Annotated in this window: 66 protein-coding genes, 1 tRNA gene and 1 pseudogene (2 of these 68 only partly in view); 34 read left to right on the top strand and 34 right to left on the bottom strand. The window is 50.3% G+C overall.

What is annotated here, in order from left to right:
* The 3 genes from IPG80_RS04290 to IPG80_RS04280 all read right to left on the bottom strand — a co-directional run.
* Positions 1–352 carry the 5' portion of a cysteine hydrolase family protein gene (locus IPG80_RS04290; protein WP_345103080.1) on the bottom strand. The gene continues 218 nt to the left of window position 1, outside the view, so only the first 352 of its 570 coding nucleotides appear in the window; the start codon lies at positions 350–352; the stop codon falls past the left edge of the window.
* Positions 353–367: 15 nt separating this feature from the next.
* Positions 368–1,945: a site-2 protease family protein gene (locus IPG80_RS04285; RefSeq protein ID WP_345103078.1), complete on the bottom strand. Its 1,578-nt coding sequence runs from the start codon at positions 1,943–1,945 to the stop codon at positions 368–370.
* A 68-nt stretch (positions 1,946–2,013) separates the two neighbouring features.
* Entirely contained in the window at positions 2,014–2,637 is a 624-nt protein-coding gene (locus tag IPG80_RS04280; RefSeq protein ID WP_345103076.1) for a ribonuclease H family protein, read from the bottom strand.
* Positions 2,638–2,937: 300 nt separating this feature from the next.
* Between IPG80_RS04280 and IPG80_RS04275 the strand changes: the two genes are divergently transcribed.
* Positions 2,938–3,777 (top strand): sulfurtransferase, encoded by an 840-nt coding sequence (locus tag IPG80_RS04275; RefSeq protein WP_345103074.1) that lies wholly within the window; start codon positions 2,938–2,940, stop codon positions 3,775–3,777.
* 45 nt (positions 3,778–3,822) lie between these two features.
* Positions 3,823–4,254: a SufE family protein gene (locus tag IPG80_RS04270; RefSeq protein WP_345103072.1), complete on the top strand. Its 432-nt coding sequence runs from the start codon at positions 3,823–3,825 to the stop codon at positions 4,252–4,254.
* 53 nt (positions 4,255–4,307) lie between these two features.
* Here IPG80_RS04270 and IPG80_RS04265 read toward each other — a convergent pair whose 3' ends face one another.
* The 7 genes and pseudogenes from IPG80_RS04265 to IPG80_RS04235 all read right to left on the bottom strand — a co-directional run bounded on the left by IPG80_RS04265 (position 4,308) and on the right by IPG80_RS04235 (position 9,184).
* Positions 4,308–4,712 carry a CBS domain-containing protein gene (locus tag IPG80_RS04265; RefSeq protein ID WP_345103071.1) on the bottom strand — a complete coding sequence of 135 codons (405 nt, stop codon included), beginning with the start codon at positions 4,710–4,712 and terminating at the stop codon, positions 4,308–4,310.
* 111 nt (positions 4,713–4,823) lie between these two features.
* Positions 4,824–6,023: a hypothetical protein gene (locus IPG80_RS04260; protein WP_345103069.1), complete on the bottom strand. Its 1,200-nt coding sequence runs from the start codon at positions 6,021–6,023 to the stop codon at positions 4,824–4,826.
* Positions 6,024–6,080: 57 nt separating this feature from the next.
* Positions 6,081–7,290: pseudogene (locus IPG80_RS04255) on the bottom strand (acetyl-CoA C-acyltransferase).
* Positions 7,291–7,349: 59 nt separating this feature from the next.
* The gene (locus IPG80_RS04250; RefSeq protein WP_345103067.1) at positions 7,350–7,811 is read right to left on the bottom strand and encodes a MarR family transcriptional regulator; all 462 of its coding nucleotides are present in this window, start codon (positions 7,809–7,811) and stop codon (positions 7,350–7,352) included.
* On the bottom strand, positions 7,804–8,241 hold the full coding sequence (locus tag IPG80_RS04245; protein ID WP_345103065.1) for an EVE domain-containing protein: 438 nt from the start codon (positions 8,239–8,241) through the stop codon (positions 7,804–7,806). The genes IPG80_RS04250 and IPG80_RS04245 overlap by 8 nt, the downstream gene beginning before the upstream one ends.
* Positions 8,238–8,657, bottom strand: a complete 420-nt coding sequence (locus IPG80_RS04240; RefSeq protein ID WP_345103063.1) for an SRPBCC family protein — start codon at positions 8,655–8,657, stop codon at positions 8,238–8,240. Before IPG80_RS04240 ends, IPG80_RS04245 begins: the two co-directional genes overlap by 4 nt.
* A gap of 83 nt (positions 8,658–8,740) precedes the next feature.
* Positions 8,741–9,184: a MarR family transcriptional regulator gene (locus tag IPG80_RS04235; protein WP_345103061.1), complete on the bottom strand. Its 444-nt coding sequence runs from the start codon at positions 9,182–9,184 to the stop codon at positions 8,741–8,743.
* Between the two features lie 102 nt (positions 9,185–9,286).
* On the opposite strand from IPG80_RS04235, the gene IPG80_RS04230 reads away from it, so the two are divergent.
* The 7 genes from IPG80_RS04230 to IPG80_RS04200 all read left to right on the top strand — a co-directional run bounded on the left by IPG80_RS04230 (position 9,287) and on the right by IPG80_RS04200 (position 12,828).
* Positions 9,287–9,700, top strand: a complete 414-nt coding sequence (locus IPG80_RS04230; RefSeq protein ID WP_345103059.1) for an ester cyclase — start codon at positions 9,287–9,289, stop codon at positions 9,698–9,700.
* Between the two features lie 44 nt (positions 9,701–9,744).
* A complete protein-coding gene (locus tag IPG80_RS04225) occupies positions 9,745–10,158 on the top strand; it encodes a hypothetical protein (RefSeq protein ID WP_345103057.1) in 414 nt (137 codons plus the stop codon).
* Between the two features lie 120 nt (positions 10,159–10,278).
* Positions 10,279–10,749 (top strand): DUF4405 domain-containing protein, encoded by a 471-nt coding sequence (locus IPG80_RS04220; protein WP_345103055.1) that lies wholly within the window; start codon positions 10,279–10,281, stop codon positions 10,747–10,749.
* A 2-nt stretch (positions 10,750–10,751) separates the two neighbouring features.
* Positions 10,752–10,982, top strand: coding sequence for a hypothetical protein (locus IPG80_RS04215; protein ID WP_345103053.1), 231 nt, complete (start codon positions 10,752–10,754; stop codon positions 10,980–10,982).
* Between the two features lie 12 nt (positions 10,983–10,994).
* A complete protein-coding gene (locus tag IPG80_RS04210) occupies positions 10,995–11,282 on the top strand; it encodes a ferredoxin family protein (RefSeq protein WP_345103051.1) in 288 nt (95 codons plus the stop codon).
* A gap of 82 nt (positions 11,283–11,364) precedes the next feature.
* Entirely contained in the window at positions 11,365–11,967 is a 603-nt protein-coding gene (locus tag IPG80_RS04205; protein ID WP_345103049.1) for a TMEM175 family protein, read from the top strand.
* Between the two features lie 3 nt (positions 11,968–11,970).
* Entirely contained in the window at positions 11,971–12,828 is an 858-nt protein-coding gene (locus IPG80_RS04200) for an SDR family oxidoreductase (protein WP_345103047.1), read from the top strand.
* A gap of 49 nt (positions 12,829–12,877) precedes the next feature.
* Here the strand turns inward: IPG80_RS04200 and IPG80_RS04195 are convergent, their stop codons facing one another.
* Complete coding sequence (locus IPG80_RS04195) at positions 12,878–13,126, bottom strand: hypothetical protein (RefSeq protein ID WP_345103045.1); 249 nt, start codon at positions 13,124–13,126, stop codon at positions 12,878–12,880.
* A gap of 223 nt (positions 13,127–13,349) precedes the next feature.
* Between IPG80_RS04195 and IPG80_RS04190 the strand changes: the two genes are divergently transcribed.
* The 4 genes from IPG80_RS04190 (at position 13,350) to IPG80_RS04175 (ending at position 16,154) form a co-directional block, all read left to right on the top strand.
* Positions 13,350–13,592, top strand: coding sequence for a 4Fe-4S dicluster domain-containing protein (locus IPG80_RS04190; RefSeq protein WP_345103043.1), 243 nt, complete (start codon positions 13,350–13,352; stop codon positions 13,590–13,592).
* Positions 13,593–13,647: 55 nt separating this feature from the next.
* Positions 13,648–14,754 (top strand): 3-methyl-2-oxobutanoate dehydrogenase subunit VorB, encoded by a 1,107-nt coding sequence (vorB, locus tag IPG80_RS04185; protein ID WP_345103041.1) that lies wholly within the window; start codon positions 13,648–13,650, stop codon positions 14,752–14,754.
* Entirely contained in the window at positions 14,754–15,524 is a 771-nt protein-coding gene (locus IPG80_RS04180) for a thiamine pyrophosphate-dependent enzyme (protein ID WP_345103039.1), read from the top strand. The genes vorB and IPG80_RS04180 overlap by 1 nt, the downstream gene beginning before the upstream one ends.
* Positions 15,525–15,593: 69 nt before the next feature.
* Positions 15,594–16,154: a 2-oxoacid:acceptor oxidoreductase family protein gene (locus IPG80_RS04175; RefSeq protein WP_345103037.1), complete on the top strand. Its 561-nt coding sequence runs from the start codon at positions 15,594–15,596 to the stop codon at positions 16,152–16,154.
* A 77-nt stretch (positions 16,155–16,231) separates the two neighbouring features.
* Here IPG80_RS04175 and IPG80_RS04170 read toward each other — a convergent pair whose 3' ends face one another.
* The 3 genes from IPG80_RS04170 to IPG80_RS04160 all read right to left on the bottom strand — a co-directional run bounded on the left by IPG80_RS04170 (position 16,232) and on the right by IPG80_RS04160 (position 17,751).
* Positions 16,232–16,849 (bottom strand): TMEM175 family protein, encoded by a 618-nt coding sequence (locus IPG80_RS04170; RefSeq protein ID WP_345103035.1) that lies wholly within the window; start codon positions 16,847–16,849, stop codon positions 16,232–16,234.
* A 93-nt stretch (positions 16,850–16,942) separates the two neighbouring features.
* On the bottom strand, positions 16,943–17,380 hold the full coding sequence (locus tag IPG80_RS04165; protein ID WP_345103033.1) for an ester cyclase: 438 nt from the start codon (positions 17,378–17,380) through the stop codon (positions 16,943–16,945).
* Between the two features lie 41 nt (positions 17,381–17,421).
* Positions 17,422–17,751 carry an antibiotic biosynthesis monooxygenase gene (locus IPG80_RS04160; protein ID WP_345103031.1) on the bottom strand — a complete coding sequence of 110 codons (330 nt, stop codon included), beginning with the start codon at positions 17,749–17,751 and terminating at the stop codon, positions 17,422–17,424.
* Between the two features lie 99 nt (positions 17,752–17,850).
* Between IPG80_RS04160 and IPG80_RS04155 the strand changes: the two genes are divergently transcribed.
* The 3 genes from IPG80_RS04155 to IPG80_RS04145 all read left to right on the top strand — a co-directional run bounded on the left by IPG80_RS04155 (position 17,851) and on the right by IPG80_RS04145 (position 20,116).
* Entirely contained in the window at positions 17,851–18,234 is a 384-nt protein-coding gene (locus IPG80_RS04155) for a helix-turn-helix domain-containing protein (protein ID WP_345103029.1), read from the top strand.
* Positions 18,235–18,303: 69 nt separating this feature from the next.
* Positions 18,304–18,693: a RidA family protein gene (locus IPG80_RS04150; RefSeq protein WP_345103027.1), complete on the top strand. Its 390-nt coding sequence runs from the start codon at positions 18,304–18,306 to the stop codon at positions 18,691–18,693.
* Between the two features lie 70 nt (positions 18,694–18,763).
* Positions 18,764–20,116: an ATP-binding protein gene (locus IPG80_RS04145; protein ID WP_345103025.1), complete on the top strand. Its 1,353-nt coding sequence runs from the start codon at positions 18,764–18,766 to the stop codon at positions 20,114–20,116.
* Positions 20,117–20,124: 8 nt separating this feature from the next.
* Here IPG80_RS04145 and IPG80_RS04140 read toward each other — a convergent pair whose 3' ends face one another.
* The 5 genes from IPG80_RS04140 to IPG80_RS04120 form a co-directional block, all read right to left on the bottom strand.
* The gene (locus IPG80_RS04140) at positions 20,125–21,480 is read right to left on the bottom strand and encodes an ATP-binding protein (RefSeq protein WP_345103023.1); all 1,356 of its coding nucleotides are present in this window, start codon (positions 21,478–21,480) and stop codon (positions 20,125–20,127) included.
* A complete protein-coding gene (locus IPG80_RS04135; protein WP_345103022.1) occupies positions 21,481–22,146 on the bottom strand; it encodes a response regulator transcription factor in 666 nt (221 codons plus the stop codon).
* Between the two features lie 91 nt (positions 22,147–22,237).
* Positions 22,238–23,479 carry an ABC transporter permease gene (locus IPG80_RS04130; RefSeq protein WP_345103020.1) on the bottom strand — a complete coding sequence of 414 codons (1,242 nt, stop codon included), beginning with the start codon at positions 23,477–23,479 and terminating at the stop codon, positions 22,238–22,240.
* 148 nt (positions 23,480–23,627) lie between these two features.
* Complete coding sequence (locus IPG80_RS04125) at positions 23,628–24,344, bottom strand: ABC transporter ATP-binding protein (RefSeq protein ID WP_345103018.1); 717 nt, start codon at positions 24,342–24,344, stop codon at positions 23,628–23,630.
* Positions 24,341–25,645, bottom strand: coding sequence for an efflux RND transporter periplasmic adaptor subunit (locus IPG80_RS04120; RefSeq protein ID WP_345103016.1), 1,305 nt, complete (start codon positions 25,643–25,645; stop codon positions 24,341–24,343). The genes IPG80_RS04125 and IPG80_RS04120 overlap by 4 nt, the downstream gene beginning before the upstream one ends.
* A gap of 102 nt (positions 25,646–25,747) precedes the next feature.
* Between IPG80_RS04120 and IPG80_RS04115 the strand changes: the two genes are divergently transcribed.
* From IPG80_RS04115 to IPG80_RS04105, 3 genes are read left to right on the top strand one after another with little or no spacing between them, the layout of a single operon-like run.
* Positions 25,748–26,560, top strand: coding sequence for an aldo/keto reductase (locus tag IPG80_RS04115; protein WP_345103014.1), 813 nt, complete (start codon positions 25,748–25,750; stop codon positions 26,558–26,560).
* Positions 26,561–26,562: 2 nt separating this feature from the next.
* A complete protein-coding gene (locus tag IPG80_RS04110; RefSeq protein WP_345103012.1) occupies positions 26,563–26,868 on the top strand; it encodes an ATP-dependent Clp protease adaptor ClpS in 306 nt (101 codons plus the stop codon).
* Positions 26,865–27,728 (top strand): 1-acyl-sn-glycerol-3-phosphate acyltransferase, encoded by an 864-nt coding sequence (locus tag IPG80_RS04105; RefSeq protein ID WP_345103010.1) that lies wholly within the window; start codon positions 26,865–26,867, stop codon positions 27,726–27,728. The genes IPG80_RS04110 and IPG80_RS04105 overlap by 4 nt, the downstream gene beginning before the upstream one ends.
* Positions 27,729–27,769: 41 nt before the next feature.
* On the opposite strand, the gene IPG80_RS04100 is transcribed toward IPG80_RS04105, so the two are convergent.
* The 11 genes from IPG80_RS04100 to IPG80_RS04050 all read right to left on the bottom strand — a co-directional run bounded on the left by IPG80_RS04100 (position 27,770) and on the right by IPG80_RS04050 (position 37,868).
* Positions 27,770–29,059 carry an MFS transporter gene (locus tag IPG80_RS04100; protein ID WP_345103008.1) on the bottom strand — a complete coding sequence of 430 codons (1,290 nt, stop codon included), beginning with the start codon at positions 29,057–29,059 and terminating at the stop codon, positions 27,770–27,772.
* Between the two features lie 19 nt (positions 29,060–29,078).
* Positions 29,079–29,903 (bottom strand): NAD+ synthase, encoded by an 825-nt coding sequence (locus IPG80_RS04095; protein WP_345103252.1) that lies wholly within the window; start codon positions 29,901–29,903, stop codon positions 29,079–29,081.
* A complete protein-coding gene (locus IPG80_RS04090) occupies positions 29,899–30,750 on the bottom strand; it encodes a nitrilase-related carbon-nitrogen hydrolase (RefSeq protein ID WP_345103006.1) in 852 nt (283 codons plus the stop codon). Before IPG80_RS04090 ends, IPG80_RS04095 begins: the two co-directional genes overlap by 5 nt.
* A 64-nt stretch (positions 30,751–30,814) precedes the next feature.
* Positions 30,815–32,047: a hypothetical protein gene (locus IPG80_RS04085; RefSeq protein WP_345103004.1), complete on the bottom strand. Its 1,233-nt coding sequence runs from the start codon at positions 32,045–32,047 to the stop codon at positions 30,815–30,817.
* Between the two features lie 77 nt (positions 32,048–32,124).
* Positions 32,125–32,211 (bottom strand) — tRNA-Ser (locus tag IPG80_RS04080).
* A 36-nt stretch (positions 32,212–32,247) separates the two neighbouring features.
* Positions 32,248–33,645, bottom strand: coding sequence for an MBL fold metallo-hydrolase (locus tag IPG80_RS04075; RefSeq protein ID WP_345103002.1), 1,398 nt, complete (start codon positions 33,643–33,645; stop codon positions 32,248–32,250).
* Positions 33,635–34,771 carry an HRDC domain-containing protein gene (locus IPG80_RS04070; protein ID WP_345103000.1) on the bottom strand — a complete coding sequence of 379 codons (1,137 nt, stop codon included), beginning with the start codon at positions 34,769–34,771 and terminating at the stop codon, positions 33,635–33,637. Before IPG80_RS04070 ends, IPG80_RS04075 begins: the two co-directional genes overlap by 11 nt.
* A 56-nt stretch (positions 34,772–34,827) precedes the next feature.
* Positions 34,828–35,823, bottom strand: coding sequence for an acyltransferase (locus IPG80_RS04065; RefSeq protein ID WP_345102998.1), 996 nt, complete (start codon positions 35,821–35,823; stop codon positions 34,828–34,830).
* Positions 35,820–36,251, bottom strand: a complete 432-nt coding sequence (locus IPG80_RS04060; RefSeq protein WP_345102996.1) for a GNAT family N-acetyltransferase — start codon at positions 36,249–36,251, stop codon at positions 35,820–35,822. Before IPG80_RS04060 ends, IPG80_RS04065 begins: the two co-directional genes overlap by 4 nt.
* An 84-nt stretch (positions 36,252–36,335) precedes the next feature.
* Positions 36,336–37,244, bottom strand: coding sequence for an SPFH domain-containing protein (locus IPG80_RS04055; RefSeq protein WP_345102994.1), 909 nt, complete (start codon positions 37,242–37,244; stop codon positions 36,336–36,338).
* Positions 37,245–37,274: 30 nt separating this feature from the next.
* The gene (locus IPG80_RS04050; protein WP_345102992.1) at positions 37,275–37,868 is read right to left on the bottom strand and encodes an NfeD family protein; all 594 of its coding nucleotides are present in this window, start codon (positions 37,866–37,868) and stop codon (positions 37,275–37,277) included.
* Positions 37,869–38,000: 132 nt separating this feature from the next.
* On the opposite strand from IPG80_RS04050, the gene IPG80_RS04045 reads away from it, so the two are divergent.
* From IPG80_RS04045 to IPG80_RS04035, 3 genes are all read left to right on the top strand, one after another.
* The gene (locus IPG80_RS04045) at positions 38,001–39,317 is read left to right on the top strand and encodes a nucleotide sugar dehydrogenase (RefSeq protein WP_345102990.1); all 1,317 of its coding nucleotides are present in this window, start codon (positions 38,001–38,003) and stop codon (positions 39,315–39,317) included.
* A 203-nt stretch (positions 39,318–39,520) separates the two neighbouring features.
* Positions 39,521–40,675 carry a UDP-N-acetylglucosamine 2-epimerase (non-hydrolyzing) gene (gene wecB / locus IPG80_RS04040; RefSeq protein ID WP_345102988.1) on the top strand — a complete coding sequence of 385 codons (1,155 nt, stop codon included), beginning with the start codon at positions 39,521–39,523 and terminating at the stop codon, positions 40,673–40,675.
* Between the two features lie 70 nt (positions 40,676–40,745).
* Complete coding sequence (locus IPG80_RS04035; RefSeq protein WP_345102986.1) at positions 40,746–41,684, top strand: Ig-like domain-containing protein; 939 nt, start codon at positions 40,746–40,748, stop codon at positions 41,682–41,684.
* Positions 41,685–41,713: 29 nt separating this feature from the next.
* Here IPG80_RS04035 and IPG80_RS04030 read toward each other — a convergent pair whose 3' ends face one another.
* Positions 41,714–42,385 carry a hypothetical protein gene (locus IPG80_RS04030; RefSeq protein WP_345102984.1) on the bottom strand — a complete coding sequence of 224 codons (672 nt, stop codon included), beginning with the start codon at positions 42,383–42,385 and terminating at the stop codon, positions 41,714–41,716.
* Positions 42,386–42,457: 72 nt separating this feature from the next.
* On the opposite strand from IPG80_RS04030, the gene IPG80_RS04025 reads away from it, so the two are divergent.
* The 12 genes from IPG80_RS04025 to IPG80_RS03970 all read left to right on the top strand — a co-directional run bounded on the left by IPG80_RS04025 (position 42,458) and on the right by IPG80_RS03970 (position 52,023).
* Positions 42,458–43,471: a prohibitin family protein gene (locus IPG80_RS04025; protein ID WP_345102983.1), complete on the top strand. Its 1,014-nt coding sequence runs from the start codon at positions 42,458–42,460 to the stop codon at positions 43,469–43,471.
* Positions 43,472–43,524: 53 nt separating this feature from the next.
* On the top strand, positions 43,525–44,583 hold the full coding sequence (gene selD / locus IPG80_RS04020; RefSeq protein ID WP_345102981.1) for a selenide, water dikinase SelD: 1,059 nt from the start codon (positions 43,525–43,527) through the stop codon (positions 44,581–44,583).
* 1 nt (position 44,584) lies between these two features.
* Complete coding sequence (locus tag IPG80_RS04015) at positions 44,585–44,731, top strand: hypothetical protein (protein ID WP_345102979.1); 147 nt, start codon at positions 44,585–44,587, stop codon at positions 44,729–44,731.
* A 196-nt stretch (positions 44,732–44,927) separates the two neighbouring features.
* Positions 44,928–46,220 carry a hemolysin family protein gene (locus tag IPG80_RS04010; RefSeq protein WP_345102977.1) on the top strand — a complete coding sequence of 431 codons (1,293 nt, stop codon included), beginning with the start codon at positions 44,928–44,930 and terminating at the stop codon, positions 46,218–46,220.
* A gap of 65 nt (positions 46,221–46,285) precedes the next feature.
* Complete coding sequence (locus tag IPG80_RS04005; protein WP_345102975.1) at positions 46,286–47,449, top strand: LysM peptidoglycan-binding domain-containing protein; 1,164 nt, start codon at positions 46,286–46,288, stop codon at positions 47,447–47,449.
* 92 nt (positions 47,450–47,541) lie between these two features.
* On the top strand, positions 47,542–47,727 hold the full coding sequence (locus IPG80_RS04000) for a hypothetical protein (protein WP_345102973.1): 186 nt from the start codon (positions 47,542–47,544) through the stop codon (positions 47,725–47,727).
* Positions 47,727–47,945, top strand: coding sequence for a hypothetical protein (locus IPG80_RS03995; RefSeq protein ID WP_345102971.1), 219 nt, complete (start codon positions 47,727–47,729; stop codon positions 47,943–47,945). The genes IPG80_RS04000 and IPG80_RS03995 overlap by 1 nt, the downstream gene beginning before the upstream one ends.
* 79 nt (positions 47,946–48,024) lie before the next feature.
* Positions 48,025–49,818, top strand: a complete 1,794-nt coding sequence (locus tag IPG80_RS03990) for a histidine kinase N-terminal 7TM domain-containing protein (protein ID WP_345102969.1) — start codon at positions 48,025–48,027, stop codon at positions 49,816–49,818.
* A complete protein-coding gene (locus IPG80_RS03985) occupies positions 49,811–50,194 on the top strand; it encodes a response regulator (protein WP_345102967.1) in 384 nt (127 codons plus the stop codon). Before IPG80_RS03990 ends, IPG80_RS03985 begins: the two co-directional genes overlap by 8 nt.
* A 50-nt stretch (positions 50,195–50,244) precedes the next feature.
* Complete coding sequence (locus IPG80_RS03980) at positions 50,245–51,255, top strand: class I SAM-dependent methyltransferase (RefSeq protein ID WP_345102965.1); 1,011 nt, start codon at positions 50,245–50,247, stop codon at positions 51,253–51,255.
* Positions 51,252–51,647 (top strand): ACT domain-containing protein, encoded by a 396-nt coding sequence (locus IPG80_RS03975; protein WP_345102963.1) that lies wholly within the window; start codon positions 51,252–51,254, stop codon positions 51,645–51,647. Before IPG80_RS03980 ends, IPG80_RS03975 begins: the two co-directional genes overlap by 4 nt.
* 1 nt (position 51,648) lies before the next feature.
* Positions 51,649–52,023, top strand: a complete 375-nt coding sequence (locus tag IPG80_RS03970; RefSeq protein WP_345102961.1) for a nuclear transport factor 2 family protein — start codon at positions 51,649–51,651, stop codon at positions 52,021–52,023.
* A gap of 6 nt (positions 52,024–52,029) precedes the next feature.
* On the opposite strand, the gene IPG80_RS03965 is transcribed toward IPG80_RS03970, so the two are convergent.
* The 3 genes from IPG80_RS03965 to IPG80_RS03955 all read right to left on the bottom strand — a co-directional run.
* Entirely contained in the window at positions 52,030–53,055 is a 1,026-nt protein-coding gene (locus IPG80_RS03965) for a LysM peptidoglycan-binding domain-containing protein (RefSeq protein WP_345102959.1), read from the bottom strand.
* Between the two features lie 90 nt (positions 53,056–53,145).
* Complete coding sequence (locus IPG80_RS03960; protein ID WP_345102957.1) at positions 53,146–54,363, bottom strand: hypothetical protein; 1,218 nt, start codon at positions 54,361–54,363, stop codon at positions 53,146–53,148.
* Positions 54,364–54,444: 81 nt separating this feature from the next.
* Positions 54,445–55,243 carry the 3' end of an NBR1-Ig-like domain-containing protein gene (locus IPG80_RS03955; protein WP_345102955.1) on the bottom strand. 1,280 nt of this gene lie beyond the right edge of the window, so 799 of the gene's 2,079 nt are visible here — the last part of the coding sequence; the start codon falls outside the window, past its right edge; its stop codon occupies positions 54,445–54,447.

Genomic DNA, 55,243 nt, shown 5'->3' with positions numbered 1-55,243 from the left:
ACATGTGCGTCATCATGCCGGTGATGACGACCCGCTCCACATCCCAACCTTTGAGCATTTCCAATAAATTCGTTTCACGAAAGGAGTTGGGGTAATGTTTATATACGATAGGCTCGCCTTCAAAGTGAGCGGTGACGTCGTGAATATCAGACCCGCTCGTACCTCTTACAAAGAACGGCGCATCAGGTCTCAAAGCAATGTGCTGGATATGAATATGACGACCGCCATGTTCCCGGAAGCATTGCAATAGCTCATACGCTTTCTGTCCGGCTTCAAGCGGGTTGACCAATTCCATCTTCCCGCCGGGAAAATAGTCTTTTTGGATATCAATTACGAGTAAGGCAGTTTTCATTCGTTATCCTTTAGTCTAATTCAAAGTTTTTAGCAGATCTTCGGCTTGCCGTTTCAAATGAAGTTTATCAGTGCTCGATTGCACTTTCTCAAGATCGGTTCTGGCATTTTCCTTTTCGGACATTCCCAAATACGCCTTACCCCGCCCGAGGTAGAGACGTGCTTCGCGTGAGTTAACGTCCAACGCGCGCGAGAAAAAAGTTGCGGCAGAAGAAAACTCCCGGTTGACGAGACAGGCTTCGGCAAGTCCCTGAAGCGCAAGCGGGTTACGGGGATTTTTATCCAACACGCGACCATAAAAATCCTGAGCCCAGTGCAGGTTATCCTCGTAGATCATCAAGTTCACATCCACCATCACCAGTGCCTCTTCAGGTGAAATACCCACAGCCACATCCTGATCTTCGTGCGCCGCTTTAAGGTCGCCTAGTTTGTAATGCGCCAGCGAACGGATGATATAAAACAACGGCATGCGTGCCTGCAAGGCAATAGCTTTATTAAAGCCCGCAAGTGCAGGTTGCAACTCACCGCGCTCCATCATCAAAGAGGCGTGGTCAAAATAAGGAACTGCCCAGTTGGGGTTCATTGCCTGTGTCTGGTCAAATATTTCCAAGGCAGTATCATATTTTTTATCAAGCATATGGATCTCGCCGCGCAGTTCCAAGGCAAAAAGTTGACCCGGGTCCAACCGCAGGGCACGTTCCACATCGGCAAGCGCACGCTCTCGCTGCCCGATGGAAAGATAACAACCCGCACGCGCCAGATAATTATTAACATCTTCCGGAGATTTTTCAATATCTGCCGTATACAACTGGGCGGCACGTTCAAAATCACCACGAAGATAATAATAGCCTGCCCGTTTGAAAAGATAAGTGATCGCAAGATTAACGTTCTTCAACATTCCATGATTTAAACTGCTGATGGAAATCGCGATCAGAACGCAGAACCCAAGCAGAATATAGTCGCGCATTGCAATAGCAAGGACAACCAATGCACCCAGCAGCGGAAGCCCCACCGCCAGCGTGATCCGGTCGGCATTAACCCTGCCAAACAACCACTCCATGGTGGCATGTAAAATATTTCCGCCATCCAAAGGGTAAACGGGGATCAAGTTGAAAACGACAAGGATCAAATTCACAATGGCAAGCGAAAAGAAAATCTCTTGAAAGGTTTGCAGCCAAATATACGTTTGCGGGTTTTCTGAAAGCGGCAGGAATAACACCGCCATGATGATGTACAGCATCACACACAGGAACGCCAGTAACATGTTCATCAACGGACCAGCAGCGTAGATAAAAAAATTATGGGCGGGTTTTTCGGGTTTATAGGCAAGGTTGGTTAACCCACCCAACAACCAGACCACCACACTCTTTACTTCCACGCCTACCGCTTGCGCAGTGACCGCGTGTCCAATTTCATGGAGAAGGATAAATAACGTGAGTCCAACCACCCACATCAATGCTTCGACCGCGCCTCGCAGATCTACAGGCTTGAAAAGATAATACGCAATCGGGATGCTAAACAACATTGAAAAATGGAAGCGGATATCCACTCCGCGCCAGTGGACAAGCGACCAGGACAAGCCGAAGAATTTCATGAATTAAATCCCCGCTTCAATTTCACGGGATCTGAGTTTGTTTCTCATTATGAAATGAATACTCACTGCTACTTCCGCCCAAAATCGGCGGGGTTCTCGCCCCATATATTAGTGTCCCATTTAATGATCTTGCCTTCCGGGAGTTCATTTTCTGCCAGCCAATTTTCGGCGCTGCGAATGATGGCAAAAAGAATTGCATTTTTCGGGGTATGCTGCAATTTCGTCCGGCATTGACCGGTGTTGACCCATGCGATCGCATTCTCAGAATCAGAATAAATGGGAATATGGATATTGTGTTTTTCCTGCCAGGTCAGTGCATGGACGATCGCCAGGAATTCTCCAACATTGTTGGTCCCATCGGCATAGGGTCCGGCATGAAATATCTGCTCACCCGTTTCGGTATTAACACCGCGATATTCCAACGTACCAGGTGCGCCGCTGCAAGCGGCATCCACACAGATTGAAGGCAGCAAGGGCTTGATGCTTGCCTCACGCCATTTACCGCTGGTGGCAACTCTGCCAATGTAATCTTCATAGTTTGCGAGATAGGCAGCATCCGCCTCGGATTCACTCGCAAACGCCTTAAATTGCGCACCGACAAAGCCTTTCACCTGTTTCTCGCACTCCGCCCAGGTGGTGAAAATGCCTGTCTTGCGTCCCTTCCAAACGACGTAATATTTTTGGCTCGCCATGCGTCAATTTTACATCAAATCACACTTCGAATTTCTGGCTTGACAAACCGCATCAATCACGTACAATACGCGCTCAATGAAAACCAATCCAAATCATTGCTCCTGTCTTTGGCGGGGTTCGTGACCACCGCCTGAGAAAATATCCTCCCAAACAAGCAGTCAACCCTCAAGGCAGTGGAACGACTCCCGCGTGAAAAGATGTCCGCGCAGGATGGTTCGCTGTCCTTTTGTTTGGTTGACTGTTTTTTATTACGATCTTTACAGCAAAAATAACTATTAAGAGAAAAGGAAACCTTAACCATGTCTTACACCCACCCCGAATACCTCGTTGAAACTTCCTGGGTCGCAGAACACCTGAACGATCCCAACATTCGCATCATCGAATCGGATGAAGACCCGCTTTTGTACGCTATCGGCCATATTCCCGGTGCCGCCCAGGTGGATTGGTTCACAACTTTGCAACACCCCCTGCGTCGCGATTTTGTCACAAAGGAGCAGTTCGAAGGCGTGGCATCCAAATTGGGTATCACAAATGACACGATGGTCATTTTCTATGGCGACAAATCCAATTGGTTTGCCTGCTATGCGCTCTGGTTATTCCAGTACTATGGGCACCAGAACGTGAAGATCATGAACGGCGGACGCATCAAATGGGAACAGGAAAAGCGCGCACTTGTGAAGGACGTCCCTGTTTTCAAGGAGACGATCTATAAAGCAAAAGAAGCCGATAGATCCATCCGCGCCTTCCGTGAAGATGTTTTCAAACAGATCGACGCCAAGAAACCCATGGTGGATGTCCGCTCGCCGAAGGAATACTCCGGTGAAATGCTGCACATGCCTAACTACCCGCAAGAAGGCGCCACCCGCGGCGGACATATTCCCGGCGCAGTCAGTATTCCGTGGGCACAGGCTGTTAATGAAGCTGACGCCACATTCAAAACAGCTGAAGAACTCAAAGCGCTTTACGAAGGCAAGAACATAAAAAACGACGGCGAGATCATTGCCTATTGCCGCATCGGCGAACGCTCCTCCCTGACCTGGTTCGTGTTGAAGTACCTGCTGGGCTACCCCACCGTCAAGAACTATGATGGTTCCTGGACCGAATGGGGTAATTTGGTGGATGCACCGATCGAAAAATAAACCCAATCGCAGGGGCGGAATGACACCGCCCCTGCAAAATGAATTATGACCCTACCCAATAAACTTCAAGAGATCGTGGATGACATCGCGAGCATGAGCCGCGAAGAAAAACTGGAAACCCTGATCGCCTACGCAGAGTCCATGCCGGATCTGCCAGTGCGCTTTCAGGAAGAACGTTCCAAAATGGAGGCGGTACCGGAGTGTATGACACCGGTCTTCATCATCGCCGAAAAAGATGACAACAGCGGCATCATTTTCCACCTTGATATCCCCAAACAATCGCCCACTGTACGCGGGCTGGCGTCCATTCTCACCAATGGACTGAATGGCTGTTCGCTGGAGGAGATCATTTCAGTACCCGCTGATTTTTACCTCCCCATGAACTTGCAGGAGGCTGTTTCACAGCAGCGCATCAACGGTTTTATGGGCGTATTAGCACATATGAAACAGGTGGCGGTAAAAGTATCGTCAGAATAAACAGAATAAACAAAAAAGACAGCCTCAAACGAAGCTGTCTTTTTTGTTATATTTTATCCTTCGATCCAACCTTGTTCTTCTACCGCCATAAAAATATCAGTAGCGGAGATCAAACCGATCAACGAACCATGCTCATCTGCGATCGGCAAGTGACGGATCTTTCGCTCCTGCATCACACGCGAACATTCCGCCAGCGTCCACTCAGCGCGCCCGGTGACGATCGGTCCGGACATGATTTCGCGCACCGTCGTTTCGGCAGGGTTGCGCCCCGCAACAACGATCTTGTCACGGATATCGGTGGTGGTCACAATTCCATATGCCGGGTTCTTTTCACTGACATCCACCACCACACTGTGAATGTTCCGACGGCGCATCAGCGTCATGGCATGCGATACGCTCGAATCCGGGTCAACGACAACGACAGGGCTAGACATCCAATCACGAACTAGGTTATTCATAAGGCTCTCTCCTTTATAAGGATTTTATAGCATTGATGTAACCGTAAAGTTACTCACAGAGTAACGCAATGCCTGGGGCAAGAATGTAGAGTCAGCGCAGAAAGAGGCGCTTCATGGAATGATCGGGAACCACGTCGCGCCGCCGTCTGTCGTTTTGTAAAGAGAAAGATCGCTCGACGAGTCAGATGTAACAAGCCAGCCGGTTTGAGAGTTTACAAAACTCATATCGATGACCGTATCACCAAATTTCATATCCGGCGTGACCTGCTCAATGGTCATCCCCGCATCTTTCGTGACGTAGAACTGTCCGGCGGTATAGAAGATCATTTCACTCGCTGAAGGCGTTTCAAGAAGACCATAGCCATCAAATGTGATCGGCAATTGCGACCAGGTGGTGCCACCATCATGCGTAGCATACACAATGATCTGCGGAGTCTCAGCCGCGACCCGAATGGCAAGTAATCCGTCTGTTGTTGAAGTGAAACGAATGCCATACACGCTCAGCTCACTATCCTTGGAACCTTCAGGGAGGACCAGGTTAATATTGAACCAAGTCTTACCACCATCGTCACTGCGATATAGATAAGTTTCACCGGAGGCGTACACTACCCCGCCCACCCATGCAGTTTCGAGGTCGAGCGGCAGAATGATATTCTTAATACCGCCCAATGGAAGGGTATCTGCTGCACCTTCGAGATTAGGATCATTGGTGTAAACCCGCTGCCATGTGGCGCCACCATCGCCCGTCTTAAAGACAGAGACCGCCATCGAGCCTGCGCCAACACCAAGGTCTGCCAATACCCAACCATTTTGTTCATCAATAAAATGGATCGCACCACCACTAAACGGCGTGGTGAAAGATTCCCAGGTATTGCCGCCATCCGAAGTGCGGTATAGCTTTCCACCATTCGGGTATTTGTTCATGTCCGGAAATTGGATCCAAGCATGGTTGGCATCAAAGAAATCTGGGTAAACGAGATATCCGGCATCGGCGAGTTTGGCTGGGGTGACATCGTACCAGGTCACGCCGCCGTCATTGGTACGGACGATATTCTCTTCCGTAACCCCCCATCCAAAGACCTCATCCAACATTTCGATATTGAGGATACCCGGCGCTTCGATCAATGGGGCGTTAATTTCCACAGGCAGAGGCGTTTCCTGCGGTGCAACCGCTGACTGCGAGGCAGCCTGAGCCTCTTCAAGCGTTGCCGTAGGCTGAAGAAGCTCAGCCGTATCGGTTGCCGGCAACGCGGGCGCGCAGGCACTTATACTCAAAACAAGAAAGAGGAGGAAAGGGATAAGACGTTTCATAATTCTCCTTTGGCTACCCAAAGACTTCACTAAAAGAAGAAGGGATCGCCAAACTATTTAACCAAGATATTCGATAACTGTCGCTTCACCCTGCCCCACACCCACACAGAGAGTTGCCACGCCGTATTTGACGTTGCCGCGATTCTTCATCTCATGCACCAGTGTGGTGACAAGACGAGCCCCGGAACAACCAAGCGGATGCCCAATGGCGATCGCACCGCCGTTTACGTTGACCAATTTAGGGTCGATTCCCAGGTCTTCGATCACAGCCAGAGATTGCACAGCAAAGGCTTCGTTCAGTTCCATCAGACCGATATCTTGCATTTTCAACCCGGCACGTTCGAGTGCTTTCTTTGTGGCAGGCACAGGTCCGATCCCCATAATGCGCGGAGGAACGCCCGCCGAAGCAGAAGTCACAATGCGGGCAAGCGGCTTGAGGTTGAGAGTCTTTGCTTTTTCTTCACTCATGATCAACAGCGCTGATGCACCATCATTTAATCCAGACGAATTTCCAGCAGTGACGGTTCCCCCATCGCGGAAAGCGGCTTTGAGTTTAGCAAGGCTCTCTACCGTCGTGTCGCGGCGCGGACGTTCGTCCGTGTCTACCACTTTCGGGTCACCTTTTTTCTGAGGAATAGTAACAGGCACGATCTCCTGTTTGAAGCGTCCCGAGTCAATGGCAGCAATTGCCTTAGAGTGGCTATGCGCAGAGAACTCATCCTGCTTTTCGCGTGTAATGTGCGGACGTTCAGCGGCAATGTTCTCTGCCGTCTCACCCATCGAGTCGGTTCCGTGCATGGCTTTCATTTTGGGATTTGGATAACGCCACCCCAGTGCAGTGTCATATGCTGTGAGATTCCCGAAGGAAAAGCCCACCCTCGGCTTTGGGAAGCGAGTATGGTGCGCGGCTCATGGATTCGACTCCACCGGCAATGTACACATCCCCTTCCCCGGCTTTGATGGCACGTGACGCCATGTTAACGGCATTCAAGCCCGAAGCACACAAGCGGTTAACAGTAACACCGCCCACTTCCACGGGCAGACCCGCCAGTAATGCTGCCATGCGCGCCACATTGCGGTTGTCTTCACCAGCTTGATTGGCGCACCCCATGAACACTTCTTCGATCTGCGCCGGGTCTATTTGATTTCGTTCGAGAATGGATTTAATCACATGCGCCGCCATATCATCGGGGCGCACAGATGAAAGAATGCCACCCAACGCGCCGATCGGCGTACGGATGGCATCAACAATTACAGGTGTGGACATTCGTCCCTCCAGAGTTTGAATTCATACATTGATTCTAACACTAGAGAGAGCGGTTATCGTTAACCTGTAGGCTGGTTCGCGGCAATTAGTGCCAGCAGGTATTCATTGAACTTTTTAGAATTTCCCCTCAGACCTTTGAAAAATTCATGGTCGATCTTCTCGACCACCTCAATAGCTTGAATTGCCAATTTACGCCCCTGCGCCGTAATGGACAATGCTTTTGCTCTTGTATCCGTCGGGTGCGGCTTGCGCAGGATCAAGCCTTTTTCCTCCAATGTACGCAACACATTGGAGGTCATCATCACATCCATTTTGGCATGGGAGGCAAGGTCTATTTGCGTAAGGGGTTTCTCGCCGCCCGCAAGCCAGGTCATGGAAGCGAGCAAAACGAACTGCGCGTGCGTCAGGTCAAATGGCTTCAGCCCCGCATTGATCTGTCTCTGCCACATGCTGGAAACCTGCCAAAGCGAAAAACCCGGGCTTTCATCCGCATTATCAAATTGAAAAACGTCATCAGGCATTTATTTTCTCCGGCAGCATTTGGCTTGCGATCAAGTCAAAATCCACCTTGGGGATTTCGAAGAACCCGAAGCGAAACATATAGCCCCAACTCGTCTTATCCTTGATGAATGTAAGAGCGGGGATCAACGGCTGGATGGGAACTTCAATACATTCTTTGTATTTTACATCACGGCGATAGGGAACAAATCCACCGCCCATATCGAATTGATAAACGGTTTCACCCGTCACTTCACCGATGGCGGTAAATGCCTGCAACTTCTCATTGCCTTCAAACTCAACCTTCGGCGAATAATACACAATGCCATCCCCTACTCGCATTCTCTTAAGCGGAGCAGCCTTGCCGTGATTGGCTTGCGCAATTCCCCAGCGCACACCGTTCATCACGTGATTCTTTGAGACAACGATCAACCAATAGCGCGGCTCGCTCATTTGGACTCCTTCGCGAGGTTGACCAGTCTGCCAATTGTCTCGGGCAAATCTCTGGCGGTATCTTTGCCGATCACCTGCGCGAACAGAAAACTCAGCGGACCTGAAATCGTCACGCGATGAGTCACATGCAAGCCATCTTTCTCTTCTTTCAGTTCGTGAGCAAATTCCATTTTCGCCAGCGGCAAACTGGTCACATCCACAAAGCGGTTCAACGGCTGGCAGTCAACAATCACAGCCTTTGCTTCGGGTCCGCCCACGGGCTTGAGCGTGTATTTCGTGCCCGCTTTGAATTCACCTTCAATGCGACACCACTCCACACCCTTATCCCATTTTGACCAATTCTCCACATCTGCCCAAACCTTCCAAACAGACTCTTTGGAAGCGTCCGTCACGATCGTATGTTCAGTTGTCCACATATTTTCTCTCCTTGATTTATATATATACGTTTATTATATATGTGTATATCATTTTGTCAAGGATGAAAATTGATCTTCATCTTCTATTCTTGATTCTCAAGCCGTTGCCAAAAAGCTGCCATTTGTTCCAATTCCTTTTCGCTGTAATGGCTGAGAAAGTTTTCTCTCACAAAAGCGACATGCGCCTTGACTGCTTTTTGAAATCTCGCAGCGCCTTCGTCAGTCAGCACAGCATATGCGCCGCGGCGATCTTCGGGCGCTTCTTCGCGTGTCACCAAGCCTGCCTTTTCCAGCCGCTCCACCAACCTGCTTACTCCGCTGCGCGTGAGAACGCTCTCAGCAGCCAAATCTTGGATCCGCACCCGATGATTCTCATTCCACGAAAGCCGCAGCAGAATCTCAAACTCAACATGCGTAATGTGGGAATGTGATTGTAAATCCTCTTCGATCATGCGGTTCATACGTCCGTAAACGCCCAGAAACCCGCCCCAGGCATTCTGTTCGATTTCTGTAAATCCGTCTCCCATGAAAATCTCCTTTTGCTCTTGACAAATGCGTGCTCACGCACATATAATAGGAATTACGTGATTAGTCACACAAATTTTATCACAAACTCAAGGAGAGACAAAATGGAAAACCTGAAAGAAATCGTAGCCCCCTTTTACAATGAATGCCTGACCGTCAACGCGGAAACAAATGTCGCAGAGAGAATGGGTCAAATTCTGGCGGACAGCTTCCAGTCGAAGGGTTCGACCGATGTCAAAGGCAAGGAACAACTCATCGGACAGATCCAGTTCTTCTGGAAATTAATCCCCGATCTGAAATGGGAAATCCAGGAAATGATTCAGGAAGGCAATCAGGTGGTTGTCCGCAGCTTTGCTTCTGGCACGCCGAACGGAAATTTCATGGGCGTGCAAACCGATGGAACCAAATCCTTCAAGACCATGACGATTGACATTCATACCGTTGAGAATGGTCAAGTGGTGGAAGTTCACCATTTGGAAGATTGGGCAACTGCCATCAAGCAACTTTCGGCAAATTAATTTTTATTCAACAGTCAACTATCGATCAAGGAAGAACACATATTATGAGTAACTCGGCAAAACTAATTCCGCAATGGATACGAATTCTGGCAGGCGTTCTCGGCTTATTTGCATTGGGCATTGGCATTGGCGGATATTTCAAGCCCGACATGGTTGTCCACGGGTTCGCATTTGACTCTGTTGCCAACCAAACCATGGGCATGATGTTTACTGGCAGAAACGCAGCCCTCGGTGTGGCATTGATCCTTGTCGCCATTGGCGGCGTCCCTGAGTCGTTTGCGGTGACCTTCATCATCCGCTTCCTGATCGAACTGCAAGACCTGATCACCAACTTCGTCACAGGCGGACTTTTGAACGAGAAAATCTTTGTTGCAGTTTTGCTTGTGATCGAAGGCTACGTCATCAGCCGTTTGTTTAAGATCATTGGAGAAAAGCACGCCGCTGAAAAAGCGGGGTAACCCCTCCCCTGCTTGAGCAGATCGTTTGTCAATCCAAAGAAGACCTTAAGTCTGTAAAAACAGACTTAAGGTTTATCTTATATTCAACTCCAGTCTGTAGGAATATATAAGGATTTTTTTATGCAGAATACCAGTAAAAAATTCAGCCTCACTCAATTTAAACTCTTTCTCGACATCCTTGTGCTCATTCTCTTCGTTGCCATCAATATCCCTGGCACAACGGGCATTCCCAATCACGAGTGGATCAGTTTCATCTTCGCCCTGCCTTTCCTGATTCATCTCACCCTCAACTGGAAATGGATCGTCAGCGTTTTCTCGCGGCTCTTCCAAAAACTGCCAGGTGAAACGCGCTTCAACCAGATATGGGATTCGGTTCTTTTTCTGTTGATGATCTTCGTCTCATTCTCTGGCGCGGTGCTCTCCGAAAGTGTTCTACCCGCGCTCGGCATTCACCTTGAAATTGACCCCTTCTGGCGCACGCTGCACACAGGCATGGCAAACCTGCTCATGCTCATGTTCGGCGTCCACCTCACCATGCACTGGAAGTGGATCGTCTCCAACTTCCGCCGCTATGTTTTGCAAGCGAGTTAATCATGAACTTCATTAAAGAATACATCCTCCCCGCGCTGGCGATCTTGCTCGTTGCCGCCATCCTCATGTTTGGATATCAATTCCTCGCGGACGCTTCATGGGCAGAAGGGATTCGCGCAAGCGCCGCCTCAACCCCGCCCGAAGTGGGACCAGCCCCGACGAACATCATCCTCATCGGCTTGCCGTTTGCCATTACCTCTGCCGTGTTGAAGCGGACACAGAAACAGAAATAAAAGGAATTCCTAATGTCTGATACATCCACCTGCCGCCAGGAACCTGGCGTCTTCATCCCAGTGATTGACCGAAACAAATGCGAAGGCAAAGCGGACTGTGTCCCCGCCTGCCCGTATTCCATTTTCAAAGTGGATACGCTTCCAACCGACCTGAGAACGGGTCTGACTTTCATCGGCAGACTCAAAGGGACAGCGCATGGCTGGCAGCAGGCGCTGCTCGTCCAGCCTGAACAATGCCGTGCCTGCGGGCTGTGCGTCAAAGCCTGCCCCGAACACGCAATTACATTGGCAAAAAAATAATTAACCACGAAGTACACGAAGTGTCGCAAAGGTCTTCCTTTGTGCCCCTTTGTGACACTTCGTGGTAGAAAAGGAATTTCCCATGACCAAAACCCGCCTCGAAGCATTTAGCGATGGCATGTTCGCCATCATCCTGACCATTCTCGTACTCGAACTACACGTCCCTGAATTGGAAAATAGTTCCTTTGCCGCATTCAGCGCAAGCATGATTCAACTCGCGCCAAAGTTCTTCGCCTTCCTGTTCAGTTTCTTCATCATCGCCATTTTTTGGGTGAACCACCATCACATCATCCACCAGATCAAAAAAGTGGATACAAAACTGCTGTGGCTCAATATCGGACTGCTGTTCTTCTCCAGCCTGTTCCCTTTCATCACCGCCTTCATCGGTGACTATATGATGAATCCGTTTGTGGTTGCGCTGTATCCGCTCAACATGGCGCTCTCTTCGCTGATGATTAACGCGCTATGGAAACACGCTTTTGTGGACAGCGATCTTGCGTCCAGCACTTTAACTGCTGAAGAAAAACAAGCTCGTCTTAAACGAGACAGGATGGCATTGCTCATTAATCTCGGCTCGGCGGCGCTGGCGTTTGTGTGGGTTCCCATCACGTTGACCATCATGGTGGTCATGCCGTTCGCGTTCGTGGTTCCTGAGTTTTTAGCAAATAAAACGGAAGAAGAATGAAAGATGAAAGATAAAGTTGTACTGATTACTGGCGCGACCAGCGGAATTGGAAAGCAAACCGCGTTGGCGCTTGCCAAAATGGGTGCGCGGGTTGTCATCACAGGGCGCAGCCAATCCAGCGGAGAATCTGCCGTGGCTGAGATTAAAGCAGCAAGCGGCAATGCAAATGTGGACCTGCTGACTGGCGATCTGTCAGCGCAGGCAAATGTCCATGCTTTAGCCGAGCAGTTCAAGGCGCGGCATGACCGGCTCGATGTCCTTATTAATAATGCGGGCTTGGCGGCATCCGAAAGAAAATTAACCGAGGACGGAATCGAATCCAATTTTGCGGTAAATGTGGTTACGCCATATCTGCTCACCCACCTGCTGATGGATTCGTTGAAGAAGAGTCCGTCGCCGCGGGTGGTCACGCTCATGGGCGGCGATGTGCCCACAAAACTTGAAATGGATAATTTGCAATCGGAAAAATCGTTCGACGGGTTGAATACCTATTCCCAAACCAAACTGGCGATGATGGTATTGATGTATGAATTCGCGCAACGCGAAAAAGATATGACCATTAATGTCTGCTACCCTGGGCAAGCCAGCACGAACATGACCCGCAGCGTGACGCCCGAAATGCTGCCGCGTGCCATGCGCTGGATGTTCCCCGTTTTCAAGTTGATGGTGCGCGAAGATGGCGGTAAATCTGCGGCGAAGGCTTCGCGTTCGTCGATCTATCTTGCCTCTTCACCCGAAGTCGAAGGTGTGACGGGAAAATATTTCGATACGAATTGCAAAGAAGCGGCATGGTCGCCCGCGGTGATGGAGGCGGACGTCCGCTCAGCATTATGGAAGCTTGTTGAACAAACCATATTCTAATTAGTGAGCTAAATAAAAAAAATAGAGTCGCGCTCGCGACTCTATTTTTTTATTGGAATAATTCTGCTAATGGCAATCTCACACCATCCACATAAGCATAGATGACAACGCCCAGCACCGCCAGATGAAACAAAATACCAATCCAATAAAAGAACGGACGGGTATCACGTCGGATCGATCTTAGCCAACGTAAAGGAATCTCACCCGACTTCAACTCCCATGCGACGAAACCGCCGAAAATTACGATAATTAAAATCATCGTATCCAAACCAAGCAACCACTCTTTAAAATTCTCCATCAGATCACCTCTAATTTTTTACGAATTATACCGACCGTAAACTCTTAGGATACCGATTACATCTCACCCACAGGTCCTATTTCTACAACTGAAAAGCAATGACCTTTGTACGCCTCGGCTAGTGACGCTTGGCACTACTCTCCCTCTTCCGAAAACGACATAATTAGGATGGTGGAGAAATTCACCCAAGTTTGTCATACTTACAAAACCTAAAGGAGATCCAATGGCAGCAAAAGGCTGGATCGAAGTTAGTGATACGTATTGTAAAGGCTGTGAACTTTGCATTAGTGCATGTCCGCAAAATGTGATGGAACTCAATATGGAGCACCTCACTCCCAAGGGCTACCACCCCGCGCACACGTTCAAGGACGGTTGCACGGGGTGTGCTATTTGTGCAGTGGTTTGCCCGGATGCGGCAATCACCGTGTACCGTGAAGTGACCAAAGCCGCGCCAGTTGCGGCGTAAATGTGCATTTGTAGGGGCAGGTTTACCCCGCCCTTACTCAATCATGGAGAAACGAATGCCAAAAGAATTATGGAAAGGCAACGAAGCCATCGCAGAAGCCGCCGTGCGTGCGGGGTTGGGAGCCTATTTCGGTTACCCCATCACCCCACAAACGGAAGTGCTGGAATACCTCTCGCGCCGCATGCCCGAGCTTGGACGTGCTTTCGTACAGGCAGAATCTGAATTAGGCGCCATCAACATGGTCTATGGCGCGGCATGCACAGGCGTGCGCGTCATGTCCTCATCCTCTTCGCCCGGCATGAGCTTAATGATGGAAGGTATTTCCTACATCGCCGGAACCGAGATCCCCGCGGTTTTAGTGAACGTCATGCGTGGCGGACCGGGCTTGGGCAATATCGCCCCGGCTCAAAGCGACTACAACCAGGCAGTCCGCGGCGGTGGGCATGGCGATTATCCGCGCATTGTGCTGGCACCTGCCTCCGTGCAGGAAGCCATTGACCTGACTGCGCTCTCCTTCGACCTCGCCGAAAAATATCGCATGATCACGCTCATCATCCTCGACGGCACAACCGGTCAGATGATGGAACCCGCTGAAATGCCTGCCATGCAGGAAATGAAAAACAAAAACTTTGAATGGGCAACCAACGGTGCAATGAACCGCGAGCGCCGCGTGCTTTCGTCCATTTATCTCAATCCGCTTGATGAAGAAAAGACCAACCTGCGCATGCTCACCCACTGGCGCGATGTGCAAGCCAACGAAGTGCGCTACAAAGAATATTTCCTCGACGATGCCAAGTATGTTGTCGTCGGCTTCGGCACGGCTGGGCGTGTTGCGCTTTCGGCTGTCCGCGAGGCGCGCGCACAAGGCATCAAGGTCGGGCTTTTAAGACCGATTACCGTCAGCCCGTTTCCGTATGCAGCGCTGGAACAGCTCATCCCGCAGGCTGAGGCGTTCCTCGTCACAGAGATGAACATGGGGCAAATGCTCGACGATGTGCTGCTGACCGTGCGCGGGCGAGTCCCGGTCGAATTTTATGGACGCCCCGGCGGCGTGGTTCCCTTCCATGATGAAATTCTGGATGAAATTCACCGCATCGCTGCTGGACCTGTAACTGTTCAGACCGACCCAAGAGAATCCTGGCTGACAAGGATGACTGCGTAATGACTACTCCGAATAATCTCGTTTACGAAAGACCTGAAGCCTTTACCGATATGCCCACCCACTATTGCCCAGGCTGCACTCATGGCGTGGCGCATAGACTGGTGGCAGAAGTGCTTGAAGAAATGGACTTGATCCATAAGACCATCGGCGTGGCACCAGTGGGATGCTCGGTATTCGCATATAACTATTTCGCGACCGATTTCGTTGAAGCACCGCACGGACGCGCGCCCGCAATGGCAACCGGCGTAAAACGTGTATTACCTGATCGCGTGGTATTCACCTACCAAGGCGATGGCGACCTCGCCTCCATCGGGATGAGCGAGATCGTCCATGCGGCTGCCCGCGGCGAGAATATCACCGTCATCTTTATCAACAATGCCAATTTCGGCATGACCGGCGGCCAGATGGCTCCCACCACGTTGCCCGGCATGAAGACATCCTCTTCGGTAAATGGGCGCGATGTGGAAACACAAGGCTACCCCATCAAGGTTTCTGAGATGCTCTCCACACTCGACGGCGTTGGCTATTGTGTGCGCCGAGCTCTGCACGACCCGAAGAATATCCGTCTCGCGAAGAAAGCCATCCGCACTGCGTTTGAAGCTCAAGTACGCGGACTCGGCTTTTCGATGGTGGAATTGCTCTCCACCTGCCCAACGAACTGGGGCATGACACCCGTCAATTCGTTGAAGTTCGTGGAAGAGCATATGATCCCCGCTTATCCGCTGGGTGATTACAAGATCAGTGACGCGATCAAGCAGATAAAAGTATAGCGATACTCGATAATTCGATATTCGACCATCGAGTATCGAATTTCGAATATCGAAGGAGCGAAGCGACTTATGCAAAAAGAAATCATCATCGCAGGCTTTGGTGGACAGGGCGTTTTGTTCGGCGGGCAGGTGCTTGCCTATGCCGCCATGGACAATAACTTGGACGTGACCTGGATCCCCTCATACGGTCCCGAAATGCGCGGTGGCACAGCGAACTGCACAGTGGTCATTGCGGATCATGAGATTGGTTCACCGCTGGTCAAAAATCCACCGCTGGCAATCGCCTTGAATTTACCTTCCTTCGACAAGTACGAATCCACACTGGCAAGCGGTGGCACGCTCATCGTCAACAAATCCATGGTGGATCACAATCAACGGCGTGACGACATCCATGTCATTTTCGTACCATGCAATGAAATCGCCGAAGAGATCGGCGACCGCAAATTGGTCAACATGGTGGCGATCGGTGCGCTGCTCACCGCCCTGCCAGAAGTGAAGGTAGAGGATGTTGAGAAAGCGCTTGAGGGTCATTTACCCGCACGGCATAAACATCTATTGCCAAAGAATTTCGAGGCATTGAAACAAGGGTATGAATACGCACAGAAAGAGTGGGATAAGGTCCCGGCATAAAAAGAAAGTGGGGGCAGTAATAAGCCCGTCCTCCTGAGCAGATGGAGGCGGGCTTATTTTTATCCTATCGATCAAGCTCAAGCTTCCAGAGGAACATCGGCTGTTTTGGAATTCATAAAAAAGTAAACCAGCTGAAGCAAGACCAACATGATAAGCGCCGCGGGCGGATAGATCAACGCCACTCCAACCGCCACAGCGTACAATACCATACCGTACACGCCTGTTTGCATATATTCTCTTTTTCGCTCCGCAAGGCTGGTGCTTTCCCCAGCAAGATTTGAGCGCACCAATGCATAATGCCACATCATCGAAAAAGCGACACCAGCAAGAAAAAGATTCAAGGCGTACATTGCCACAACAAAACGGTCGGTGGGATAGTCTCCAACAAAGCCCGTGGTAAAAGGGACAACGCTCAAAAAGAATAGCAACAGATTGTTATGCCAGAGCAGCCGCCAGGTGGCATGTTTTATTCGGTGAAAAAAATTATGATGGTTAACCCAGAATATGGCAACTGTGAAAAAGCTAAAAGCAAAGCCAATGAGTTTTGGGACAAGCGGAGCCATAACAGCAAGAAAACCTGCAAACGTATGCTCTTCAAATTCCGGGATCTTGATCTCAAGCACCAGCAGGGTGACGATGATGGCAATCACACCGTCGCTAAAGGCTTCGATACGGTTGGTGGAGGGTAATTTCATTGGCGCATCCTTATATAGGATTAAATTCAAAGGACACCTCACACCAGGAATAATTTACTGGCAGATCGTGTCCTTTGAATATTAATTTACTGATTACTTTTTCTTGAGCCACACGCCAAAAATGGCGTAACCGAGCAGCGTTCCCACACCCATCTGACTCATGGTACCGAGTAAATCAGTGGTCTGCCATTCCTGCATGACCTTATCCCCCTTGATCTTGCGCATGAAATTACCACCGATCTCCAGGTTCTTACCAGTGGCTGCCGCCCCCATGAAATTGCCAGTATGCTTGCTGGTGGTAATGAAGCGAATGCTGACGATGTCACCTTCGCTGATCACATGGGTAAACTCCATGTTCATGTTGCTAAAGGCGGCTTTCATGCCTTTCATGAAGTCAATGTATTGCTGTTTATTGAAATGCATGCCATCGCCGGTATAGGTAAAGTTATCATCCAAAATGACATCCAACTTTTCCCATTCTCCGTTCAGAATGGCTTTCGAGACGCTCAAAGCTACTTCTTTTTGTTCCATTTTATATTCTCCTGTGGCAAATTTTTTTCAGAAAATCGAGGTTACGATTCTGTTTCCAAATGGTGCTCCCAATCTTCAGGCGGCGGGAAGATCGGCAGGTATGGCAGCGGGGTCATCGGTTCAGCCAAGAGCGGCGTGACGATTTCCAACCACATCAGATAATGCACCGAACTCAGATGCGCTGCACGGGCGGCATCATCGTGATAGACATCGAACAGTGAAAAATGCGAAGAGGTTTCCACCTGCTGCAAAAGCGCAAAACTGACCAGTCCGCTCTCACGCAAGCTCTCCTCTGCGAAAGGAGTGGTAGCCTCCAAGAATTTATCGACATATTCCGGTTTGATGTAAATTGCCGTTAGCCATGTGTTCATCTTTATCTTTTCCTGTTCTGTTACAATCAGTATACGTGGCGCATCAAACCCTTCCAAGAGCCCACTATTATGTATGGTAGTTACCAAAAGGTGTGTATCGTGAACGCTTACCCAATCGACATCCTCAACGAATATTGTCCGTCCCGAAAAGTGATGGAATTGATCGGCGACAAATGGACACTCCTGACACTGAATGCCATTGCGCGCGGAATTAACCGCCATAACGCGCTGTTGCGGGAAGTTGGCGGCATTTCACAAAAAATGCTCTCTCAGACCCTGCGCGCACTTGAGCGGAACGGCATTATCACCCGCCACGTTTTCCCCGTCGTTCCGCCGCGGGTGGAATACGAGTTGACTCCATTGGGCGAATCGCTCAATGAACCGGTTGTGGCATTGGGGAAATGGGCTCAGGAAAATTACGCTCAAGTAGAAAAAGCACGCGAGAAATACGATATCGAATTCAAGAACGACGAAGAGGAATAAATAAACCGCCTGTCTTTTCCAATCAAAGACGGGCGGTTTTTGATATCATAAAATAGGAGGCTTGAATTAATGAAAGATCGTGTAAATATTTCTTCAGGAGCAAAATGGGAGGATGTTGTTGGCTATTCACGGGCAGTACGTGTCGGAAACGTAATCGAGGTGGCGGGAACCACTGCAGTGGATGAAGACGGCAACACAGTCGGCGCCAACTCTTCATACGAACAGACCAAATTTATCCTTGCAAAAATAGAAAAAGCATTAACCTCAGCAGGCGCATCTCTCAAAGACGTTGTGCGCACCCGGATGTTCGTCACCGACATCTCCAAATGGGAGGAGATCGGCAGGGCGCATGGCGAATTCTTCCGCGAGATCAAACCTGCTGCGTCGATGATCGAAGTAAAAGGCTTGATCAGCCCGGAGCTATTGATAGAAATAGAAGTCACAGCCATTGTTTTGTGAGCCATATCATGATCAATAAGATTTCTCAAAGACAACAAGATGGATTCTTTGTTAGAATAATCTGATACACATGCAATTTACAGTTAATTTCTGGAAGGCTTCGATGATTCCCAAACTCTATACATGGATCTCCAGCCCGACCTTCGAGGGAGATGAAGAAAAGACCCGCGCAGCCGGTTCGTTGAATATGGTGATCTTCCTTTTTTTGGCATCTGCCGTTTCGTACGGCATATTCACACCCATTGACCCACAGGCAATCCCGTTACGATTAGCAATCATAGGGATATTTTGTTTACTACTGCTGGGATTAAAACAAGCCATCAATCAAGGGTATGTTCGTGCTGCAGGGTTTGCGGTTGTTTCTGTATTATGGTTAATGCTTACCATGTCCATGATACTGGGCTCAACAATCAACAACCCGGCTTTCATGGGATATACAGTTGTTGTGGTGTGCGCTGGGCTTTTCCTGGATTGGCGAGCCGCGATTGGCTGGGGAGTTTTCAGCATTCTTACCGGAGCTACAACCTTGTTTATGGAAACTGTTGGTATCTCCAGCCCTTCCAGATATGTGACCTCCCCCTTCTCATATTGGACAGCGGAAGCTGTCTACATCCTCGTGATCACAATACTGCTGAGTCAGACCACCCGCAAAGTTAAAGAATTCTCAGCGAGCGCAAGGTTCGAACTAGAAGCAAGGCGGCGCATCCAGGCAGAACGCGAACAGATCATCAAGGAACTGGAAGCAAAGAATGCAGAATTGGAACGTTTTACGTACACCGTATCGCATGACTTAAAAAGTCCGCTGATCACCATCGGGGGCTTTATCGGCTTATTGGAAGAAGATGTGCGAAAAGGCAATGCATCAAATTTTCAAAATGACCTTGAGCGCATCCGTGAAGCCAAAGACAAAATGCACCGGCTGTTAAATGAATTACTGGAACTCTCCCGGGTCGGTCGAATGATCAATGTGTTTGAAGATGTCTCCATGTTGCAAATCGTTGAAGAGGCACTGGCACTGACCAGCGGCAGGTTCATGAACGCAAATATCCGGGTGATAGTCTCAAAAGACCTCCCGACAATTCGCGGTGACCAGCCTCGATTAGTGGAGGTGCTGCAGAATTTGATCGATAATGCCGTCAAATTCACTTCCACTGCTGCGGATCCGCAGATCGAAATTGGCTTTCATGACCAACAAGAACAAAAGATGTTTTTCGTCAAAGATAACGGTATCGGTATTGACCGGGCATATCACGAAAAGATATTCGGTCTATTCGACAAGTTAGACCCAACCAGCGAAGGGACGGGCGTAGGGCTGGCATTGGTCAGGCGCATTATCGAAGTTCATGGTGGGCGGATCTGGGTTGAATCGCAGGGAAAAGGAACAGGCAGCACATTCTTTTTTACCCTGCCAGCCCAAACGTAAAAATAGAATTACAACTCTTCCTTAAAAAGGGATATCAAGATTTGCAAACCGCCTTCTGGAAGATTTCGCGCTTCGATCCGTCCGCCCTGCGCCTCGATCAACTGCTTGGAAATCGCCAACCCCAATCCCGTTCCACCGGATGCGCGTGAGCGGGATTTTTCTTTGCGCCAAAAACGGTCAAAGATAAAGGGCAGGTCTTCTTCAGGAATGCCTAAGCCGTTATCGTTGACGGTCACACTTAAGCCTTCAGCAGTTTCATTGGCAGTCACCCATACCCGCCCGCCATCAGGGACGTAACGCAAGGCATTGCCAATAAGATTACTGAGTACCTGTTCAAAACGCTGCGGGTCGAGTTGCGCAGAAAGATTCCCATTGCGCTCACTCAGAACCAGCGAGATATTTTTCTCCTGCGCTTGGGCAGAAAGCATGTCGATCACAGTCGCGATCAGGTTGCCTACATCTACAGTGGTTTTATCAAATACAAGTTGACGTTTTTCTGCCAGGGTTAGCAATCGCAAGTCATCTACCAAGCGTTCAAGCAGATAGGTTTGCTCCAACGCAGTAGAAACTTGCGGACCGTTCTCGGCGTAGATGCCGTCAATGATGCCTTCGAGTCGCCCACGAATGACGGAGAGTGGTGTGCGCAGTTCATGGGCAATATCAGCAAGAAAATCGCGGCGTTCGCGGTCATTGCGTTCAAGTGAAGACGCCATCACGTTAAAACTTTCAGAAAGGGTGCGCAGATCCTGCGGTCCTTCGGTGGAAATACGAGTATCGAGTTTCCCATCGGTAACCGCTCGCGCAGCATAGATCACATCTGCCAGTGGGTTGACGAAGCGGCGCATGAGCAAATTTGCTACGACCACAAGAAAGGTCGCCAATAGCAACGAAATCACCCCGATCGGAAAAACAATAGCGCGCGCAAAACCGAATCGTTGTGAAAGCGAGTAGGGTGTGATCACTAAATACCCAATTGGTTCGCCGTGTGCAGCGAGGTTGAAAACCACATCACTACTTTGAATGGTGTAGTTCGTGCCCACTGTCGGTGTAGATGAAACTTCGGAGGCAGAATCCAGCCTTTGATCCAGAACGATGCGCTGCTCTTCATCCAACAACAATGTACTCATTGCATCTAATTCAGGCATCGAATCAAATGCAACTTCAACGCCCTGCCAATTGCCGCTGGCAAGATAATAACCTTCGAGTGTACTAACGAATGGAATCGGCACCGGGGTGGATGAAGATGTCAGGAAATAGCCGATGATGAGGGTAAAGATCAGGAACGACAAAAACAAGACGATAACAAATGCACGCAGCAAAAGATTTAACAAACGGCGACGAATTTCACGAATGGATGAATGCATTTACACCTCGAACTTATAACCCACACCATGCACCGTGACGATCAGTTCGTCCGGCTCCAATTTGCGACGCAGGTTGCGGATGTGCGAATCGATGGCGCGCTCGTAACTTTCGAAGGCAACGCCATGCGCGGAATTCAACAATTGCATGCGGGAAAAAATGCGACCAGGCTGACTCATGAGAGTTGCCATGATCTCGAACTCGGTCGGCGTAAGTTGCACCGTACGCTTCTTTATCTGGACCTCGTAGTGGGCTCTGTCCAATAAAACATTATCCACGCGGATCACATCCGCCGCCGAGTCGCCGCTGACACGGCGCAATACCACTTTGACGCGTGCCACCAACTCACGCGGACTGAACGGCTTGGTGATGTAATCATCAGCGCCGATCTCCAAGCCGATGAGTTTATCCGTTTCTTCAACTCGTGCCGTGAGCATGATGATGGGCACGTTGCTCTCGCGGCGAATTTCACGGCACAGGTCGAGACCATCCATTTCGGGCATCATCCAATCGAGCACGATCAAGTCTGGTTTTTCGCGGCGGGCTGCGGCGAGACCTTGCACACCATCACTGGCGGTGACCACATCGAACGCGGATGCCTTGAGATAATCGCGGCTGATCTCAAGGATCTCGGGTTCGTCATCGACGAGGAGGATTTTCTTGGGCATAAAGCCTTTTTACCACAAAGTGTCACAAAGGGACACAAAGGTTTTTATCTCTTCCTTCGTGACCCTTTGTGCTCCTTCGTGGTTGATATATTTACTCGTATCGCAGCGCCACCATCGGGTGCAGGTTCGCGGCACGGAAGGCGGGATACAACCCGAAGAAGATTCCGATGATGAGCGCAAAGAAGAACGCCAGCAAAATGGAGTTGGCAGTGATGACGGAAGAGATTAGCCCGCTTAGGCTGAATGCCAGTGCGATGCCTACGCCGAGCAAAATCCCAACAATGCCGCCAAGCAAACTCAATGTGACAGTTTCAATCAGGAATTGAGTGAGGATTTGATTCTTGGTCGCGCCTACAGCTTTACGCAAGCCGATCTCCTTGGTACGTTCAGTGACCGACACCAACATGATGTTCATGATGCCAATACCGCCCACGAGCAGGGATATGCCTGCAATGGCGCCCAAAAAGACGGTAAGAGTTTGCGTCACAGTATTGAGAGTCTCCAAAGTGTCGGATTGACTCATTACATTGAAATCCAATTCATCCGTGGTTTTGAGTTCGTGTGAACGGCGGACCATATACTCAACGGTTGCTGAGACAGTGTCCATGTCTTTTTCGTCCGTCACAGAGACGAGAATATTATTAACGGTCTTTTGGCCGTTATACAAGGCGCTTTCGCCGAAAAGTTTGGTGTAACCCGTTTCGATGGGAATAAAGATATTCTCGTCCGGCGAGCCGATGGACGAACCTTTGGCTTCAAGAACACCCACCACTTGGAACTTCAAGCCATTGACGGAGATGACCTTGCCAATTGGGGAGACTGTGCCAAATAAATCTTCCGCAACGCCAGAACCGAGCACTGCCACCAAATTTTGTGATTTGTTATCACCATCAGTGATGAAACGTCCATCTGCGAGTTCAAACGAACGCACATCCTTATGTGCTTCCATCACACCCACTGTCGGTGCGCTGAAACTCTCACTACCAAATTTGACCGTATAACTGGCTTGATAGACCGGCACAATGTCTGAGATATTGGTCGTAAGCGCACGATCCAGCAGTTGATAATCGGCATAATAGAGATGACTCGCCTGCTGAGAACCGCCGCTGAGTGCCGCCGGACCTGATTGCATTCTGCCTGGAGAGATGGTCAACAAATTTGAGCCGCCGCTTTGGATCTGGCTGGTTATGCTGGCTGTAGCGCCTTCACCGATCGAGAGCAGCGCCACCACCGTTGCCACACCGATAACGATGCCAAGAATGGTCAACACCGAGCGCATTTTGTTTGCGCGCAAAGCACGCAAGGCGATCTTTAGGTTTTCTGAAAATAACATGTTTATTTCTCCGTCTTCCGTCATTGCGAGGGCGGTGCTCTCCCGCCCGACACTTGCGCCGCACGCCAGTGCGGTGAGCAATCTCGAAATCAGTCTGGGATTGCTTCGTCGCAAAGAGCAAGAGCGCTCCTCGCAATGACGAGGGTTTTTATTCTTCTATACGCGGCGCACCGGCTTTGATGGGATTCGGGTTGACTTCATCCGAAACGATCTTGCCATCTGAGAGTTTGATAATGCGATCGGTGTGACGTGCCACATACGAGTCGTGGGTCACCAGGATCACCGTCTGCCCGTTATCGCGGTGCAGGCTTTGGAACAAGTCCATGATCTCTACGCCGGTCTTGCTGTCTAATGCACCGGTGGGTTCATCTGCCAACAAGATGGCTGGTTCATTCACAATGGCACGGGCAATCGCAACACGCTGTTGCTGCCCGCCAGAAAGCTCGTTCGGAGCGTGATGAGTACGCTTACCAAGCCCCACACGTTCCAAGGCTTTCATGGCGCGGTCATCGCGTTCCTTACCGGCATACCCGGCATAAGTCAGCGGGAGTTTGACATTCTCCAATGCGCTTGTGCGCGCTAACAAGTTGAATTGCTGAAAGACAAAGCCGATCTTTCGTCCGCGCACCTCAGCGAGGCGGGTTTCATCCATGTTCTCCACCGAAACATCATCGAGCGTATAACGTCCACTGCTGGGTACATCAAGGCAGCCGATGATCGACATCAACGTACTCTTGCCCGAACCGCTGGGTCCCATGATGGCGACCATCTCACCTTTTTCGATGGTGAAGCTCGCACCATCCAATGCGCGTACTTCGCTTTCACCCATCTGATACACCTTGGTCAACCCTTCTACATGGATCATTGATTGCCTCCAAACGGATTCGGCGCTTCAAAGCTGCTCTCGCGTGCCGTGGTCACCACATCCCCTTCGTTCAAGTCACCAGTCACCGCAACCATTTCACCGATGATCTCGCCGCCAACCACGTCCACACGCACGGTTTCATTGCCGCGCAGCGTCCACACGAATTCGCCATTGCTATCATTCTGAATTGCAGTGATAGGCACTGCCAATGTCGCCGTCTCGCCGCCGATCTGAATGACCAGGTTCATGGTGGAACCCAGCGGCAGGAAAATGCCATCTTCCGGTTTGTCGAGATCGATCCGCACAGCGTATTTGACAAGACCCGATATGACTTCGCCAACAGGATTGATGGACATCACTTCGCCTGTAAATGTGACACCGGGCAGCGCATCGGACTCCGCCGTTACCTGATTGCCCACCTGAACCTTGGCAATGTCTGATTCATCCACTTGCGCATCGACGTAGAGATTTTCCAAATTGGCAATGTTGACCGAAAGCTCCCCCGAGCTGACAACATCCCCGTTCACTTGATCGACCGAAAGCACCTGCCCATCAAAGGGAGCAATGATGCTCATGGTATTGACGGTCGCCTGTGCGGCATCCACCTTGGCTTGGGCAGCGATCACATCTTGTGAGGTCTCACCTGCCAGCAAACGGTCATATTCACGCTGAGCATCTTCGTACTTGGCTTTCTTCAAAGCTAAATCATTCTCAGCTTCGATGATCCAATCTTCAGGAGCAGGTCCACGGAAGGTTTCGGTATCGTAGTCATACGCCCAGCCATTTCCTTGTTTGACCAACTTGGCAAGATACTTCGTCTGTGGCACGCGTGTATCGGTTTGCAGGTATTTCAAGTAGTTCACTGCATCGTCATAATCTTCCCTGGCATCCTTCAAATCAATGGCGGCTTGAGCGAGATCGGTACCAGAATTAAGCAAGTCATCGAGATTTTGCTGTGCAGTGATCAAATCTGCTTGAGCAGAAACAATGCTCGATGAAGTGCTGGTCGGGTCGAGGGTTAATAAAATATCGCCCGCCTTCACAAAGTCACCGGGCTGGACGTTAACCTCAGCCACCGTGCCGCTGGTCTTCCAGTTGAGGTTGGCAAAGGGTTCAGCTTCAAGGCTGCCGGTCGAGTCGACCGTTTCTGTCAGTGTGAGAGAAACTACCTGGGCAGTTTCCGCTGAGGCTGAGTCGGAGGCGTTGGCATTCTTCGTCAGCGAACCAATCAGCAAGGCAAGGACCACCACCACGCCAGCAGCGATCCATAAGAATTTTTTGTTTTTGAGTAATTCAGACATTTGATTTCTCCTTTATTGTTACCAACAGGATACTTTTCAAATGTGCAGAAATTGTGCAGGCGGGGTGGATGATTATGGAGGGTTCTTGGGTACAATTAAGGCATGAAATCCGAAACCCTCTCCACTTTAACACTACCCAAGGTCGGCTTTGGCACTTGGAAGATCGGCGGCAACTCCACACCCAACCGTGCCGTGGACGAAAAATCGCTGGCAGCGTTGCGCTATGCGTTAGAGATCGGCTACACCCACATCGACACTGCCGAAATGTACGCCAGTGGTCACAGCGAAGAATTGGTCGGGCAGGCGGTGCGCGAGTCTGGGATGAAGCGTGAGGATGTGTTCATTACATCCAAGGTCATCCCAAGCCATTTACGCTACGACGATGTCTTGACCGCCTGTGAAAATTCCCTGCGCCATCTTGGCATGGAGTATATTGACTTGTATCTCATCCACTGGCCTCAATCGGGTGCAAAGTACGAGGAGACATTCAAGGCGTTGAATAAACTGGTACGCGATGGGAAAGTAAAACACCTCGGCGTGAGTAACTTTGATGTGAAATTACTCAAACAGGCGCAATCGCTTTCAGAGACGCCCATTATCACCAATCAGGTTCCATTCAGTTTGGGTGACCGTTCTTATATCAAGAACGGCATGCTCGCCTACTGTCAGCAAAACGACATCTTGTTAACGGCGTACTCTCCAGTGGAAGAAGGAAAACTTCGACCAAACAAAACCGTGGCTGCCATTGCCAAAGCACACAACGCCACGCCATTTCAAATTGCGCTCGCATGGATTGTTTCTCATCCGCGCGTTATCACCATTCCCATGTCATTCAACCCGGTCCACATCCGCGAGAATTTTGAGTCCGCAGACATTGAGTTGACGCAGGATGAGATCGAGCAGTTAACCAATTAAATATGAATTCGCATCCCTTACCAGAAATTCAGATCATCGAAGAAACAGATACCGAACTTGAGCCGATGTATAGCGTCATCATTCATAACGATGACGCCACACCAATGGACTTTGTCGTGGAAGTGCTCAAGCAGATTTTCTTCCTTGGCAATGACCGCGCCGCAGAGATCATGCTGGCGGCACATGTCAAAGGCTCTGCCTATGTGCAAACATTGCCGCGTATCGAAGCTGAGAAGCGCGTACAACACGCCCATCAAGCCGCAGGCATGCAGGGCTATCCTTTACACTTCAGCATTGAGCGCGAATGACATCCAACCTCGAAACCCTTACAGAGATCAATCTCGATGACCTGGTCAGTTCGTTTGGCTGGCAAAACTCGCCTCTGCTCTCGCGCCTGTTGCGATTCTTTTTCCGCAACCCGGCGCGGACTTTCGCTCAGCATATGGTGGAATATGACGACATCGTCGGCGCCCATGGAATTGTTGAAGGCGCATGGCATCTCTCGCGCCGTTATGTCAAAGACATCCGCATCATCGGCGCGGACCGGATTCCTGAATCAGCGTTCCTAGCCTTATCCAATCACCCCGGCATGACCGACACAGTAACACTTTTTGCAGCCTTGAACCGCAAAAACCTGCGCATCATCGCCTTGGATAGACCCTTCCTCAATGCACTTCCACATACCACGGCACAGCTTTTCTACGTCTACGACGACCCTGCCAAACGGATGACATTGGTACGGCAAGTCAGTGCCCACCTCAAAAGAGGCGGTGCCATTCTCACATTCCCTGCCGGGCATATCGAGCCTGATCCGGACGTGTACCCTGGCGCTGTCGATTCGCTCAAAGCGTGGACAGATAGCGTCGGCGTGTTCATCCGCATGGCGCCCGAGGCGGCTATCTTGCCGGTGCTGGCACGGAACGTGGTCGCAAAGAAGTATGCGAATCACTGGTTATTGAAAATAAAAAAGACGAAGGAAGAAAAAGAAAAGTTAGCAACCGCGCTGCAACTGCTCGGCATGGTGATGTTCAATGAAAAGCCTGTAACAGTCACGATCCAGATCGGAAAGCCGATCTATGCCAAAGATTTAGGGTCGACCGAAACAGAGGTCATTCATCAAGCCGTGCTGACTGAGATGAAGAACTTGATCGAGAATCCTCCAGAATAAAAAGAGAGACTGTCACCTTGAAAGTGACTGTCTCTTTTTATTTACTGTTTTCGTACACGGTTTGCGATGATCGAAGCGCCAGTGGATGGGCTTGGGAAGGATCCGCCCGCTTCGATGGGCTCATCACCGTTGAAGTCTTTGAGTTGGGGCCATTTCCACATGATCCACAACGTTCCAAGGATACAACCGATACCGCCAGTGATGACGGCAAAGGGCGCGCCAAAGAACTGCGCCACAGCTCCGGCTTCGATCTCGCCGAGTTGTGGTCCGCCCATGAAGAAGATCTGGTTGATACTCGTCATACGCCCACGAACATGGTCGGGCGTTTGCAACTGACGGATGGTGTTCCGCACAATGGTGCTGACTCCATCCGCTCCGCCGGTGATGGCAATGGCAAGCCACGCCACAATGAATGATCTAGTGATGCCAAAGATGATGGTTGCAATGCCAAAGATGATGACCGAAACAAGGAATATCTTGCCCTGCTTCCGAATTTCTTTTACTTGAGAAATGACCAATGCGACTGCCACCGCTCCCACCGCAGAGGCGGCGGAGAGGTAGCCATACTCCACCACGCCTACATTCAATACATCCTTGGCAATGATGGGCATCAGAGTGCTGGCGGAGGCGAAGAAGGTCGCGACGAAATCCACCATCATGGTCGAGAAGATGATCGGCTTGGCAAGGATAAAGCGAATGCCATCCTTGATGGAATCTAAACTGACACCAGCAGTTTTCTCTGTGATGGCTTGGGGTACATCTCCGATCATGAACAAGGCGAATAAAACAGCTGCAAAGGAAAAGGCGTTGAAATAGTACACTGCCGCCTGCCCAAAGTAGGCGATGAAGAACCCGCTCAGAGCCGGACCAATCACGGCTCCTGCTTGAAAGGCGGTAAAGGTCATGCTAAAGGCATTGGGCAAATCTTTTTTCGGTAAAAGGTTCGGAATCAACGCCTGGCGCGATGGACCGTCGAAAGCGACGACGACCGCTTGCAATGCAGTAATGATGTAAATATGCCAGATAGTGACTTGCCCAAACTGAGTGAACAAAGCCAATATCAACGCCAGAAGCGCGGCGATGGATTGAGTGATGAACATCACCTTACGCCTGTCACGCGAATCCGCAAGCGCGCCGCCGATCAGGGAAAAGATTACGACCGGCAGAAAGCGTGCCACACCAATGCCACCCAAGGCAATGGGATTTTTATCGATCTGATTAACGTGCCAAAATAATGCCCAGAGCTGCATCTGGGTTCCAGTAATGGAGATGAGTTGTCCGAGCCAAAGGTAGAAGAATTTTTTATGCTGTAGAGATGGAGGGATATGCATTTAGGTGTCAGGTATCAGGTTATGTTCCCCAGTCACGGAGATAGAGGAAGTCGTAGCCGATGGTGCGGTTGCTGATCTTGGCGATTGGCGGCTGCATGCGCTTGAATTGGTTGCGGCGGATGCGTGCGGTGACGGCATCGACAAACTTTTTATCAAAGCCTGCTTCCATCGCTTCTTGCGGACTGTAGCGTTGATCCACCAACAGGTAGAGGAGTTTATCGGCTTCGGAATAGGTGAAGCCCAATTCACCTTCGTCGGTTTGGTCTTCCCACAAGTCGGCGGATGGCGGCTTGTCAATAATAGGAGCCGGGACATTCATGGCTCGCGAAAGTTGGCGGACTTGGGTCTTATACAGATCACCAATTGGGTTAAGCGCATTGGCAGAGTCACCATACAGAGTACTGTAGCCTAAAAGGATTTCTGTCTTATTGCTCGTGCCAATGACCAATCCTTTAAAGACTTCACTCTGATCGTAGATCACGATCATGCGTTCACGCGCCATGATATTGCCCTTACGCAGCTTGGACATATCCGGGTTGAGCTTGAAAAGCGGCTCAACCATATCGGTGATCTCAATGGTTTTACTGGGAATACCGAGTTGATCGATCAGCAATTGCGCGTGGTCAAGCGAATCTTTGCTGGAGGCTTTATACGGCATACGAACCGCAAGGACGTTATCCTTGCCGAGTGCTTCCACTGCCAATACCAGAGAAAGCGCAGAGTCGATGCCGCCGGAGAGACCGATGACCGCGCGAGACATGCCCACCCGAGTAATCTCAGACTTGATAAAACCTGCCAGGATCTCACGGGCAAGATCTGTATTGATGGTGAGGTTGATATCAATCACGGGCAAGGATCCTGTTCATTTCTTTTTGGACGAGGGCCGTACGTTCATCACGCAATAAGGGCAAACGGGCACGCGTACGGCGGAGTTGGTTCAAGTCTAATTCAGAGTAAGTGATGGCTTCTTCGTTATAGGGACCATGCGCCAGCTCTTCCCCAGTCGGGTCGAAGATGGTCGCGCCGCCCCAAAAATGCAGACCGTCTTCATAGCCCACTCGGTTGGCGTGTGCCACAAAAGAAGTGAACATGCTGGCATAGGCTTTGGTAATGCGCTCAACCCAACGCGCAGATTCGAGCTTGTCTTTGTCATTAAGTCCGCGACCCGGTGAGGCGGAAGAAAAAAGCATAATGTCGGCGCCATCAAGCCAGAGCAAGTAAGGAGGCGAAGCGTGCCAGAAATCCTCACAGATCAGCATACCCATGCGCCCAAACTTCGTATCGAAGGCACGGACTGAATCTCCCCAGGCAAAGAAGCGCCCTTCGTCAAAGAGACCATAGGTGGGCAGATACACTTTGTGATGCACGTGCAAGACCTTGCCGCCTGAAAGATACGCCGAGGCAATATAAAAGCGATGACGCGAGTCTTCGTCTACAAAGCCAACCACAAGGTCGAGGTCGTACGAGGCTTTAAGAAGATGTTTGAAGATGGGGTCATCTTCAGTCGGCTTGTGCGCTACCGAAGCAACCAGATCCTGCAAGACATAGCCGGTAAGGGAAAGTTCTGGGAAAACAAGCAAGTCCGCTTTCGCGGCTTTTGCCTGTTCGATATAGTCGAGATGCTTGGCAAGGTTGGATTCGACATCGCCAAGTTTTGTATTGATCTGTGCAAGGGCGAGGTTAAGTTTCATTGCGAGAATCTTACCACTAAAAAATACAAGACCTGTCAATTTTTACTCAACAGGTCTTGTAAAATTATTTCACCACCACGATCTGAACGGTATCGCCCAGGTCGTCCGAAGCAATCACTGTCACAGTGATGCCTTCTACCGTAATCGATTCGCCCATTGCCAGCGGAGATTGAACCCGGTACGGATCGCCCTCTGAAACAGGCAGCACAGTAATGGTCCCTTCACCCGAATAAATGGATGTATCAGCCAAATATACCAACGCACCTGATTTGACAAGTTCCGCATCCACCCCAACGGGACGGCGGGATTCAACCACCAAGGCTTTGCCTTCGCTGATGGGTACGATCACTGCCTTAATGCCGCCTTGTGTTTCAATCGGTGTGAGGGTCGTTGTTTGGTCTGCACTCGTCTGGCAAACGATCTGCGCATCATCCAACCAGCTCAATTGCCAGCGTTCAAAGGCAAAAAAGCCCGGCGCGCTGCCGTCGATAAATCCCATCAAACTAAAATCTCCTACAAAGCGATGCTGGTCGGGATAATTATTGGAGTCATATTGATACGCATAAAGATCAGGCAAACCCATCATGTGTCCGGTTTCATGATTCAACCAGTAGGAGCCCCAGCCCGGCAAATCTGCACCAGAAGTGGCACCGTTGGCAAAGGTTTTGCCGTCTGCGAAATACCCACCGCCGGGTGAAGCGCCGAAAGCAGGTCCATACGGAATGGCGCTTGCTTCGGGAGGCACCAGCACGATCACAGAATCGGCGGTTGAAAAATCAACATCCGCATCTGCAAGTGTCACCGCTTCTTGAATGAACGCCAAATGGCCATCATAACTTCGGATGCCTTCACCATAATGCGCAGACGGTTGACTCAAGCGCAGCCAAACCGGATGCGGCTGAAGGGTCCAGTTCATTCTGCCATACGACATTTCAGCATAGTAGGTTTCAGCGCCGGGTGAAATGATGTTCAGTAATTCTTCAGGGGTTTGCGTGGCAGGCACATCAGAAAAATCGGCAAAGAGGACGATCGTCTTCACATCCCCCACCGAAGGCATTTTGAACGCCGGGTTGGGCAATCCCAAACCGACATTCGTAAACGAAAGCGGCGGCAGTTTACACTCTGCCACAGAGGCTGCTGGAGCCGGTAGTTCGGTACTCACTGCCGTCATTTCAGGAGGAGCTGTTTGAGTGGCAAGAACGGCAGTCTCTGCGGCTGGCAGGGAAGCTATGCCGCAGCCACAGGCAGCAAATGCAAACACAAGGATCCAAATCCAGCGGATTGAATTTTTTTTCATCGTGCATCTCCTCTACATCTGATCATTCACATACAACTCAAAAACAAAAGCCCGACTTGACTAAGCCGGGCAATCTGCGGAGAGGGAGGGATTCGAACCCTCGGTGGACCGGAGCCCACAACAGTTTTCGAGACTGTCCCATTCAACCACTCTGGCACCTCCCCAAATTTTGAAGCGGGCGAAATTATACCCGAATTTTTTTATAACACATCCACCCCATCATGCATTCCAGGGTAATGCACCCGGCTCATGCCGCGTTCTTTGAGCAATCCCTTCAACGTCATCGCCTGTTTCTCTTCGCCATGCACCAGGAAAATATCCTTCACGCTGTCCTTAACCGCAGTGGCATACTTCACGAGCAGGTCCTGTCCGGCATGCCCCGACAAACCACCGATGGTCGCCACATCGCATTTACGTTTGTATATCTCGTTAAAAATTCGCACTTCGGGTTCGCGATCTGCCAACCTGCGCCCAAGTGTATCCGGAGCCTGCCAGGAAACAATGCAAATGGTATTTCGCGGATTCTCGATATTGTTACGGATGTGATGCACAACCCGTCCGGTTTCCGCCATCCCCGAAGCCGATATGATGACCATCGGGTCTTTGCGCTCATTCAACGCTTTCGATTCATCAACCGAACGCACATACGATAGCATATTGAAATCCAATGCTGGGTGCCGCGATTCTTCAACGAACTTACGTGTTTCTTCATCAAAACAATCAAGATGTTTTTTGAAAATATCCGAAGCTTTCACCGCCAGCGGACTATCCACATAAACAGGCACACGCGGCACATCGCCGTTATACATCATCTGATTCAAGTGATACACGATCTCCTGCGTACGCCCTACCGCAAAGGCAGGCACGATCACCTTGCCACCGCGCTCCACAGTCCGTTTGACTACATCTTTGAATTCGAGAAACGCCAACTCGGGGTCGCTATGGCTTTTGTCACCATAGGTGCTTTCCATGATCATATAATCTGCGCGGGTTGGCAGGACCGGGTCGCGCAAAAGCGGCATTTTGTAACGACCGATATCACCCGAAAACCAGAAATGGATCTGTTTGCCTTTTTCTTCGATCTCCAGCGAAACCCCGGCAGACCCCAAAATATGCCCCGCCTCATAAAAACGTGCTACTACGCCGGGAATCGGCTCAAAGGCTTCTTCGTACTTTACACCCACAAACATACCTGCCACTTCCTCGGCATCTTCTTTCGTATAAAGTGGCTCAACCGGCGGCTCGCCACGTTGGGCACGTTTCTTGTTTACAAACTCCGCATCCGATTCTTGAATATGCCCCGAATCCGCGATCATGACGCTGGCAATGTCTTTTGTGGCATGCGTGGCGTAGATAACGCCCTCATATCCTTGTTTGGTCAGGTTTGGAAGATTTCCCGAATGATCAATATGCGCATGAGATAAGATGACAGCATCAACACTCTTTGGGTCGTAATGAAAATTCAAATTGCGCGCATAGGCTTCCGAGCGTTTACCCTGGTACATCCCGCAATCTAATAACAGTTTTTTGCCATTGATCTCCAGCAAGTGCTGGCTGCCTGTCACTGTATGGGCTGCACCATGAAAGTTAATTCGCATGCTTTACTCCTAAAGTCTTCAGGATCTGGACGCCAAATGTTTCAACGCGTGCTGGCGCATCTTTCATTAACTGCCCAAGTTCTGCCAGGTTCGCGGGCGGGTTTTCAGAAAGGATGGAAAGATATGGCTTCGGCAGGATGATATCCGACTCGACCTTTAAGTCCATCCCGACTTTTTTCCGCCAGACCTTGAGTTTCTCCAACCTGCGCAGCACCGCGTCATCTTTGCGTTCAGTCTGACGCCGTTCCACAAGCGGAGCCTCAGCCCCATGCCTGATCGCACTTAAAACCATATCACCCCACAAACGGATCTGCTTCTCAGAAAGCCCCGCCGCAGAAAGATCCACTTTGGCTTCTGGCGGATTCTTTGCAAGCATGATCAAAACATCATCCATCATTACTTTATAAGGCGGGCGGTCAAGCCGTTCCGCTTCTTTATCGCGCCATTTACACAGCTGCGCCACTACCGTCAACTCACGCAGCGACAAATCCTTGCGCCCGGCAAAACGCTCCCACGATATACCATTCGATCTGGGTTTGGCATCCTCAAGGCGGCAGGCGCGCACAAAATCTTCTCTGGCAAAATGCAGGCGCTGTATATCCTCCAATTCCCTTTCGAGAACATCCCGCAGGGAAAATAGATAATGCGTATCCAGCCTCGCATAATGGATCTGATCCTGCGAAAGCGGACGTTCCGCCCAATCCGCCTTTTGATGACGCTTATCCATTTTGATGCCGAACTTATCCCCAAGCAGTTTATCGAGCCCAACTGCAGGGTAACCCAATACGCGGGCAGCATGCATTGTGTCAAACAGGTTGGTGAATGAAAAATGAAAATCGCGTCGCAAACAGATCAGGTCATATTCGGCAGCGTGGAAGACCTTTTCGATCTTCGGGTCGGAAAAGATCGGGGCAAGCAAACTCAAGTCATTCAATGCCAGCGGGTCGACCAGATAATCCCCATGGGTTGAAGAGAATTGCAACAAACAGACCTGCTCGCGAAAGGCATGCAGGCTGTTCGATTCGGTATCCACCGCCACACGAGGTTGTGCAGCAAGATCCAGTACCATTTTCTCTAACTTGTCAGTTGTGTTGACCCAGACGGGCGGCGGCAAAACTTCAGACATATCGGCAGATTATAAACCCGATGCAAGCGGATTGAACAAGTCCATCTCTTGCATCATCATTTCAGGCGCAGGGCAGCCAGCAAACGGTCATACCCAAGCTGTAGGAAGTAACCAAGTACCAAAGCCAGCAATGCTCCAGGGACCAAATGGATCAAAATAGTTCGTGGCTCGGGACCCAAATTCAGATATGTGTCAATGAGCCGCCACAACGGACGATGGATCAGGTAAACAAAAAGAGACGCACTCGAAAGCCAGGTCCAGACACGCCAATCACCGAGACGAGTACGAAACGCGCTCAACGCAAGCAGGACCCAGCTTAGCATGAAAAAATATGTTGCAAGCAGATAAACAAAATTTGTCGGAGCAAACGCGGCGTTGAGTGTCCATTGAAGAAGCCCTGCACTTAGAACAGCTGGCAATAATTTTATTAAGGTGTTCAAATCGAACAGGCGCACGCGAACGTCTGCCAACCTGCAAAAGAACACTCCGGCAAGAAACATCGGATAATATTGAAAAAAACGCGGGTCAAAAAATCCCCACCGTAGATGCGTGAAAAACGCCGCCGCGAACATGACCACAGCCACCAACGCCAAACCAACGCTGGAGCGGACGAACAGCATCACACTTCCAAACAGGATATAGAACACCACCAACATGCTGATGTACCACAGGGTCAAAAGTGACTTGATGAACGTCGGCGCAAAGACCGCCTGCAAGTTCATCAAGTACACAGCCAGGGCAGTCCGGTTCAGGTCATATTCCAGCACATAGATGAACAAGAGTAGCCCCAGCCAGTAGGGCGGATAGATGCGAATGAATTTTGACCAAATAAAACGGAGTGCATTGGCATTCGGCTTGCCGAGTGAAACTTCTGTAAAATACCCCGCCAGAAAAAAGAACGACCCCAATAAAAAAGAAGCTACAAAAAAACCGATGTCTTTCAGAGCTTCTCCGAAGATCGCAGGGTCAAATATTTCGCTGTGTAATGCAAGCAGCAGTAGAATGGATAACCCACGTAAAGCTTCAAACTCTTTCATCCGCGATGCATTCATAAAACCTTCTCCATGACCATGGCATCTTCCCCATCATTGTAGTAAGCCTTCCAAACTTCCGTGGTTTCATAACCTTCACGTTCGTACAAACGGATCGCGCCCAGATTCGAGACACGCACGGTCAGGCGTGCCTTTGGCACACCGAGTCGTTGTTCGCAGGCATGCAAGAGCGCCGTGCCAACTCCACGCCGCCGAAAGCTTGCATCCACTGCAATGGTGGCGATCCAGCCCCACCCGTCGCGCCGACGCGGATCACCTGCAACAAATCCGACCATGCGGCTGTCTTCCACTGCTTTAAGGCGCACCACTTCAGGGAAGGTCAGAACGGCTACAAGATCCACAAGGGGCCAGGCGTCCAATGCGAAACTTTCTTTTTCCAATTTACGGAGGGCGGTCAAGTCAAAGATATTGGCGGGTAGTATTTCCATATACTAATGCGATTGTATCAACAAAAAAGTAGAAAGTGGGGATGCCACTTTCTACTTTTTGCAGTTCACTACCTGTAAACTTGATTACTTCTTCGAGTCTTTACCGAGGAAATTATCCAGCATGCTGGTGAATTCCATCGGGAAGATGTACTTGGTGGACGGGCTCATACCCATGGACTTGAGCGTTTCGAAATATTGAAGCGTCATGGTCTTTTGGTCGATCTTGTTCGCAGCGGAGAAGATGGTCTCCAACGCCTGGGCAAAACCTTGAGCGCGCAGCAGTTGCGCCTGTCGTTCACCTTCCGCTTGCAAAATGGCAGACTGCTTCTGACCTTCTGCGCGTAAGATGTTGGATTGCTTTTCACCTTCTGCCACGTTAACGGCGGCTTCACGCGTACCGGTCGATTCGGTCACCACAGCGCGGCGGATACGTTCCGCCGACATCTGGCGGTTCATGGCATCCTGCACATCACGCGGAGGAATGATCTCGCGGATCTCAACGTTGGTCACCTTGACACCCCAACGCTCAGTCACTTCATCAAGACGGGTGCGCAGCATATTGTTGATATGTTCACGTTCGGAAAGAACATCATCCAATGGGATACCACCGATAACCGCACGCAACGTGGTTGCCGCGATACCAGCCGCAGCTGATTCGAAATTTCCGACCTGCAAAACAGACTGGGCAGGATCGAGAACTTTGTAATACCACAGGAAGTCAATCGAAATGGGCGCATTGTCCTTGGTGATCGAGGTTTGATGAGGAACCTCGCGAACCTGTTCACGCAGGTCCACTTTCACAGGACGGTCTACACCGGGGATCAGAAAAACCAGACCCGGACCCTTGGGCTTTTCCAGAACACGACCCAGACGAAAAACAACCAGGCGCTGATATTCTGGAACAACACGAACCATGTTGAACACAGCGATCAGGGCTACGAATAAAATTACGCCGACCAAACACAGACCAGCACTTGCAAACGCACCGTTCATATTCTCTCCTTTGAAAATTTAAAAATCGAATTAACTGAAACCTTCAACAACGAGGACAAAACCCTCGCGGCGAACCACACGAATATGACTTCCAACGGAGATCACGCTGCCGCTTTTTGCCGACCACAACTCTCCGTTTACGTAAACACTTCCATCCTCATGGATGGTTGTACGAGCCTCTCCCGTTTGTCCTACAAGCGCGTCCAAGTCATGAGTCGGGCGGACACTTGCAGCCTGAAGCGATTTACGAACAATTAACCATAAGAAAACCGCCACCAGCCCGGAAGACAAAATCGCAACCAATGGATTGACCGCCGGTCTCCAACCATCCACAGCGAAAAGAAAAACAGAACCGATCACCAGTAGAAAGATCGACAGCCCCAAAAATATCTCCCGTTTGGGCTTTTGCACCGCATAAACAAAAGGCGCGATGCTTAACACCAAAAGGAATAAAGCCCACCAATTCATGGGAAGGTTATACACCGCATAGCCTGCCAGCAAAAAGCAGAACAAAGACCCCACTTCCAACATCCCGGTCCCCGGTGTGACAATGGCTAAAAAGCCAAGCACCACCCCTCCAAGAAGGATCAAATAGGCAATATTCGGGTCCAAAAGGAAATCCATTATTGTGCCTCCAAATAATTATACAACACCATTATCGTACAAGAACTTACGATTTATAACCCATAACGTTGCCAAATCAATCCCCCAGCGGTTGTATAATGGTTGGGAGAATTCACTCCTACAGGAGATCATGTGAAATATAACAAATTATGCGTCATTGGGCTGGGGTACATTGGTCTACCTACAGCCTCCACTTTTGCCATGAATGGGGTCGACACCCTCGGCGTGGATATCAGCCCCGCCATCATTGACACCCTCAACCGTGGCGAGATCCACATCCATGAACCCGGCTTGGGTGAAGCCTTTGAGAGCGCCCGTCAAAGCGGAAAATTCAAAGCCGCCCTCAAACCCGAGCCTGCCGATGCCTTCATCATCGCTGTCCCCACCCCGTTTAAACACGACGAGACTGGCACCTACCAGAACACGACCTACAAACTAGCGGATATGGGCGCTGTGATCGCCGCCGCCGAATCCATCGTTCCATATTTGAGGAAAGGGAATATCGTCGTGCTCGAGTCGACATCGCCGCCTCGTACGACCATTGATCTGGTTGCCCCCATCCTGGAGAGATCTTCACTGAAAGCGGGAATCGACTTTCACCTTTGCTACTCACCCGAGCGTGTCCTGCCAGGGCAGATCTTGCGCGAACTGATCGAGAACTCCCGCGTCATTGGCGGCGTAACACCCGAATCTGCACAAGCGGGCGCAGCGTTATATTCGATCTTCGTTAAAGGGGAGATCATCCAAACCGATGCCACCACCGCTGAGATGGTTAAACTGATGGAGAACACCTATCGCGACGTCAACATTGCCATAGCCAATGAGTTTTCGCGCCTTGCAGATAAATTTGGTGTAGACGTCTGGGAAGCAATCCCCATTGCCAACCTGCATCCGCGTGTCAAGATCCTCAACCCAGGTCCCGGCGTCGGTGGACATTGCATCAGCGTTGACCCATGGTTCTTCGTTGAAGCGGCACCAGAGCTAACCCCGCTTATCTATCATTCAAGGCAGGTCAATGACTCACAACCTCATTTTGTGGTCGAGACAGTCAAACGCACGCTTGGCTCGCTTAAAGGAAAAAAGATAGCCGCCCTCGGGCTCGCCTACAAACCGGATGTGGACGACCTGCGCGAAAGCCCTGCCGTAGAAGTAGTACATCTACTACAAAATGAAGGCGCACACGTAACAGCGTGTGAACCGTTCAAACCGGACGCACAACTTCCTGGCATCACGATCGCCCCCACCTTCGAGGATTCGATAAAGGAAGCAGATGCACTTCTCTTCCTTGTAAAACACTCGGAATTTACTCAACTATCCCCCGAGAGCGTATCAAAGAAAACGAAAGCCCGCATCATCATTGATACCGTCCAAGGATGGACTGCCGCCCAATGGCAGAATGCCGGTTTCCGCTTTATCAAATTGGGGTCAGGCAAAACACCAAATCATTAATTTCCCGCCGCAGACTCCTCGCAGTGTTGCGCCCCTCCTGCAACTGCCTGCAACACACAGGCGGTATCACCACCACAGGACGATAACAAAATTGCCAGGCATATCTGGAGAAGAATGACCCGAAATAGCGGATGTTTGAGATTGAATGCTCGCATTGTTTGGTCTCCTATCACCTTAGTTGGAAATTAGACCACAAAGGAACTATGAAAATCCTTACAGTTTTTGGAACCCGCCCCGAAGCCGTAAAAATGGCACCGGTAGTCAAGCGCCTCGCCGCCACCCCCGGGATTGAAGCACGGGTTTGTGTCACCGCCCAGCACCGCCAAATGCTCGATCAGGTACTGGGTCTATTCAACATCCAACCTGATTATGATCTAAATCTGATGCGCGACGGACAATCGTTGGCGCAATTAAGTGCAGATATCTTCACCCACCTCGACCCGGTTCTCGAAGACTTCCAACCAGACTGGGTACTCGCACAAGGCGACACAACCACAGTTGCCATTACCTCACTGCTTAGTTACTACCGTCGCATCAAATTTGGACACGTCGAAGCCGGCCTGCGCACCCATGACAAATGGGCGCCATTCCCTGAAGAAGTCAACCGCCGTATTGCAGGTGTGGTGGCGGACCTGCACTTCGCCCCGACGCAATGGTCGAAAAACAACCTCCTTCGCGAAGGCGTAAATGAGAAGATGATCAAAGTGACGGGTAATACGGTCATTGACGCACTTCAGTTCGTATCGCAACAACCAGAGCCGGATGAAATTCGTGTTTTACTAGAAAAATTAGGGATTAGCAATGAAAAACGCATATCAAGTAAAAGCCCTTCCTTGGGTTCGCGCCGTCTCGTTTTAGTGACCGCCCATCGACGCGAAAATTTTGGTGAGGCAATGGAAAATATTTGCAAAGCACTGATCGAAATTGCCAACCGCGGCGATGTTGAAATTGTTTATCCGGTACATCTAAACCCCAATGTGCAGGAACCAGTCAATCGCTTATTGAAAAATATCGAACATATCACCCTCCTGCCTCCGCTTGATTATTTACCGCTCGTCCATTTAATGAAACATGCCTATATTATCCTGACCGACTCAGGTGGTATTCAAGAAGAAGCACCTGCTTTCGGCATTCCCACACTCGTTTTACGTGACGTAACAGAACGACCCGAGGGCGTAGAAGCAGGAACTCTAAAGCTTGTTGGCACGGAAACCAGCCGGATCGCAATAGAAGCGCAAAAACTTCTAGATGAAAAACCCACCTACGATGCCATGTCATTTTCCGCAAATCCTTATGGCGATGGAACCTCAGCGGAAAAAATCATCCACGCATTGATGATTGGTAGGGAAAACACCTAATTTTAGTCAAGATAGTAGTTTGTAATGTGCTGAGGTATGTTTCTGAGTATAATCACAATTGGAAGCAGCAATGAGAAAAACACTCACCCCCCTCGTTCTTATGGTTATGCTCCTGACTAGTTGGAGCCCTGTTTTCGCGCAAACAGTGGAAACCAAATACTTCAGCGAGACCGGTCATAACGTCTCAGGCGACCTCCTGAATTTTTACAATAGCGCCCCGAACGCCGACTATCTTTATGGGTACCCAATTACCGAGCAATTCACAAGCAAAGACGGGAAGAACGTTCAATACTTCCAACGGGCACGGTTTGAATACCAAGCCGACCTTCCCGAAGGACAACGTGTAAAACTTACCCCGCTTGGGCGCGAAACATACGTTACTACTGGTCCCCTGAACGTAGGCAACTCATTTGCCTGCCGCACTTATGCCGAAACCGGCTTTGCCGTTTGTTTTGCCTTTCTTGAATTTCTGGACCAAAACGGCGGGACGACACAATTCGGGTTTCCGATCTCAGGGTTCGAATATCACGAGAATAAGATCGTTCAGTACTTCGAAAACGCCCGCCTCGAATGGCAGCCTTGGAGAGCCGAAGGACTGCGTGTGGTCATTTCAGATTTGGGACGCGCCTACTTCGACAAATTGGGCGAAGACCCTGCTCTACTTGCGCCGGTCAGCCCGCTGGACAATGCGCCGCGTGTTATCACTGAATTACGGGTACGTGCCTTTGTATGGAAAGCTGTCACCCTCACAAACGACACGCAGATGATCTACGTGATCGTTCAAGACCAAAACATGCAGCCCGTATCTGGTGCAGCCTGTACCGCCGAGGTCAATTGGTCCAACGGTGCAAAAGACGCCACTACCATCAATAGTGACGCGAACGGCGTCGGCATCGTTTCGCTGGCGTTCAACAACCAGCCGTATGGCAGCCTGATCTACACCGACATCGTTTGCAAGTACAACGATTTGGAAGGCAAAACAACCACATCCTTCCGCATCTGGTACTAACCAAAAACTCCCGAACCGGGAGTTTTTTATTAAAGCTCCCCAAGCCCAAACACAGGACCATCTTTACAGATCATTTTCCAATCATGATGGAGACTCAACGCGCAGACTCCACATTCTGCCTGTGCGCCGCAGGGCATAGGGGTACGGACAAGAACCTGCGCCTCAACTTTTGACGTTACCTGCTCCTGCCCTGCCAACATCTCTTTTAACCGATCCAAATTTTCCCTATTCACATCCACGGCGGCATAGTCAGCCCAACGAAGCGTATCCATTAACGCCTTCAGCGGCTGAACCTCGACCACTTCGGGCAGGTCTTCGGTTTGCGTATCGCAGATCACGACCACCTCGGCGTTTTGTTTCAGGGCTAAAGACAATAATCCTTGTAACCGGGCTGGCGTATCATCGAAGGCGACCAGCACAACTTTCCGTACGGCAAGCGGAAGTGAGAAACCATGCCCGATCGGTCCGCGTATAGTGAGTGAGTGACCGGGGCGCCACACGGATGGCAAAGGTGGCGCGGAGCGAAATCCGCCTTGAGAAGCGGGTTGGCTGGAGAAAACCGAAACAGCCAGAGACGCGTCTGAACCGTCGGCATGGATAAGGAGATATTGCCCGGGAGCTGGAGTCAGCTCGGGCGGGCAGGTGATGCGGGCGGAGCCATCTAAAAAGATCTCTTCAAGTTTGGCTTTGGCTGTTTTCATTGGAAAAATATTAACACGCTTCGATGACACAGGCAAGAAGGTTATAATTTCAAAATCGAAATTGGAGGAACCATGAATATATCTAGTTTACTGCAAGGCATTGCTTCATTTGCATGGATGGGTTTTATCGGTATTTTGGTGGCGATCTCGATACGCGCCAGCCGAAAACAATCGATTGGTGGGTTGAGCACTGCGGCGATCGTTCTTGTTGTTGCTGCCGTATTACTTACCAGCATTGGCGCCGGTTTGATCTTTGTAGAGCCGGATGAACTGGCAGTAGTTGTGACCGTGTTGGGAGAAGGCGGTATTCGACCCGACCCACTGGAATCTGGCTTGCATTGGATTATTCCATTTGCTGAGCGTGTGGAGCGTTACCCCAAGGTCAATCAGAACTATACAATGTCTTCAACACCAGACGAAGGCGAAGTCTCCGGCGATGACTCCATTCAAGTCCGTACCAAGGATGGGCAGCAGGTTTATATTGACGCTTCCGTACTTTATGCTGTTGACCCGAATAAGGTCGTGCAACTTTATTCTACGTGGAGATTTGATTACGAAGACCAGTTGGTGCGTACGCAAGCCCGCGGTGTCATCCGTGAAGTGGCTTCGCAATATGGCGTCGAAGAGATCGTCAGCACCAAACGCGCTGAAATGGAGCAATTGATCACCGATCAGTTGTTGAGGATCTTCAGTGAAAACAACCTGATCATGCGCGATTTTGTCCTGCGCAACATCCGTTTCAGTGATGAGTATGCGGCGGCAGTGGAACAGAAACAGATCGCTGAACAGCAGGCGCAACAGGCAGCTTTTGTGGTCGAGCAAAAGAAACAGGAAGCCGAACAGGCTCGCCAGGTGGCACAAGGCGCAGCAGATGCCGCAGTGATCGCTGCGAAGGGTGAAGCCGAGTCTCTGCTGATCCAGGCGCAGGCACAGGCGGAAGCCAACCAGGTCATCTCGCAATCGTTGACTCCGGCATTGGTGCAGTACCAATATGTGCAGAAATTGTCACCCAACGTTCAGACTATTTTCATCCCCAGCGGCAATCAATTCATCCTGCCATTGCCTGGTACAACTACTGGACAGTAAGTAAAAATTACCCCTGCCGGGTCTTCAAGACCCGGCAGGTATTCGAGAAAAAAATGCCCATTCCACAAACCGGACGCGAAATTCGCCTGACAACTCTTTCCGCTTGCGCGGGCTGAGCGTCCAAACTAAGCGCAGATGCGCTGGCGCAGGTTCTGCGCCCCGTCAAGAATATTTTTGACCCTGCTGCATATCCCGACTTGATGATCGGTCTCGAGTCGCCGGACGATGCGGCGATATGGCGTTTAAGCGACGAGCAAGCCATTGTGGTTACGACGGACTTTTTCACCCCGGTTGTGGATACCCCCTACGAATACGGTGCCATTGCTGCCGCGAACAGTCTTTCAGACGTGTATGCAATGGGCGGAAAACCTTTCCTTGCCTTGAATATCGCGGCACTGCCAGACAACCTCCCTCCAGAAGTTTCCAGTGAGATTTTGCGTGGCGGTGCAGAGAAAGCGCGCGAGGCGGGCGTGGTCATTGCCGGTGGGCATACGGTCAAAGATAAGGAGCCAAAATACGGGTTAGTGGCGATCGGGTTCGTGCATCCGCAAAAGATCATTAGTAAAAGTGGATTGAAGCCCGGTGACATTTTGGTATTGACCAAACCGCTGGGAGCCGGTGTTACAACCACTGCCCTCAAACAGGAAAAAGCGGAAGCGGCACATGTTACAGAGGCGATTGAATGGATGTCCCGTCTGAATAAATCGGCAAGTGAGCTGGCAGTAGAATTTGGCGTGCGCGGCGGAACGGATATCACCGGCTTTGGTTTTCTCGGTCACGCTGCTGAAATGATGGAAGCGTCTGATGTGGCTTTACATATCGATTTTTCAAAAGTGCCTTTCTTAAGCGGCGCACGTAGTTACTCAGAGAGAGGGATATTCCCTGGCGGTGCATTCGATAATAAGGGACATTTTGAAAATCTAGTTGAGTTTTCTGAAGAGTTGAATGAACCTGCCCAAATGCTATTATTCGATCCGCAGACCAGCGGCGGGTTGTTATTCGGTGTGGCAGCGGAAAATCTTGACGCGTTCATGAATAGAGCTGCTGAAGTTGGTCAGCCAGTATGGGTGATCGGAAATGTCCAGCCGGGCAGAAGAATAAAGGTCAGGTAACGTGTTTCGCATTGGGATCGTTGAACTCGGAATTACCTGCGCTTTATTTTCGCTGGCGATCATCGTTCCGCTGTTGATCACACGCGGATATGCCCGCCTGAACAAGCGCATGAACCGTATTGAAGATAAACTGACAAAAAAGAAGTAACTTTCAGGTACAATAAGGGCGGAAATTTAAGTACGCAATATCATGTCCGACATTCCCATAGAACCAGACCCTATCCCCCGTTCGTCAACCAACTTGGTGGAAAAACTCAAAGCCGCAAGTGCGTGTGCACGCGGCATGAATTTATTTAACATCCTTTAGGTCTGCCCGCGATCTTTACAACCTTGAACAGGAACCAATGAGCATTAGCAGTGAAATTCTAGTTATTATTTTGTTGATCTTAATCAACGGCGTATTGGCAATGTCTGAAGCTGCCCTGCTTGCTTCACGTAAGGCAAAGTTACAGCAATTGGCAAATGAAGGTGACAAAGCCGCCGCACTAACCTTGGAATTATTAAAAAGCCCAAATATCTTCCTCTCGACCATTCAGATCGGTATTACGTTGATCGGTGTGCTGGCGGGTGCGGTCGGTGGTGCCACCATTGCCGAGGGGCTGTCCGCATCCTTCAAGACCTTGCCGTATGTGGGTGAATACGGCGAATCCATTGCGCTCGGCATTGTGGTCATTGCCATCACCATGTTGACCATTTGGATGGGTGAACTCGTCCCCAAACGTCTGGGCATCAACAGCCCTGAAAAGATCGCCAAGATCGTTGCAGGCCCGATGATCTTTATTTCTACGATATTTTCGCCGCTTGTCAAATTAATGAGCGGCGCCACTGAACTGGCACTCACCCTCTTCGGCATCAAACCAACAAATGAGCCGCCCATCACAGAAGAAGAACTGCAAGTACTGATCGACCAGGGCACGCAGGCGGGTATCTTTGAAGAAGCAGAACAGGATATGGTCGAAGGTATTTTCAGTCTCGGCGATACGCGCGTCTACTCTGTGATGACTCCGCGCACGGAGATCGTTTGGCTGGATGTCAGCGACAAGATGGAGGAAATCCTTGAAAAGATAGGCGGCAGTCCGTATTCGCGCTTCCCGGTCCGTCAGGATTCGCTTGAAAGCATCGTTGGCATTGTCAAATCACGAGACTTACTGGTGACCACGCTTTCACGGCAAGAGATCCACCTTAAAGACCTGGCAAAACCTGCCTACTTTATCCCTGAAACCATGCTCGCTTCACGCGCTTTGGAAGTTCTAAAAAAGAATAATACTGAAATGTTACTGGTCGTGGATGAGTTTGGCGGTGTTCAAGGCTTGTTGACCATCAATGATATTCTCGAAGAGATCGTCGGCGTTATGGAAGGCGACGAACCGCAAGCCACGCAACGTCAGGATGGTTCCTGGTTATTGGACGGCATGCTCGAAGTGGACGAGTTCAAAGAGATATTCGATCTGCATGAACTCCCGCATGAAACTGAATACGAAACCCTAAGCGGATTCGTTATGACCTCCCTTGGGCGTTTGCCGCAAACAGCAGACCATTTCGAATGGAATAACTTGCGCTTTGAAGTCGTCGATATGGATGGACGCCGCGTAGACAAGGTCTTGGTCACCGCCAAACCCAAAACGGGAACCGATTAATTCCCGCATCGTACCCCAACCGTATAAAAAACGTGTAATTGTTCGATGGTATAATCTCCGCCCGTATGACTCAAGAATCATCTCACAGCAAAACAAAGGTCTGTCCCACCTGCGGGACGCGCCTGAGCGAGAACGCCGTCCGCTGTTTGGTATGCGGAACGGAATTTACCGCCCAGCCGCAGCCCAAGGCAGTGAAAAAGACGGAGCGATCCGTTCAAGCCGCCAGCCTGCCACAGTTAACTCTCAGCCTGCCAGCCGCCATCGGCTCATTGTTGGCGGTCATTGTGGTTGCAGCAGGTCTTACCTTCTTCCTCGTTCCAAAAGACCCTGAATCATTTTCAACACAAGATACCCCCACTCCAACAGAAACTTCGATCCCATCGGCAAGTGCAACCGCAACCCTGCCCTCCACAGACACCCCCACACCTACCCTGCAGCCGCCATTCGATTATGTGGTTTCTGCCAACGATGGTTCATGTTCGCAGATCGCCTTTAATTTCAATGTTTCGGTTCAAAGCATCATTGTGTTGAACAACCTCGCGTCGAGCTGCCCGATCTCGGTAGGTCAGGCACTCAAGATTCCCTATCCAACCCCCACCATCCCGCCGCCAGCCACAAACACCGCGCTTCCGGCAGAGGCAACCCGCATCTCTTGCGAAACAGTGCAGATCACCGTTCAAGAGAACGATACCCTTTCCAGCATCGCCGCAAACTACGCCGTATCCATGGATGCGGTTAAAGAGTTCAACGGGCTGACAACGGATAACGTATTCCTTGGTCAGACCATCCTGATCCCGCTGTGCGAACGGGCACCGGATCCCAACAAGCCAACTCCAACAGCAACCTTGCCGCCTCCCTACCCCGCCCCGAACCTGCTCCTGCCCGCAGACGGCGCTGCCTTCACCCTGGCAAATGACGTTGTCACTTTGCAATGGGCATCCGTTGGTGTCCTGCGCGGCGGCGAAGCCTATCAGGTTGTCGTTGAAGATGTGACTGCCAGCCAAACCCGTCGCATTACAGACTACGTAACCGACACAAAATACATTATCCCAACCTCATTCCGCCCGAAAGACAATGTGGCGCATGTCATGCGATGGTGGGTACAGCCTGTCCTGCAATCTGGCGTGGATGATCAAGGGCAGCCCATTTGGATCTCTTCCGGCGCAACCAGTGAAAGGCGCGTGTTCACCTGGGTTGGCGTTGCCGTTGAAGGCACGCCAAATCCGTAGCCGGTTTGGCGCGAGCTATATCAAATCATTAAAAACTCCCTGTCTATGCGGCAGGGAGTTTTACAATAAATCATTGGAATGAGGAGAGTATTATGTTAAGGAACATTTTCAAGGTTTTTGCAGTACTACTTATTATTTCGGGCGTGATCTGGATCCTTCAGGGAGTAAACATCCTGCCAGGCAGCTTCATGACGGGCGACCCGCAATGGGCGATCAACGGCGCGATCACCGCGGTAATTGGAAGCGCATTACTCTGGTTCCTGTCTCGCAAAAAATAATGGACGAGACCTTCAAGATCGGCGACCGTGTCCAGATCCGTTTGGATTCCAAGTTCGGAGACAAAGAAGGCTGGTACACAGGCACGATCGTTCGCGTTGATCCATATTCAGAGCATCGCAGTTTTTACTGGATAAGGCTGAATGCAGAAGCCCAGGCTGTTTTGCAACTGCGCGAGATCTCGGTTTTCAACCTCAAAAATATAAAAAAAGCAGAATAGATTCATTCGCTTTCACGGCGAAATTTCATCATGTTCCCGTAACCCAGATACACGCCCATCACACTGTATAATCCAATCAATGCAGACCACTCCCCTCCTTCTCCCCTGGATACTATCCGTCATCCTCACCTTTTTGATGGGTCTGTATGCGTTTCGCTTCAGGAGAAATGTTGCTACCATCCCATTTATTGCGATGTGCTTCTTTGCATCCTTATGGGCATTTACGTATTTGTTCGAATTGGGCAGCACCAACCTCCTGGTGAAATTATGGAGCGTGAAGATCGGATATATCGGCGTGATCGGCGTGCCGCTTTCATGGCTGGCGTTCGCGCTTGCCTACTCCGGGCGCACAGAATGGCTCATAAAGCGGAACATTCAGCTGGCACTGATCTTCCCCATCATTACATACATTGTTATTTTGACAAATGAATACCATTACTGGTTCTTCACCGAAATCGGATTACAGACCGACAAAACCTCCGGGTTAATCTTGATCAAAAATCCGCTGGGTTGGTGGTTCTGGCTGCATGCCAGTTATGTTTACATCGCAATGGTGATTGGCACATTTTTTCTGCTGCGCGAGTATTGGGATAAGCGCGAAGTATATCGTTCACAGATCGTCGTTAACATCGCTGCCATCTTACTGCCCTGGATATCCAATGGCATTGTACTTGCCGGAATCCTACCCGTCCGCATCGACATCACCTCGGTCATGTTCTCCATCTCGATCCTGATCCTCGGCTGGGGCTTCCTGCGTTACCATCTACTGGACATCCTGCCGGTGGCACATCGCGCCGTATTCGAAAGCATCTCAGACTCTGTGATCGTGCTGGATACCGACCTGCGCATCGTGGAACTCAACCCTGCCGCCCAGGAACTTTTCAAACTTCAACCAGACGCTGCGATCAGCAAACCATTTCACACCGTTTTCAAGCCGTGGCTGCAACTCAGCGACAAAGTTCTGCGCACGCATGGGTACCACAGGGAAGTTGTGCTCGAAAACGAGGGGGAGTCACTGCGCTGGCTACATCTTTTTATTAGCACCTTGCGCAATAGCTCGGGTCAAAGTGACGGTCTGATCGTCACCATGCGTGACGTCACCAGCATCAAAGACAATGAAGCAGCACTCGCCATCGCACGAGACGAAGCTATGCAGGCAAATAGTTTCAAATCACAACTACTTGCCAACGTCAGCCACGAATTGCGCACCCCGCTGGGTATCATTCTCGGCTACACTGATCTGATCGTTCGCAAATCCTACGGCGACCTGACCGATAAGCAGGTCAACATCCTTGGACGCATCAAAGACAGCACCCAATATCTTGACGGCTTGGTCTCAGAGCTTCTTGACCAGGCACAGCTGGACAGCGGCAAACTACAGCTGACCGAAAGACCATTCGAGCCACGCGAGGTGCTGGGGTCTGTTTGCAGTCAATTGAGCGTTTTGGCAGAATCGAAAAACCTTGCATTCAATTTCAACATCGCAGACACAATGCCGATCGCCATTGTTGGTGACAGCCAGCGCCTCAAACAGATCCTCGTCAATCTGATCAGCAATGCCATCAAATTCACAGAAACCGGCGGGATCACTGTAACTGTTTCGGCAACCTCTAAAGCGGAATGGACAATGCAAGTCACAGATACCGGTCCGGGCATTCCATCCGAATCGCTGAACACCGTCTTTGAACCCTTCAAACAACTTGCCGATGCAAACAAAACCCTTCGCAAGGGCTACGGACTCGGATTATCCATCACCCGCCAACTTGTTCGCCTCATGGGGGGCAATATCGCACTCGAAAGTAAACTAGGTACGGGAACGACATTCACGGTAACCCTGCCGCTCATCACAGAATCGGAAAATACTCATGACTAATCAACCCATTGCGGTCGTCGTTGAAGATGACCCCTATCTTTCCGAGATATACTCCGATACCCTGCGCAGTATTGGCATCACTGTAGAAACCTATTACGATGGCGAAACCGCCATGCAAAAACTCAGAGGCTCCCGCCTTGACCTGATTATTCTCGACTTAAACCTGCCCAAATATTCAGGCATCGAAATATTTCACGAATTGCGCAATCAACCCGAAACCGCCGAAACCTGGGTGCTCATCGTAACTGCAAATCCATCCCAAGCCGCTGAACTCAGCGAAGCCGAAGTGGAAAGCCAGAACCTTCTAGTTCTCGCAAAACCAGTCAGTGTAGACCAGCTCGACCAGCTTGCCCGGCGTCTCATCTTTCGAAAATAATCACAGGCACACAAACCAATTCAAGCGGGTACAATCCACATACAATGGATATGAATTTTGATTCTCTGCACCCCCTGCTTGAAAAAGCCCTTGCCCTGCGCCTCGTCCAATCAAACGCCTCAAACCCAGCCCTACACGGAACCAGCCACGAAGAAGCTCTGCGCCTCTTCAATGGATTCTACGAAGGCTATCCTGACCTCGTACTGGATATTTACGCAGGCACCCTGGTCATTCATGATTACTCGGAAACCCCGAGTTCAGCCTTCATTCAGAGTGTTAGCGATTACATCCGCAATGCCATGCCCTGGTTGCACACTGGGATACTAAAAACCCGCAACGGACCTACCCAAAAGGAAAAGCGCGGCACACTGCTCTTTGGCAGCACCCTCGACAGCAAGGTCAACGAATATGGTATCCGCTACGCCATCGACCTGACCATGAATCGCGACTCCAGTTTCTACCTTGATACCAAAAACCTGCGTAAATGGCTGACCGAAAACATGAGAGGGAAATCCGTACTGAACACCTTTGCGTATACCGGCAGCTTGGGTGTCGCCGCGTTTGCAGGCGGTGCTGCGAACGTTATACAAACAGATCTAAGCCGTCAGTTCTTAAATCTTGCCAAAGACTCATTCGCATTGAACGGCTACCCCATTCAAAAACAGAATTTTATAGCGCAGGATTTCTTCCCCGCCATCGCACGCTTCAAAGCTGGTAAACAGACCTTTGACTGCGTCATCATTGACCCGCCTTTCTTCTCTTCCACGTCGCATGGCAAAGTAGACCTGCTGCACGAAAGCGAACGACTCATCAACAAGGTCCGACCGCTGATCAATGATGGTGGTGTGCTTATCACCATCAATAATGCAGTCTTCCTGAGCGGTGAAGATTACATGACAACCCTGCGGTCATTATGCAAAGATGGTTACCTGAGCATTCGTGAGTTGATCCCCGTTCCAGAAGATTTTATCGGTTTGAATCGGGTCGGAAAGCCCATCACAGATCCGGCTCCATTCAACCATTCCACAAAGATCGCTATTTTGGATGTAAAACGAAAATGACCGGTGAAACCGACCTGAGTAAACTGCTGCAAAATATGCATCCTGAACTAAACGCAGGCGAATATGTATATTGTCTTGTGGATTCGTTGGAGCATGCCGTAAAGCTTGAACCGCTGGGTGTTTTTATGGAAAAAGAAGGGGTGACCGTCATTCTGTCCAAAACCAAAGCAGACAAAGAGGCACTCTCCTACCCGGGCGCCTGCGCATGGATCACATTAACCGTTCATTCTTCCCTGGAAGCGGTTGGTCTGACTGCCGCATTCAGCCAAGCGCTTACTGAAGCAAACATAAGCTGTAACGTGGTCGCTGCTTATTATCACGACCACATCTTTGTTCCCATTAAAGATGCAGAGCGGGCTATAAATGTTTTACGTGCATTGACAAAGGCATAAAATGACCCCCAAACACCTTATAGAAATTTTTTGGCAAACCATGGAAAGTAATGATTTTTATATTGCAGCCGAACTTTTGCATGACGATTTCATTCTCGAATGGCCTCAATCCGGCGAACGCATTCGGGGTAGGGAAAATTTCGCAAAAATAAACACTGCCTATCCCGCGAAAGGAAGCTGGCACTTCCAAATCAATTCGATCTTCTGCGATGGAGAAACGGTCATTAGCGATGTCTCAGTGACAGACGGCTCACGAATCGATCGTGTACTCACATTTTCAACCATCCGTGATGGAAAGATATGGAAGCAGATCGAATTCTGGCCCGAACCTTTTGAAGCACCCGAATGGCGGTCTGCCTGGGTGGAAACGTTCTAAAGTAATTCAAATTTCCTTTTTTCGCGCCATAACCGCAAACAACCCCGCAAGAAATAAAGCAGTCAACCCTATGGCTGCCACACTTAACGGCGAGACTTGTTCCCCCTGAAACTCCTGATCGCTATTGGATGTCGCGGACGGCACAGGCAATGATGTTGCAGATCGAACGCTGGAGACCGCGGCAGGTTGTGACTCAACCGGGGTCAACGGCGCAGATTGGGTTGCATCTGTTCGCACCAGCAGAGTTTGTCCTTCGTAAACCGTATCGGAATTTCCAAGGTTATTCAGGGATTGAATCTGTTTAATGGTCGTACCATACGCAACTGCAATGCTCCATAAGGTTTGTCCATATAACACCTCGTGATACACCCTGCCATTTGGGAAGGGCGTATTTAACGAAACCGGGACCGAATATTGCGGCAGAACTCCATTGATCGCCGCCTGTGTTTCTATTTGTGAAAAAGCTGCCTGTGTTTGAGGAATGCTGGTCAAAATGGCGGCGGCATTTGATTGCATTTTCCCGCTGGTGGTTTGTAATGCTGTCTCGATCACTATATAAAATTGACCATCCCCCACAGAAACCCCTGCACCAATATCGCTCCGCGTTGTAGAGAGCATGGTGTTGGTATGCAGGTCATCGCCCAGCCACATTTGGATGGCTTCTTCCGCCGTAGTCGCTGGACCCCAATTTTCAGAACGATACCCATCCTGTGTCAGGTCACCTGAAAGCGGATACCCCAACGACATCATCCACTGACCCAGAGTCATATTGCCTGGTCGCCAATGCCCCGGCAGCCCGGAGGCAATTCCATTTGCCTGCTCCTGCGCAATTTGCATCAACACGGGGTGAGCGTACAAAGCAGGTAACCCATACGATAAACGCAGGTTATTGACCGCATTGATAATATCTGCCGGGTTGGGAGGCGCTCCCAACGTTGGTGTAGGGCTAAAATCTTGAGCATGCGCTGGAGCAGAGAGAAACAGAATAGGGAGGAACAACAAGCCAAGCAGAAAGATCGGTTTTATTTTCATATCATGTAACATGTTGCACAGACCACCCGAACATAACAGGCAATTTTATTGAAAAAGTACCGAAGGAGTAGACCCTTCGGTACTTTTTATCTACGGTCTCCAGGAAGGCGCATACCAATCAAATTCTGTGGATAGACCCGGCGCTTGTAAAATGCTCACTCCTGAAGTGGCAAGATCTACAAGAAACAGGTGTCCGCCCGATGCTGAAGTTGTCTCCTCAACTAAAAGGTATTTTGCATTCGGTGAGAAAAGCAGACGCCCAACGGTATTGCCTTTATACACCGAACGCAAGTCACCGCCAGTGCGCGGGATGGTAAAGACCTCTGCCGTGGATTCGCCGCTGGTTGTGCTGCCATAATAGTTGAACGCGATCAATCTGCTATCCGGCGACCAGATCATTGGGTAGATGGAACCGCCGGTGAATTGAGCAATAGTGACCGCATTGGCACCGTCGGGCTCCATCACATTGAGGAAATGATTCTGTGATGTGTAATCATAATCGTCGTAGGCGAAAAAACCTGCATCAGGAGATGCCACGAACTGTGCCTTGGTAAGCAAAGTTTCGAACATGGGGCGCGACTGCCCATTCGCAGCACGGACGAGATAGATATTTCCCGCCGAACCAGGCAAGGCGGAACGCATAATAATATTCTCGGTATACCAGCCATCCATAATGTAGGGACGGCCTTCCGCAGGCAAGTCGGTGGACACGCTTTTCAATTCCGTGCCATCGGGACGTATGATAAACACATCTTCACCACCTGCACCGTTTTGAGTACGGAAGGCGATCCATGTGCCGTCTGGTGACCAAAAAGGCGGGTCGATGTAGGGAAACTCTGCAAGCGCTTTCCATGTCTTTGCTGTAGCATCGAATAACCATAACTGAGTTGGAGTTCCGTTCGGATTGGTTGAATACGAAAATGCGGCATATTTCCCATCCGGTGACCATGAAAGAGCATTGATGGTGAAGTTGAATGCAAATGGGACGGGAATCCGCTCAAGCGGCGGGCAATTGACCGGGTCGGTGATACAAGCGCTGGATACTTTTACTAGCTCAATGACGCCACTTCCCTGCCTCGGTTGGAGGAAAAAGTAGATCTCCCCCGCTTCTTGCACGGAGCCGGGAGCTGATTCTGTTACCGCAGCAGCTGTTGCAGGCGACGTCTCTGTGGTCGCTTGAAAAGGCAGCGGCGTAGCACCCAAACCTGGAGTAGGCGTAACAGTTAATCCGTCGAAATATGAGGCGGGTGTTGGGTTGGCAGAACAGGCAAGTAAGAAGAGAAAGGTCAGGGTGATGAATCGTTTCATTGAGTCTCCTTATCAAAGACGACGATGAAATTAAAAAGTTCCCGCTGTCAGCCGACAACGGGAACTTTAATTCAAACGGTCTTACGGAGTATTAGTGGGGGTCGGCGTGCCAGTGGCGGTAACGGTGGGTGTTGCAGATGGCGCCGAGGTGGTGCTGGTTGGAGTGTTGGTGGCAGCGGCAGTTGCAGCTGAAGTGCCTGTGGGGGTTGCAGTGCCTGTGGCAGTTGCTGCAGCGGCAGGAACAGAAGCGCTGTTGTAGATGATGGGTGCCGTCCACAATGCACGGTCGCCAGTGGCAGGACCAGTGGCAAGGACAGAGAGGATGAATTTCACATTTTGTCCAGCCAGAGGGGTCAGGTCGATATCAGCGTTGTAAATGCCGCCTTCGTATTTTTCAACGAATGCCCAGAAGGTCTGAATGGAAGAACTGCCAGAGATGGAATAATCAAGGCGATAGACCACATAGCAGGCAGTAGAACCATTCTCACAACCGATGGTAGCGCGGAATTTATCACCCGCCTTAACCTGATATGAAGGATAGATACCTTGAATATATCCATTGTTCTGATTTTGCGGGAAGGTCAGCAGACCCACACGCGAGTCAGTCGTTCCGTTCTCAAGCTTGGACGGATTGGTGATCAAAACAAAGCCTTTGGCATCACCATCCGTACCGGGGCAGGGAATTTCTCCAGCGCCGGTATACCATTTGGCAGTACACACATTGGCGGCAAAGTCATAGATGGTTCCCGCGATCGGGGTGGCAGGCGTCACCGGGGTTCCGGGTGTGGTGGTCTTGGTTGGCGTGTTAGGAACAGTTCCTGTGCCAGAAACCTTGATCTCAACCCAGAAGGATTTTGTACCCGCCGAGCCAATACCGAAA

Source organism: Candidatus Villigracilis vicinus, assembly GCF_016702885.1.
GTDB classification, from domain to species: Bacteria; Chloroflexota; Anaerolineae; order Anaerolineales; family Villigracilaceae; genus Villigracilis; species Villigracilis vicinus.
Note: the sequence above shows the minus strand (reverse complement) of the source record. Positions and strands in the feature narration are given on the sequence as shown.

Bases quoted from the DNA above. Each gene is read 5' to 3' on its own strand.
- IPG80_RS04175 (WP_345103037.1), top strand. From the start codon at position 15,594: ATGCAAAAAGAAATCATCATCGCAGGCTTTGGTGGACAGGGCGTTTTG.
- IPG80_RS04135 (WP_345103022.1), bottom strand. From the start codon at position 22,146: ATGCCCAAGAAAATCCTCCTCGTCGATGACGAACCCGAGATCCTTGAG.
- IPG80_RS04250 (WP_345103067.1), bottom strand. From the start codon at position 7,811: ATGCCTGATGACGTTTTTCAATTTGATAATGCGGATGAAAGCCCGGGT.
- IPG80_RS04260 (WP_345103069.1), bottom strand. From the start codon at position 6,023: ATGAAACGTCTTATCCCTTTCCTCCTCTTTCTTGTTTTGAGTATAAGT.
- IPG80_RS04225 (WP_345103057.1), top strand. From the start codon at position 9,745: ATGAGTAACTCGGCAAAACTAATTCCGCAATGGATACGAATTCTGGCA.
- IPG80_RS04205 (WP_345103049.1), top strand. From the start codon at position 11,365: ATGACCAAAACCCGCCTCGAAGCATTTAGCGATGGCATGTTCGCCATC.
- IPG80_RS04190 (WP_345103043.1), top strand. From the start codon at position 13,350: ATGGCAGCAAAAGGCTGGATCGAAGTTAGTGATACGTATTGTAAAGGC.
- IPG80_RS04210 (WP_345103051.1), top strand. From the start codon at position 10,995: ATGTCTGATACATCCACCTGCCGCCAGGAACCTGGCGTCTTCATCCCA.
- IPG80_RS04280 (WP_345103076.1), bottom strand. From the start codon at position 2,637: ATGGCGAGCCAAAAATATTACGTCGTTTGGAAGGGACGCAAGACAGGC.
- IPG80_RS04010 (WP_345102977.1), top strand. From the start codon at position 44,928: ATGAGCATTAGCAGTGAAATTCTAGTTATTATTTTGTTGATCTTAATC.
- IPG80_RS04025 (WP_345102983.1), top strand. From the start codon at position 42,458: ATGAATATATCTAGTTTACTGCAAGGCATTGCTTCATTTGCATGGATG.
- IPG80_RS04130 (WP_345103020.1), bottom strand. From the start codon at position 23,479: ATGTTATTTTCAGAAAACCTAAAGATCGCCTTGCGTGCTTTGCGCGCA.
- IPG80_RS04285 (WP_345103078.1), bottom strand. From the start codon at position 1,945: ATGAAATTCTTCGGCTTGTCCTGGTCGCTTGTCCACTGGCGCGGAGTG.
- IPG80_RS03995 (WP_345102971.1), top strand. From the start codon at position 47,727: ATGGACGAGACCTTCAAGATCGGCGACCGTGTCCAGATCCGTTTGGAT.
- IPG80_RS04125 (WP_345103018.1), bottom strand. From the start codon at position 24,344: ATGATCCATGTAGAAGGGTTGACCAAGGTGTATCAGATGGGTGAAAGC.
- IPG80_RS04165 (WP_345103033.1), bottom strand. From the start codon at position 17,380: ATGGAACAAAAAGAAGTAGCTTTGAGCGTCTCGAAAGCCATTCTGAAC.
- IPG80_RS04005 (WP_345102975.1), top strand. From the start codon at position 46,286: ATGACTCAAGAATCATCTCACAGCAAAACAAAGGTCTGTCCCACCTGC.
- vorB (WP_345103041.1), top strand. From the start codon at position 13,648: ATGCCAAAAGAATTATGGAAAGGCAACGAAGCCATCGCAGAAGCCGCC.
- IPG80_RS04115 (WP_345103014.1), top strand. From the start codon at position 25,748: ATGAAATCCGAAACCCTCTCCACTTTAACACTACCCAAGGTCGGCTTT.
- wecB (WP_345102988.1), top strand. From the start codon at position 39,521: ATGAAAATCCTTACAGTTTTTGGAACCCGCCCCGAAGCCGTAAAAATG.
- IPG80_RS04090 (WP_345103006.1), bottom strand. From the start codon at position 30,750: ATGAAACTTAACCTCGCCCTTGCACAGATCAATACAAAACTTGGCGAT.
- IPG80_RS03975 (WP_345102963.1), top strand. From the start codon at position 51,252: ATGACCGGTGAAACCGACCTGAGTAAACTGCTGCAAAATATGCATCCT.
- IPG80_RS04030 (WP_345102984.1), bottom strand. From the start codon at position 42,385: ATGAAAACAGCCAAAGCCAAACTTGAAGAGATCTTTTTAGATGGCTCC.
- IPG80_RS04070 (WP_345103000.1), bottom strand. From the start codon at position 34,771: ATGTCTGAAGTTTTGCCGCCGCCCGTCTGGGTCAACACAACTGACAAG.
- IPG80_RS04220 (WP_345103055.1), top strand. From the start codon at position 10,279: ATGCAGAATACCAGTAAAAAATTCAGCCTCACTCAATTTAAACTCTTT.
- IPG80_RS04170 (WP_345103035.1), bottom strand. From the start codon at position 16,849: ATGAAATTACCCTCCACCAACCGTATCGAAGCCTTTAGCGACGGTGTG.
- IPG80_RS03990 (WP_345102969.1), top strand. From the start codon at position 48,025: ATGCAGACCACTCCCCTCCTTCTCCCCTGGATACTATCCGTCATCCTC.
- IPG80_RS04180 (WP_345103039.1), top strand. From the start codon at position 14,754: ATGACTACTCCGAATAATCTCGTTTACGAAAGACCTGAAGCCTTTACC.
- IPG80_RS04050 (WP_345102992.1), bottom strand. From the start codon at position 37,868: ATGGATTTCCTTTTGGACCCGAATATTGCCTATTTGATCCTTCTTGGA.
- IPG80_RS04100 (WP_345103008.1), bottom strand. From the start codon at position 29,059: ATGCATATCCCTCCATCTCTACAGCATAAAAAATTCTTCTACCTTTGG.
- IPG80_RS04265 (WP_345103071.1), bottom strand. From the start codon at position 4,712: ATGAATAACCTAGTTCGTGATTGGATGTCTAGCCCTGTCGTTGTCGTT.
- IPG80_RS03980 (WP_345102965.1), top strand. From the start codon at position 50,245: ATGAATTTTGATTCTCTGCACCCCCTGCTTGAAAAAGCCCTTGCCCTG.
- IPG80_RS04000 (WP_345102973.1), top strand. From the start codon at position 47,542: ATGTTAAGGAACATTTTCAAGGTTTTTGCAGTACTACTTATTATTTCG.
- IPG80_RS04035 (WP_345102986.1), top strand. From the start codon at position 40,746: ATGAGAAAAACACTCACCCCCCTCGTTCTTATGGTTATGCTCCTGACT.
- IPG80_RS04085 (WP_345103004.1), bottom strand. From the start codon at position 32,047: ATGAAAAAAAATTCAATCCGCTGGATTTGGATCCTTGTGTTTGCATTT.
- IPG80_RS04200 (WP_345103047.1), top strand. From the start codon at position 11,971: ATGAAAGATAAAGTTGTACTGATTACTGGCGCGACCAGCGGAATTGGA.
- IPG80_RS04195 (WP_345103045.1), bottom strand. From the start codon at position 13,126: ATGGAGAATTTTAAAGAGTGGTTGCTTGGTTTGGATACGATGATTTTA.
- IPG80_RS04150 (WP_345103027.1), top strand. From the start codon at position 18,304: ATGAAAGATCGTGTAAATATTTCTTCAGGAGCAAAATGGGAGGATGTT.
- IPG80_RS04215 (WP_345103053.1), top strand. From the start codon at position 10,752: ATGAACTTCATTAAAGAATACATCCTCCCCGCGCTGGCGATCTTGCTC.
- IPG80_RS04120 (WP_345103016.1), bottom strand. From the start codon at position 25,645: ATGTCTGAATTACTCAAAAACAAAAAATTCTTATGGATCGCTGCTGGC.
- IPG80_RS04145 (WP_345103025.1), top strand. From the start codon at position 18,764: ATGCAATTTACAGTTAATTTCTGGAAGGCTTCGATGATTCCCAAACTC.
- IPG80_RS03965 (WP_345102959.1), bottom strand. From the start codon at position 53,055: ATGAAAATAAAACCGATCTTTCTGCTTGGCTTGTTGTTCCTCCCTATT.
- IPG80_RS03970 (WP_345102961.1), top strand. From the start codon at position 51,649: ATGACCCCCAAACACCTTATAGAAATTTTTTGGCAAACCATGGAAAGT.
- IPG80_RS04110 (WP_345103012.1), top strand. From the start codon at position 26,563: ATGAATTCGCATCCCTTACCAGAAATTCAGATCATCGAAGAAACAGAT.
- IPG80_RS03960 (WP_345102957.1), bottom strand. From the start codon at position 54,363: ATGAAACGATTCATCACCCTGACCTTTCTCTTCTTACTTGCCTGTTCT.
- IPG80_RS04160 (WP_345103031.1), bottom strand. From the start codon at position 17,751: ATGAACACATGGCTAACGGCAATTTACATCAAACCGGAATATGTCGAT.
- IPG80_RS04075 (WP_345103002.1), bottom strand. From the start codon at position 33,645: ATGCGAATTAACTTTCATGGTGCAGCCCATACAGTGACAGGCAGCCAG.
- IPG80_RS04245 (WP_345103065.1), bottom strand. From the start codon at position 8,241: ATGAGCGAGCCGCGCTATTGGTTGATCGTTGTCTCAAAGAATCACGTG.
- IPG80_RS04060 (WP_345102996.1), bottom strand. From the start codon at position 36,251: ATGGAAATACTACCCGCCAATATCTTTGACTTGACCGCCCTCCGTAAA.
- IPG80_RS04275 (WP_345103074.1), top strand. From the start codon at position 2,938: ATGTCTTACACCCACCCCGAATACCTCGTTGAAACTTCCTGGGTCGCA.
- IPG80_RS04140 (WP_345103023.1), bottom strand. From the start codon at position 21,480: ATGCATTCATCCATTCGTGAAATTCGTCGCCGTTTGTTAAATCTTTTG.
- IPG80_RS04240 (WP_345103063.1), bottom strand. From the start codon at position 8,657: ATGTGGACAACTGAACATACGATCGTGACGGACGCTTCCAAAGAGTCT.
- IPG80_RS04105 (WP_345103010.1), top strand. From the start codon at position 26,865: ATGACATCCAACCTCGAAACCCTTACAGAGATCAATCTCGATGACCTG.
- IPG80_RS04235 (WP_345103061.1), bottom strand. From the start codon at position 9,184: ATGGGAGACGGATTTACAGAAATCGAACAGAATGCCTGGGGCGGGTTT.
- IPG80_RS04270 (WP_345103072.1), top strand. From the start codon at position 3,823: ATGACCCTACCCAATAAACTTCAAGAGATCGTGGATGACATCGCGAGC.
- IPG80_RS04230 (WP_345103059.1), top strand. From the start codon at position 9,287: ATGGAAAACCTGAAAGAAATCGTAGCCCCCTTTTACAATGAATGCCTG.
- IPG80_RS03985 (WP_345102967.1), top strand. From the start codon at position 49,811: ATGACTAATCAACCCATTGCGGTCGTCGTTGAAGATGACCCCTATCTT.
- IPG80_RS04065 (WP_345102998.1), bottom strand. From the start codon at position 35,823: ATGAATGCATCGCGGATGAAAGAGTTTGAAGCTTTACGTGGGTTATCC.
- IPG80_RS04055 (WP_345102994.1), bottom strand. From the start codon at position 37,244: ATGAACGGTGCGTTTGCAAGTGCTGGTCTGTGTTTGGTCGGCGTAATT.